We start from the raw sequence: 56,593 nt of genomic DNA on the forward strand, positions 1-56,593 counted from the left end.
ATCGAGAATATCGCGCACTTCATCCATGACTTCAGGCATTTTGCGATAGTTTCCGAGAATACGTCCTGTCTTGCCTTCGCGTTGCAAAACAGCAAGAGCCACGTGTTCTTCGGGTGTCATGTCGAAGAAGAGACGGGTCACCTGAAATGAACGCACCAGTCCGCGCCTGACGCGCTGCATGGCGTTGAGCCGGGAGACGTTCTCTCCATCCAATGCCACGGTGCCAGAAGTTGCCGCGAGGTTGCCTGTAACCAGATTGACGAAAGTGGTCTTGCCTGCTCCGTTGGGACCAATGAGAGCGACGCGGTCGCCTTTCACCATGTTGAGCGAAACATCGTTTGTCACTGCCAGACCGCCGAAATTCTTGCGCAGTTTCGTTACTTCAAACACGGTGCTCATTTGCGGCGCGCCTTCTTTTCAAAGTAATAGGCGACGGTTCCATAGAGGCCACGCGGCGCGAATAGCACGACGGCGATCAGCAGAGCCCCAACCATTGTAAGCCAGTGGAAGGGGTTCGCAGCAGAGACGAGGTCTTCGAACCACATGAAGACAACCGTACCAACTAGTCCGCCGAACAGCGATCCCGTGCCACCGAGAACCAGCATTACCAAAGCTTCCGCCGACATGGTAAAACTGAGACTGTCGAGCCCGACGACCTGCGTTGAAATGGCATTCAGCGCGCCACCGATGCCCGCAACAGCACCTGAAATGACATACATGCGAAGCTGTGCTGACTGCACCGAAGCACCCATGGCATGAATGCGGATCGGGTCTTCTTTCACACCTCGGCAAAGCATACCGAAGGGTGAACGAACAACATAACGTAGGACGATGAAGGAAACGAGCAGCAGGAATACGGCATAGACATAGACCGTGTGTCCGTAGAGATCGAACTCGAACATGCCAAAGATCGGATCGGGTGAAATGCCGCTTAGTCCGTCACTGCCGCCGGTCCAGCTTGATGCCTTGTTTGCAACTTCGTGGAACAGATGGACAACGGCAATCGATAGAACGAGTTGAGCGAGCCCGTGCGCGCGCAGAATAACGGCTCCGGAAACAAGCCCGGTGATAGCTCCTGCAACAAGACCGATAAGTGTCATCAGGATCGGGTCGGTAATACCGAAATGGGCAGCGGCGATGCCGGCACCATAGGCACCAGCGCCAAACAAAGCAGCATGGCCGAGCGTTGCTATACCGCAATAGCCCATCACCAGATCGAGTGACAATACGAGCAAGGCAATGGCAATGATGCGTGTCAGCAGTGCCAGATTATCGGGGAACAAAAACCAGCCGCAAATACTGGCAGCGATAATTGCTGCTACGCCGACAAGACCCGCATAGGAGTGACGGTGTTGAGAGAGAGCTTGCGTCATATCGGTCATTTTTTGGCCAGCCTTCCTGCAAGACCACGCGGGAACAGCGTCACAATGACGATCACTGCCAGATAGAAGAAGAACTCGCCATATTCCGGTGCCAGATAACGCCCGGTTGTATCGATTGCTCCGAGCAGGAGGCAGGCAATCAGCGCTCCGGGTATGGAGCCTGCGCCACCGACAGAGACGACGACCAGAAATGTCACCATGTAGCGGAGTGCATAGTAGGGTTCGACAGGTAGAAGTTCGGCGCCGACAACACCGCCGAAAGCTGCGAGCCCAATGGCAAGCGCAAAGCTGATGGCGTAAACGATTTCGGTTCTGACACCGAGCGCAGCCGCCATGTTGGCATTGTCGACAGCAGCGCGCAGTTTCACGCCGAATGCAGTGCGTTCGATGATGTACCAAAGACCAAGGGCCACCGCGAAGCCGCACCCGATTGCAAAGATGCGATGCTTGGCAATTGCCCGAAAGCCGAGATCGACCGATCCACGCAACATTTCAGGCAAAGGAATGGTCTTCAGTGTTGGTCCGAATATATAGTTGGTGAGACCGATGATGCAGAAGGTGATGCCGATGGTCATCAGCACCTGTGTCAGTTCAGGCGCTCCATAAATGCGCCGATAGAGCAATCTCTCCACGGGAACGGCGATTAACATCGTGCCGACGACGGCGATGATGATCGCAAAGCCGTAATTGAGGCCAAGCTGCTGGGCAGCATAGGATGCAAAATAGCCGCCGATCATTGCAAATGCGCCGTGAGCGAGATTGACGACGCGCATCAAGCCCATGGTGACCGAAAGGCCGATGGAAATGACGAAAAGCACCATGCCATAGGCGAGGGCATCAACGGCAATGCTGAGCACAGTCTGCATTGAGTGGTCCTGTTGAGCGCATCCCGAAAAGCACGAAAAAATTTTCGGGTGCGCGTTAAAATAAGCAGTTATGAGCTATGAGCGCGCTTTACGCCTGCTCAGGCATCAAGGCGTTAACTCTTGAATGCCGGAGTTATTGAGCTTTTAGGCCGGGGTCGCCCTGCTTTTCGAAGGTTTGAATTTCCTTGTTATAGTAAGTGCCGTCATCAGCCTTGGCGACTTCGCGCAGATAGATGTTCTGCGTCATATGGCGGCTTTCGGGGTCGATGGATACAGGGCCGCGAGGACTGATCCATTCCATGCCTTTCACGGCCTCTACCGCCTTTTCAGCATCTTTTTCACCGCCGGTCGCTTCGATCATCTTGTAGATGACATGCATGCCATCATAAGCGCCGACCGAAGGGAAGGACAACTCCACAGGATTGCCGATGGCCTTTCGAGCTTCCTCGACAAACTTCTTGTTTTCTGGCGAGTCATGCGAGACTGCGTAGTGGAAAGTCGTCAGAACACCGAGAGCATTTTCTCCGAGTGCGGGAAGATCGGATTCTTGTGTCAGGTCACCTGGAGCAAAAAGCTGAATGCCCGAGCCTTTCAATCCGTTGTCGACATAGGATTTCATGAAACCGAGCGTGGTTGGTCCAGACGGCAGAAAAGCAAACACGCCTTGCGCGCCAGAGTCTTTTATACGCTGCATGATAGGGCTGAAATCGTTCGTAGCGAGCGGCATCCGAATAGCTTCGACCACTTCGCCACCAGCTTCTGTAAACGCTGCCTTGAAAGCGTTTTCCGCATCCACGCCGGGCCCATAATCGCTGACAACCGAGATGACTTTCTTCACACCCTTGTCGAGTGCAACCTTTGCGATCGGGGTTGACGTTTGCCATGTGGTGAACGAGGTGCGCACCACATAAGGGCTCTTCGTTACAATGGAAGAGGTGGCGGCATTCATGACGACCATCGGCACATTGCCCTGTTTGAGAATGGGCGTAACCGCCATGGCGTCAGGGGTGAAATAGAAGCCAGCAAGATATTGGACGCCTTCCTTGACCACGAGTTCCTGCGCAAGCGCCTTCGATTGCGCCGGATCGGCCTGCGGCACATCACGATAAACGATCTCGACAGTGTCATCGCCGATCGTGTTGCCGTGCTCTGTCATATAGGCGTCGATGCCGGCCTTGAAGTTCTTGCCCTGAAGAGCAAACGGGCCTGAAAATGGACCAATGACGCCGACCTTTACCACATCGGCATAAGCTGCTGATGCTGTGAGTGAAAAGACCGCAAGCGCGGTGAATACAATTTTCTTCATGTTCTCCTCCCTATCGCCCACCATTCCCGCGCGTGACCGTCTCGTCGCAACAGGGAATGTCCTGATTTCAGCATGCCTATCTAATTGGTCATGTAAAATGAAAAATTCCTCATAAACGATACCCGGATGGTTATGTGTCCGAGAATTGTTCGTTTCCGATTCGAACCACCTTATCGATCAGGATTGATGCAATCTTGAGGGCACTGCCAGTCGACGCAACAATTTGCGGCAGGATCATCCATTCGATCATCCAGGCCGCGCCTGAGCGCTCCTGCTCATGCACCATAGCCTGATGCAAACCACCCATTTGGGCCGCGTTGAAACGGGCAAGGCTGACCAGTATCTCTGCTGACACCGGATTTTGCTTGTGGGGCATGGCGGACGAACCGCCACCACCGGTCAAGGACAGTTCGGTGCCCAGTTCAGCCATAAGCGCAATATCTTGCCCGAATTTTCCAAGAGTACCCGTGATGAGCGAAAGCAGATTGCCGAACTCGACAATGAAGGCCCGCTGGCTATGCCATTGCGGGCTATCGTGCAATCCGAGCCTATCAGCCAGCAAAGCACGCAGAGCCGGTGCCTGATCTCCGAATTTTTCAAGCGTTCCGGCTGCACCTCCGAACTGTACGGGAAAGACGATGGTGTTCAGTTTGGTCTCATAAGCGTTGAGCGGGTTTTTCCAGCTTGAGATGCGGTCCGATACGGTGATCGGAATAGCGGATTGCATACGTGTATAACCCGTCAGAGCATTCCTTCCGAACGTCGCATCAAGCCAATCGAAACGCTGCGTGAGTTGCTGAATTCGCCCATAAAGAATTGTACTTGCGCGTTTCAGCCGCAAAATCAGGCTCGTATCGATGGCATCCTGGCTCGTCGCGCCGAAATGAACGTATTCGCCGTAATCCGTTCCGACCGCCAGACGCAGTTCTTTCACGAGTGAGGGAATGACAACCCCGTCACGCGCTGTCGCTGTTGCCAGATCGGATAGGTTGGGTTCGAACGTTTCTGAGGCTTGTTTGATCGCTTGTCCTGCCTCGACCGGTATCAAGCCGAGCCCCGCTTGAGCTTCAGCCAAAGCCGCTTCAAAGCGCAACATCTCGGCAATATCAGCCGCCGCAGTAAACAGGCTCAATATCTCTTCGTCGTCGCCGAAAAGCTGTGCCAGAAACGGATGTTCGAAGACCGAGATGCTCATGCGTCAAATATCGAAAAAGACAGTTTCTTTCTCGCCCTGCAAGTGAATATCGAAATGATAGACGCTACCCTCACGCTGACCAATCAGTGTTTGCGCCCGGCTGCGATGTTCGATGCGTGCAAGGACCGGGTCCTCTGCATTCGCATCGGCTTCATCGGAAAAATACATCCGCGTCTGCAGTCCGAGATTAATGCCGCGGGCCACGATCCACAAGGTAACGTGTGGTGCCATGAGGCGGCCATCTTTGAAAAAAACGCGGCCAGGTTTGATCGTCTCGAAAGTGAACTCGCCCGTGTCCATATGGCTCGCACAACGGCCCCATCCACGAAAGCCAGGGTCGGCCTTGCCGCCGGTTTCAGAGGGGCTGTTATAGAGGCCTTTTGCATCAGCCTGCCATATTTCTACCAACGCATCGCGGATTGGTGCGCCTATGCCATCGATGACATGGCCCTTGATAGTGATGCGTTCGCCTGTCGTCTTCTCATTATAGAGAGGGCCGGAGCCGAGATCCTGCTCGAAAATGCCGTTGATGCCAACAAAATTGGGTGTCAATCCGATATGGACGTAAGGGCCCGCAGTCTGTGATACGGTTTCTTTCAGATAGCCGAGAGGTTGCACCATATCAGTTGCCCTCCGGGCGATTTTCAAACAAGGTTGCGCGGCGCCCGCGCAACACAATGTCGAACTTGTAAGCAAGCATATCCATCGGCAAATTAGCGTTCATGTCCAGAGGTGCGACCAGCCGTTCGACAGCTGATTTGTCGGGAATAGTTTTTACGATCGGGCAAATCCAGATTAGCGGATCGCCCTCGAAATACATCTGTGTGATGAGGCGCTGTGCAAAGCCATGACCGAACACAGAAAAATGGATGTGAGCCGGACGCCAGTCATTGACACCATTTGGCCAAGGGTACGGGCCGGGCTTTATGGTCTTGAACCAGTAGTAGCCGTTTTCGTCCGTGACCGTGCGACCGACGCCGCCGAAGTTGGGGTCGATGGCCGCAAGATAGGTTTCTTTCTTGTGGCGATAACGCCCGCCAGCGTTGGCCTGCCAGAATTCCAGCAGTGCGCCTGGAACAGGACGGCTACTCTCGTCCAGAACACGACCATGAACAAGGATGCGCGGACCTATCGGCATTTCGCCGGGGCGCGCATAATTGAGGATGAGGTCATTATCCAGCTCGTGCAGCATACTGTGCCCGAATACCGGGCCCGTAATTTCACTTTTGGTGCCTTCGAGCGAAAGCAAAGCACGAGTAGGCGAGCGAAGGACGGAGGTCTTATACCACGGCGTGTAAGCCGGTGGATGCATGGACAGATCGCGAGCAAAGAACGGAGTTGCCTCCGGCAGACTGTTCTTCATTTTTCAGTTTCCTCCGCTTCCATCTGCGCATAGGTCTGCTTTGCGATCTTGAAAGCGTGGTTCGATGCCGGAACCCCCGCATAGATTGCAACATGCATCAATGCTTCGCAGATGTCCTCCTTCGTTGCGCCCGTATTTTTCGTAGCGCGTATATGCATGGCAACTTCATCGTCTTGCCCGAGTGCTGCAAGCAGTGCAATCGTAACGATCGACCGTTCTCGTTTGGTCCAGCCGGGTCGCGCCCAGACCGTGCCCCATGCGGCTTCTGTTATAAGCTCCTGAAACGGAGCATCAAGGTCGGTTGCACCGTTTGAAGCGCGATCCACATGCGTATCGCCCAGAACTGAACGGCGCACGTTCATGCCGATCTTGTAGCGTTCCGACCGCACTGCCTTGTCAGCCATGGCTACTCTCCATGTTAGAATCTGTTTGAAATAAAGTTGCGCAACAGCGAGACATAGGCATCGGGCTGTTCAACGCAGGGAATGTGACCGCTGGCGGCAATCTCCGTGAAATCTGCTTCAGGGATAAGACTTGCCAGTTCGCGCACAAGGGTAGGCGGCGTGGAGCCGTCCTGATCACCGACCAAACAAAGTGTTGGCACCGAAATAGTTCTGGCTACTTCGGTTAAATCCGCTTCACGCAGCGCGGCACAGGTGGCCGCATAGCCGTCGAGCGGTTGCCGAACGAACATATTGCAATAGGCATGATAGGCAGGATTATCGGAGCGGCGATAGTCCGACGTGAACCAGCGGGGCATTGTCGCGTCGAGGATGCTTGAAAGGCCATCTTGCTGAATAGCAGCTATGCGCGCGTCCCACATCGCTGCTGTACCGATCTTGTGAGCGGTGTTGGACAAAACGAATCCGGCCACCAGATCGGGGCGCGCTGCATAAACACCTTGCGCGATCAGTCCACCGACGGAAAGACCGCAAATGATCGCCCGTTTTATCGAAAGCTTGTCGAGCAGGTTGATGAGGTCGGTCGCAAGGAGTTCGATTGTGTAGGGGGGGGCTCCGACATCTGAAAGGCCGTGGCCGCGCTTATCATAAACGAGCGTCGATACGTCGTTGCGCAGGCGTGCGCGAACTTCATCCCATATCCGGAAATCGGTTCCGAGCGAGTTGATGAAAACCAGAACAGGCTTCTCTGCGGCTATTGGCTGGAAATCATAATGGATGACGACGTCGTTTATGGATGCGAACTGCACAGCTTTCTCCTCTTGCATCGCACTGTCGTGCTTTGAACTGGTTAAGTAAAATGATATTATTCGCAAAAATCATAACTACAGGGTTATAGATAAGTGATTGGGAACAGGATCAAATTTCGTCATCTGCATACGTTTGTTGAGGTTGCGCGACAGAAGAGTGTGGTCAAGGCCTCCGAACTCCTGAGTATCAGCCAACCAGCAGTGACCAAGACGATGCGTGAGCTGGAGGAGATTCTGGGCGTTCCAGTAGTGGAACGCGATGGTCGTGGCATAAGGATAACGCGGTTCGGTGAAGTATTCCTGCGTCATGCTGGGACGGCTTTGACCGCCTTACGGCAAGGGCTGGATTCCGTGTCGCAAGAATTGGATGGATCAGGACCGCCTATTCGTATTGGCGCCTTGCCGACAGTCTCAACACGCATCATGCCGAAAGCGATGAGCCTGTTTCTCGCGGAAAGAACGTCTAGCCGTGTAAAAATCGTTACGGGTGAAAATGCTGTTCTTCTGGAGCAGCTACGGGTTGGCGATCTCGATCTGGTTGTAGGGCGGCTTGCCGCGCCAGAAAAGATGACCGGTTTTTCATTCGAGCATCTTTATTCGGAGCAGGTTCGATTTCTTGTCAGGACAGGGCATCCCCTGACGGACGGACGCGCGGTTTTCGAGCATCTGGCCGACTACCCGGTTCTGATGCCGACACGCAATTCAATCATTCGCCCGTTTGTGGATCGTTTGCTGATTACGAACGGTATAGGTGCCCTGCCAGTTCAGATTGAGACCGTTTCCGATGCATTTGGACGTGCTTTCGTCCGCGACAGTGATGCGGTGTGGATCATTTCAGAAGGGGTTGCTGCCAGAGATGTATCTGAAGGCAAGCTTGTCGCTCTTTCCATCGATACAAGCGAAACGACAGGTCCGGTAGGGTTGACCATGCGAACTGACACGACACAGACAGCCGCTATGCAAATTCTGATCCAGACGTTGCGCGAAGCTGCTGGTGTGAAGCTCTAGAGATTAACGCGGCCAGCTACCCAAATAAGGTAGCTGACCGCGCTATTTGCAAGAAGTTCTGGCCGGAACTTCTTGCTGGGGGTTCGATTAGAAATAGAATTCTACATCAATTCTAAATTAAAGCATCAGTTCTATATGTTTTATTAAATAAAATTAGTTAAACCTTATTTATAGTATTCACCGTTCAGAACGGCAATCCGACGTAGTTTTCAGCAAGTGCGGTTGAGGCAGCTTCGGAAGTGCAGAAGTAGTCAAGTTCTGCTTCCTGCACTTTCTGATCAAACGGAACCATATCAGGAAATCGGTGTAGCATTTTGGTCATGGACCATGAAAAGCGTTCGGCCTTCCAGATGCGCGCAAGCGCATTAGCAGAATAAGCGTCGATGCCAGATTTTGATTTGCCCAGATAAAACTCTCTCAATCCTTCGTAAAGATAGTGCACGTCGCTGGCGGCGAGGTTTAGCCCTTTCGCACCTGTCGGAGGAACGATATGAGCGGCATCTCCAACAAGGAAAAGCTGTCCAAAGCGCATTGGTTCAGCCACGAAAGAGCGTAGAGGCGCAATGGATTTCTCGAAAGACGGTCCGGTTATCATTGCTTCGGCATGATGTGCCGGAAGGCGACAGCGCAGTTCATCGTAAAAGCGTTCGTCGCTCCAGTTTTCGATCTTTTCATCAAGTGAACATTGGATGTAGTAACGGCTGCGTGTGAGCGAGCGCATGGAGCAAAGCGCAAAACCACGTTCGTGGTTGGCATAGATCAACTCATGAGCGACCGGCGGAATGTCGGCCAGAATACCGAGCCAGCCGAAAGGATAGATCTTTTCAAAGATATCGATTGCCTTGTCCGGTACAGATTTGCGGCTTATGCCGTGATACCCGTCACATCCAGCGATGAAATCGCAGTCGATGCGATGGGTTTTGCCGTCCTTTTCGTAGGTAATATATGGCGATGTCGTATCGAAATCATGCGGTGTTACGTTGGCGGCTTCATAAATGCTGGTGGTGTTCGACTTCCGCCGTTCATCCATAAGGTCGTGCGTCATCTCAGTCTGGCCATAAACCGTAACGCGCTTGCCGGTCAGTTTGTGCAGGTCGATACGGTGATCCCGACCGTCGAAGGCGAGTGAGAAACCGTCATGTGGCAATCCCTCTGCTTGAAGGCGTGTTGAAGCTTCGGCTTCATCCATCAGATTGACGGTGCCTTCTTCCAAGACGCCAGCACGTACACGGCCCAGAATATAATCCGCGCTGACGCGATCCAGCACGACATTGTCTATCCCGGCTTTAGTCAGAAGTTGGCCGAGGAGCAGGCCGGCCGGGCCCGATCCGATGATTGCCACCTGAGTGCGCATAAGTTCCTCCCAATGCAATTCCGTCTTTATTCTTGAAGGAACGTTCCTGCTGGCAATGGATAATCTCGACTATTTATTGTACAAATCGAACATGATTGGAGGGTAAGTGTCGGATAATTTTGTTCCAACATACGAGCTTTATGGAGAAGAACGCGAGCAGAAGCCGGATTTTTGGCTACACTGCGAGACGCTTTTCTCGCGATCAAGTTTGCATAATTTCGAAATTTCGTTGCATCGTCACGAGAGCTTCTTTCAGCTTTTATATATTGAAGGGGGTGCGGGGCAGGTGAGCTTCGATGGCGTCATCTACCCCTTTCAAACGCCATGTGCCATTATGGTGCCACCCGGTTTCAATCATGGGTTTGCATTCTCTCGAGATATAGTGGGGCACATTGTAACGATTTTGAGCCCTCATATGCCGTTTATTGGAGACGGCTCTGGGGGCGTTATGGCGAAGTGGTTGATGCATCCTCAACTCATATCGATGAAAGGAGCGGGCGACGAGAATCTGGCGTTACTTTCCTCTCTTCTGCGGCAAGTACAAGATGAGTTTCACACGAGAAAACCATATAAAAACAGCCTGCTGGAATCTCTTGTTCAAGCCGCATTCGTCTATGTTCTGCGACACGCTTATTCTTCAAATTCCGCAAAGCAGGAAGACCGTCAGATATATGGGCATGCTCGTATTGAGCGCTTGCAGGAACTGATCGACCGTCATTACCGAGAACACAAGCCCGTTTCATTTTATGCGAAACTGTTGGGTGTTTCATCAACGCATCTCAACCGGACTGTCAAACAACTGACAGGAAGGACGACACAAGACATGGTTGCAAGCAGGCTGATTGAGACGGCCAAGCGCGATTTGATAGCCATGCCATCGTCGGTGCAGCATATCGCCTACAGCCTTGGCTTTTCAGATCCCGCATATTTTTCACGCTTTTTCCTGAAGATGACGAGCGAAACACCCCGTACATTCCGTTTGAGGGAGCGCGAGCGTCTGGCCGCTCTGGATTCATCATCATAGAATTAATTGGATTTTTCATTCTCTGCGGTCATCTCAGCAAATTGCGTAGATCCAACTGGACTTGAAGCATTGCAGGCAGGAAGCGTTCCACAAGGTCAATTGTTTCGACATGTGCCACGGGTGCCCCGATGTTAAGCGCCGCAACTACTAAACCTCGATGATTGAAAACAGGAACAGCGATGGAGCGTAGTCCGATCTCCAGTTCCTGATCGTTGATTGCATAACCTTGACCACGAATAATGGAGAGTTCTGTCATCAGCGGGGCAATTTCCACCTTTGTAAATGGTGTCAAAGCTTTCCGTTCAGTGCGCTCGAGAAGCACCTGAGCCTCGGGTTCATGAAGCCAGGCCAGAAGCACACGCCCCATCGAAGCACAGTAGGCTGGAAGCCTGCTTCCCGCCATCAAGTTGATGGAAATCACGCGCATTTGTGAGGCGCGCGCGATGTAAACAATTTCCGTTCCATCCAGAACGGATGCGGATGCGCTCTCTCCGACGGCATCAGAGAGCCGGTCCAGATGCGGCTGGATAATTGTCGGCAATGGCGTCGAAGATAGATAGGCATGCCCGAGCCGAAGAATTTTGGGCAGAAGCATGAAGAACTTGCCGTCATACTCGGCATATTCGAGCTCGGTCAGCGTCAGCAGGCACCGTCGTGCGGTTGCACGATCGAGACCAGTTATTTTTGAAACGTCCGCTATTGAAAGACGTGGTTGGTCTTCACCGAACGCTTCGATGACCTTCAATCCCTTTGCAAAACCGCCGATGAAATCTGTTTCGCGCATGAAATCCCTCTCAGTTTGCGTAGATACTTTGTGCGGTATCTGAACAAATGTCAAATATCGCACAAAATGTTTGACCCTTTGCCGACGAGGTGGCTAACTCCAGTGCGATTGCGACCGGACGCTCAAGCACGAAGCTCGAACGCTCTGGTATGGAGGTAAAATGGACAAGACAATCGGAAGTCTGACCGAGGCTGTTGCCGGAATAGACGATGGCGCTACGGTCATGATCGGGGGGTTCGGTGGCTCAGGCGCGCCAATAGAATTGATCCATGCCCTGATCGATAAGGGGCCGAAGAACTTGACGGTGATCAACAATAATGCGGGCAATGGGCGCATCGGCATCGCGGCAATGATTGACGCCGGGATGGTGCGCAAGATGATCTGTTCATTCCCGCGGTCTTCCGATCCGCGCGCTTTCACGGACAAATATATTGCCGGTGAAATCGATCTGGAACTTGTACCGCAAGGAACGCTTGCTGAGCGTATCCGAGCAGGTGGCGCTGGTATCCCGGCGTTCTACACGCCGACAGCCTATGGCACGGAACTCGCCGAAGGCAAGGTAATAGCTGAATTTGATGGACGACCTTACGTGCAGGAGCGTTGGCTGAAAGCTGATTATGCGCTCATTAAAGCGCATCTTGGCGATACGCACGGCAATCTGACCTACCGCATGGCTGCGCGTAATTTCAATCCACTCATGTGTATGGCTGCTGCAAGGACGATTGTACAGGTATCGGAAATCGTTCCGCTCGGAGGCATTGAGCCGGAAAATATCATCACGCCGGGTATCTTCGTCGACAGTGTCGTTGAAGTTGCAAATCCGCAGCAAGAAGAAGAGCTCATTCGTGCTGGAGTGACCTACGTATGATGATTGATATTCATGATGACATCAAACTGTCCAACGCCCAGATCGCATGGCGCGCCGCGCAGGATATTCAGGATGGTGCCTATGTAAATCTTGGAATTGGCTTTCCCGAAATGGTCGCCCGCTATCAACCGGAAGGACGTGAAGCGATTTTTCACACGGAGAACGGCGTTCTGGATTTCGGTGAAGCGCCGCCAGCAGGTGAGGAAGACTGGGACCTGATCAATGCTGGCAAGAAGGCTGTTACGCTAAAGTCCGGCGCGGCATTTTTCCATCATGCCGATAGTTTCGCGATGGTGCGCGGCGGACATCTCGATGTCGCGATTCTCGGCGCCTATCAGGTTGCCCAGAATGGTGATCTCGCCAATTGGCGTGTTGGCGCCAAAGGCGTGCCCGCAGTGGGCGGTGCGATGGATCTGGTACATGGTGCGAAGCAAGTTGTCGTCATCACCGAGCATGTAACGAAGAAGGGTGAACCGAAGCTGGTTGAAAAGTGCACTTTTCCGCTAAGCGGCGTCGCATGTATCACCCGCATCTATACCAGCCATGCTGTGATCGATATCGACAAGGGGCGTTTCGTGTTGCGTGAAAAGCTGGCCGCCATGACGCTGGAAGACCTTCAAGCCATGACCGGCGCGACGTTGCATATCGACGGCCCGGTCGCCGATCTCGTTGTTCCCGAATTGTGAGACCATGTAATGAGTGAAGCCTATATCTGCGATTACATTCGCACTCCCATTGGTCGTTATGGTGGCGCGCTTTCTTCCGTGCGTGCCGACGATCTCGGCGCCATTCCGCTGAAAGCGCTTATGGAGCGTAATGGTTCCGTCGATTGGGAAGCTGTCGACGATGTGATTTTCGGCTCGGCCAATCAGGCGGGCGAAGACAACCGCAATGTTGCGCGCATGTCGCTGCTTCTGGCCGGGCTGCCGGCAGGAGTGTCTGGAACGACGATAAACCGTCTCTGTGGTTCCGGGATGGATGCAGTCATAACGGCTGCACGTGCTATCAGGGCTGGTGAGGCGGAACTGCTCATTGCTGGCGGTGTGGAGAGCATGAGCCGCGCCCCCTTTGTCATGCCTAAGGCCGACAGTGCATTTTCACGCAAGGCGGAAATCTTCGATACGACAATCGGCTGGCGGTTCATCAACCCTTTGATGAAAAAACAGTACGGTGTCGATTCTATGCCTGAAACGGGTGAAAATGTTGCCGAAGATTTCAACGTCTCGCGGCGGGATCAGGACGCTTTTGCACTTCGCAGTCAGGAAAAGGCGGCAGCCGCGCAAGCCAATGGACGCCTTGCAAAGGAAATCGTTCCGATCACGATCTCGCAACGCAAGGGCGATCCGGTCGTTGTCGTTAAGGATGAACACCCTCGCGCCACGAGCCTGGAAGCACTGGCGAAGTTGGGCACGCCCTTTCGTGAGGGTGGCACTGTGACGGCGGGCAATGCTTCCGGTGTCAATGATGGAGCTGCCGCGCTTATCATCGCATCTGAAGCAGCCATCAGGAAATACGGCCTCACACCGATTGCCCGTATTATGGGCGGCGCCACGGCGGGTGTTCCTCCGCGCATTATGGGTATTGGTCCCGCTCCGGCGACAAAGAAGCTATCTGCGCGTATCGGTATCGCACCCGACGCATTCGATGTGATTGAACTGAATGAAGCATTTGCGTCGCAGGGACTGGCAGTGTTGCGCGATCTTGGAATTGCTGATGACGACAAACGCGTCAATCCCAATGGTGGCGCTATTGCGCTCGGGCATCCGCTAGGCATGTCCGGGGCGCGTATCGCGGGCACGGCGGCGCTCGAACTTGCGCTCAATGGCGGCAAACACGCTCTTGCAACGATGTGCATCGGCGTCGGGCAGGGGATCGCCATTGCGCTGGAACGCGTCTGACACTGACTAGATCACATATCCGGGTGCTTTCCCGCCCGGATTTGTCACATCTAGCTGGGCAGATACTACTTTTGTATTCTTGGACGACTACAATATTGCCCACGACTACCGATCAAGTTAGCATGACCTCATTACAACAACGGCGGGAACAACCCGTCGAACCAAAATGGGGAACATGTCGATGAAAATTGCTCGCCTTGCCCTGATGGGCGGACTCCTAGCAACCGCACTTTATACTGGCTCCGCTGCTGCCCGCGACCTGACGGTCGTGTCTTGGGGTGGCAACTATCAGGACGCCCAGCGTGAAATTTACTTCAAACCTTTTTCCGAGAAGACCGGCAAACCTTTGCTAGATGAATCCTGGGACGGTGGTTACGGCGTCGTTCAGGCGAAGGTGAAAGCAGGAAAACCCAACTGGGATGTCGTGCAGGTAGAAGCCGAAGAACTCGCTCTCGGCTGTGCTGACGGTCTTTACGAGAAAATCGATTGGGACAAGGTTGGCGGCAAGGACAAGTTCCTCGACAGTGCGGTCAATGATTGCGGTGTAGGGGCAATCGTGTGGTCGACAGCAATCGCCTATAATGCGGACAAGCTGAAAGATGGCCCACAATCCTGGGCTGATTTCTGGGATGTGAAGAAGTTTCCAGGCAAGCGCTCCTTGCGTAAGGGCGCCAAGTATACGCTTGAATTCGCTCTCCTCGCCGATGGGGTCAACAAGGATGAGGTCTATGATGTGCTCTCAACCCCGGAGGGCGTGGATCGCGCGTTCAAAAAACTTGATGAATTGAAGCCGAACATCGTCTGGTGGGAAGCAGGAGCACAGCCGCTGCAATTGCTGGCCTCGGATGAAGTGGTGATGGCATCGGCCTATAACGGACGCATCACGGGCATAAACAGGAGCGAAGGCAAGAACTTCAAGGTGGTCTGGCCGGGCAGTATTTATGCTGTCGATAGCTGGGTGATCCTGAAAGATGCCGAGAACAAGGATGCTGGGCTGGATTTCATTGCTTTTGCCAGCCAGCCCGACAATCAGGTGAAGCTGCCGAAATATGTCGCTTACGGTCTGCCGAACAAGGAAGCTGCAAGCAAGGTGCCTGCGGAATTCGCATCGGATCTTCCAACGGCGGAAGACAATCTGAAAGGCGCCCTTCCTCTTAACGTCGATTTCTGGATCGATAACTCCGAGGAGTTGACGAAGCGCTTCAACGCCTGGCTGGCGCAATAATCCACAGTCATGGCCCCGTCGGTGCAATATCGGCGGGGTTTCCCTGTTTTCCGGAAGATGGAGTGATTCATTGACGGACTGCCGCATCCGCTTCGAGAATATCAGCAAATCCTACGGTGATTTCAAAGTTATAGATGGTTTGAACCTCGATATTGATCGCGGTGAATTCGTGAGTCTTCTTGGTCCTTCGGGTTCAGGCAAGACGACGCTTTTGATGATGCTTGCCGGGTTTGAAAGTCCAAGCAGTGGAGCAATCCATGTCGATGGCAAGGCAATCAATACGGTTCCTTCATACAAGCGCAACATGGGAGTGGTTTTTCAGAACTACGCGCTTTTCCCCCATATGACAGTTGGCGAGAATGTCGCCTTTCCGCTTCAGATGCGAGGTATTGGGAGAGCAGAGATTGGCGAGCTGGTGGATAAGGTGCTCGATATGGTTCAGCTTTCCACGATGCGTGAACGCAAGCCATCGCAACTCTCTGGCGGCCAACAACAGCGCGTGGCGCTCGCCCGTGCACTGGTTTTCGAGCCGGGCGTGGTCTTGATGGACGAGCCGCTTGGCGCGCTCGACAAACAGTTACGTGAACAGATGCAACTTGACATTCGTGCGTTGCATGGCCGGTTAGGACTGACGATTGTCTTTGTCACCCATGATCAAAGCGAAGCGCTGACCATGTCGGACCGGATCGCTGTCTTCAACAAAGGAAAAATCGAACAGATTGGCACGCCGCGTGCAATTTATGATGAGCCGCAGACCCGTTTCGTCGCCGAATTTATAGGCGAAACCAATCTTGCTGAAGGAACGGTCGAGCGGGTGGAAGGTACGAGCGCTTTCATTCGTCTGAAGGATGGCGGCACACTAACCGCGTCATCGAACGGAACGTTGGGGGCGGGACAGAAAGTTCTTCTGTCCATCCGGCCCGAGCGCATCGAACTGGGCGAGGAGGGTGGTTCAGACAATCTTCTTAAAACACGTGTGATCGACAGTGTCTATCAAGGGGACCATCTGCGCATCCAGCTGGATGCCAGCGCTCATGACTTTATTGTGCGTCTTGACAGGAAAGCGCGTGAATGGGCGCCTGGAACAGATGTCGTAGCGGGGTTCAATGCTGCTGATTGCTGGACTATTGCAGCATGACGGTTCCATCCGGCAAAACTGTCCGAGCGATATTTCTGATCGCGCCCCTGCTTGTTTTCATTGTCTTGTTTTTTCTGTGGCCGCTTGGGGTGATGATGAAACAGGCCGTGTCCGATACGGCGGTTTTGCGTGTTCTCCCCCAGACCGCCGAGGCTGTAACTTTTTGGGACGGACAATCGGCTCCATCACCTGAAATGAAACAGGCGCTCGTGGCAGACCTGAAGGCTTCGACCGACCAGCAGGCCGTAGGCGACATGGTCCGCCGCTTGAACAGCGCCCAATCGGGCTTTCGTACCTTGATGAGCAAAACACTTTCAGCCATCGAGAAGGGCGATCCTGTTCCTGACCTGGAAATGATCGACAAGCGATGGAGCCGACCGGAGTTTTGGCATGCTATTGCGAATGCGCTTTCACCAACAACTGATCGCAACCTGCTCGCGGCGGTCGATATGGAGCGCGATACATCCGGAGAAATTGTTTCAATGGCGCCCGGTACATCGGCCAACCGGGCGATTATGCTGCGCACGTTCTGGATTGCCGCGCTGGTAACACTTGCCTGTGCAATAATTGGCTATCCCTATGCCGTCTTGCTCACATCATCCTCAGGCTGGATCAGGAGTGTGCTTTTTGCGGCAGTTCTGTTGCCGTTGTGGACATCATTGCTGGTGCGTACTGCGGCCTGGTTCATTCTTCTACAGGACAAGGGACTTATCAACGATACGTTGATCTGGTTTGGTGTCACCGATGGACCGCTACCGTTGATCTTCAACAGGGCAGGGGTAGTGATAGCCATGACCCATGTACTTTTGCCGTTCATGGTGCTGCCGATTTATAGCGTTCTTGTATCGATCCCGAGCAATCTCATGCCGGCTGCTGCATCGCTCGGCGCACCGCCTTGGAGGGCTTTCGTGCGGGTACTACTGCCTTTAAGTATGCGTGGCATCCTGTCTGGCATGCTGCTCGTGTTCATGAGCGCTATTGGCTACTACATAACTCCGGCTCTGATCGGTGGACCGGGCGACCAGATGATAAGCTCGATCATCGCCTATTACGCAACCGGTTCGGCCAACTGGGGTATGGCCGGCGCATTGGGACTCGTGCTGCTCGTCGCCTGTCTCGTACTCTATGCTGTCTACGGACGGCTCACTGCCGATGAACCGGGGAGAGCGTAACCATGGGGCGCTTCGCGAAAATCCTGTTCGGCGTGGCCGCGGTGGTCTTTTTGATTGCTCCGCTGTTTGCAATTCTTCCACTTGCTTTCACATCCAGCGTGTTTCTGACCTATCCAGTGCCCGGCTGGTCAGTGCGCTGGTTTGAAGAACTCGCCACGGCGGATGTCTGGCGGCGCGCAATCGTCAACAGCCTTATTATCGGCTCAGGAACGACGATTTTGGCGACTGTGCTGGGAACGATGGCCGCACTTGGCCTGCGCAGCAGGATTTTGTTTCTTTCAGGCCCCATTAAAACTTTGTTCCTGTTGCCCATGGTCGTTCCCGCCGTGGTAATGGGCGTCGGTATGCAGCTATTGTTTGTCCGGCTCGGAATAGCGAATTCCTATCTCGGTGTGATTATCGCGCATACAGTGATTTCGATCCCCTTTGTTCTGGTGAGCGTTACGGGTGCTCTGGCAGGTATCGACCGCCGTGTTGAACTGGCAGCCGAAAGTCTTGGCGCATCGCCTCTGACAGTTTTTCGTAAAGTCACACTTCCGCTCGCCATGCCGGGCATCGCGTCTGGTGCAGTATTGGCGTTCGCGACTTCATTGGACGAGGTTGTGCTGACGCTGTTCGTCGCTGGTCCAAATCAGCGTACTTTGGCACGCCAGATGTTTTCGACAATTCGAGAAAATATCAGCCCGGCTATCGCTGCCGCAGCATTTTTGTTCATCGCAGGCACCGTGCTTTTAGGCCTTGCGGCAATGCTCTTTCGCCGAAAGCGCACCAGTGGAACAGTCTCCATCTGATAGGTGAGAGCGATCTCGTTTTCTGCCGTACTAATCTTGTGCCTCAGCGATCAATTCGCGTCGAAAGGATGATGGATGACATCGTGCGCTCAACGCCTTCCAGCGCGCCTATACGATCCAGAACGGCGTCGAGTTCCTGTATAGAAGGAGCTTCCACAACGACGATCATATCGAAATGCCCGCTGACGGAATGGAGCGAACGAACGGCCATCATGCCGCGCAGAACTGTTTCGACTTTGGGCGCGAGCTTGGGTAGTGCGGTCACCAGCACATGAGCGCGAACCAGATCACGCTCGAATTCCGGTGCGATTCGTACCGTGTAGCCCTCGATAACTCCGCGTTTCTCAAGCTTTTCGATGCGGCTTTGGACAGTAGTTCGGGACACTCCGAGGCGCCGTGCGAGGTCAGCTGTCGAGGCGCGGGCATTTTCACGGAGGAGGGCGATGAGGGTAAGATCGGCTTCTGTCGTCATAATGCATATTAAATACGTCAATATGTGCAAACAAACAACGTCATATCGTCAGTTTGTATGCTTCTTTTTGCATGGAACTATGCGATTCTTGCATATCCGAATTGCATTCCAAGGGGAAAGTTATATGAAAGAGATCGTAGTTGTCGGCGCAGGCAAAATCGGTGCCACCATTGCCGATCTTCTCGCTTCCACAGGCGAGTATGCCGTTACCGTTGTCGACCGCTCTCAGGCGCAGCTCGATGCACTGGAATCGGGCGCAGAAGTCAAGACGCAGGCACTTGATATTGAAGATGCCAAGGCTCTTGAAACTGCTCTGACCGGAAAGTTCGCTGTACTCAGCGCCGCTCCATTCCATCTGACGACCCGTATCGCCGAAGCAGCTGCTAAGGCAGGTGTTCACTATCTCGACCTGACCGAAGATGTTGCCAGCACACGCCGCGTCAAGGAACTGGCAAAGGAAGCCAAGACCGCTTTCATTCCGCAGTGTGGCCTCGCTCCTGGCTTCATCTCCATCGTTGCCTATGATCTGGCAAAGCGTTTCGACAAGCTCGACAGCGTTCGTATGCGCGTTGGCGCTCTGCCGCAGTACCCTTCGAATGCTCTGAACTACAATCTGACGTGGAGCACCGACGGCGTCATCAACGAATATATCGAGCCGTGCGAAGCCATCGTGAATGGCGAGCTGAGCGAAGTTCCTGCTCTCGAAGAACGCGAAGAGTTCTCGCTCGACGGCGTTACCTACGAAGCCTTCAACACCTCCGGTGGTCTCGGCACGCTCTGCGAAACGCTCGAAGGCAAGGTCCGCACGCTCAACTATCGCACCATCCGCTACCCGGGTCACGTTGCGCTGATGAAGGCGCTCCTCAACGATCTCGGTTTGCGCCATCGCCGTGAAGTGCTCAAGGACATCTTCGAAAATGCCCTGCCGACGACTCTTCAGGACGTCGTGGTGATTTTTGTGACCGTTTCCGGCACCAAGAACGGCCGTCTGGTTCAGGAAACCTACGCAAACAAGGTTTATGCCGCTCCGGTTGGCAAGATCATTCGCTCGGGCATCCAGATCACCACGGCTTCGGCGATCTGCGCTGTGCTCGACATGCTGGCCAAGGGTGATCTTCCACAGCAGGGCTTTATCCGCCAGGAAGACATTACGCTCGAAGCATTCCTCTCGAACCGCTTTGGCAAGGCATATGCACAAGAAGATCATTGCGCACGTATGGTTGCCTGATAGCTTCTGCCGCATGAATGCTGGGTCTGTTGCGCTGGTACGCAGCAGACCCTTTTTGCGTTTTGGTATTCAGTCAATCTGTCCTATCAAAGTCGCAATTGAATGGGATCGGGTGTAAGCGCATTGCCCAATCCAGACTGGCGGATGGATGTGCTACTCCGCCTTATGTGTGTCTACCGGCGCATCTTGACTGAGAACCGTTTCACAGTTTTCGGGTGCGCTTCTAAAGAAGTAGGAAAGTCATGTTGAAATCAGTTTTGCTGGCCGGTCTGGCCTCAGTCTTCCTCGCTTTGCCTGTTCAGGCAAAGGAGTGGAAAGAAATCCGCATCGCCAGCGAAGGTGCATATCCGCCGTTCAACTACATGTCTCCAGATGGCAAGCTTGAAGGTTTCGATCTTGATATCGCAAATGCACTTTGCAAAGCGATGGAAGCCAAGTGCACGATTGTCGCCAATGATTGGGACGGCATGATCCCGGGCCTGCAGGCCAACAAGTTCGATGCAGTCATCGCTTCGATGGCCATCACCGAGGAGCGCGAAAAGCAGGTTGCCTTCACCGAGCGCTATTACACGACCCCGCTTGCGGTTGTCGTGCCGAAGGATACGGATATGACTTCGCTCGATCCGTCGGCATTCGATGGAAAGACGGTTGGTGCACAGGCTGGCACCACGCAGGGCAACTATGCTGATGATGTCTACGGCAAGGCAGGCGCGGATGTGAAGCTTTACCCGACGGCTGACGAAGCCAATGCCGATCTCGAAAGCGGTCGTCTGGACGCAATCGCTGCCGATAAATTCCTCGCCGCAGATTGGCTGAAAAAGCAGGGCGCAAACTGCTGCAAGTTCCTTGGTGATATTCCGGGTTCTGAAACGAAGATCGCCGTTGCCCTGCGCAAGGGTGACGACGATCTGCGTGAACAGTTCAACGCCGCAATCAAGAAAATCCGTGACGACGGCACCTACGAAACGATCCGCAAGAAGTATTTCGATTTCGACATCTATTGATGTGACAAATTAGACTCCGGGCGTCTTCAAAACCTGCTTGCAGTGGAAGGCGTCCGGTGCTTCAGTCATGGCAAGCGCATGAAATCAGGCGCTACCATTCGCGGGGGGTGCCCTGCCAATTACAACGATAACAAAGCAGTAAGGGGAATAGTTATGTTGAAAGCCATCCTATTTGCGGGCGTAGCATCTGTAATCGCTGCCTTGCCGGCGCAGGCCAAAGAATGGAAAGAAATCCGCATCGCCACCGAAGGTGCGTATCCACCTTTCAATTTCGTGGCGGCGGACGGTTCGCTTCAGGGACTTGATGTCGAAATAGCCAATGCCCTGTGCAAGGCGATGGATGCCAAGTGCACGATTGTTGCTAACGACTGGGACGGGATGATTCCCGGCCTGAAGTCGAACAAGTTCGATGCGGTCATTGCATCGATGAGCATCACGGAAGAGCGCAAGAAGGAAGTTGCGTTCACGGACAAATATTACTCCACACCACTTTCCGTTGCCGTGTCGAAGGATAGCCCGATCACATCGCTGGATGCCGAAGCATTCAAGGGAAAGTCGGTTGGCGCTCAGGGATCGACGACGCAGGGCAATTATGCGGAGGACGTCTACGGCAAGGCTGGCGCTGATGTTAAGCTTTACCCGACTGCCGACGAAGCCAATGCTGACCTGAAGAATGGGCGGCTTGATGCGGTTGTTTCCGACAAATTCCCGATCTCTGACTGGATCAAGGGCGACGGTGCGGATTGTTGCAAGCTTATCGGCGATATTCCCGGCACGCAGACCGATACCGGAATTGCACTCCGTCAGGGCGATGACGATCTACGCGAACAGTTCAATGCGGCAATCAAGAAAATTCGCGACGATGGAACCTATGCCACGATCGTGAAGAAATATTTCGACTTCGACATCTACTGATTGCTTGTAAAAGATACAGCTCTTTGCTGTAAGCAACAACGCGCCGGCTGCAATCGGCGCGTTTATTTGTTTGGTTTTGTGGATGCCGGAAATGCCGATTCAGCAACAAGATGTCATCGTTCTGGGCGCCGGTATTGTTGGCGTGTCCACGGCACTACATCTGCAGGCGCGGGGCCGTTCTGTCTGCCTGATTGACAAAGGTGAGCCCGGAAATGGCACCAGTTTCGGCAATGCCGGTCTGATCGAGCGATCAAGCGTTATTCCCTATTCCTTTCCGCAAGGCTTCTGGACGCTTGTGCGTTACGGGATGAACCGTCGCTCAGACGTTCGCTACAACCCGTTTTACATACCGAAGATGGCTCGCTGGCTGTTTCAATATTGGCGGGAATCGTCGCCAGAGCGGTTGAAGACTGCCACGAATGCTATGTTGCCCTTGATTGAAGCGAGTGTTCGCGAGCATGATACTTTGGTGGCCCAATCGGGCAGTGAACGGTTGATCCGGTCGCAAGGATGGATCGAGGTGTTCCGGTCATCTTCTGCATTCGACGCAGCAGTGCGCCGTTTGCCCGATTTGCAACGCTTCAAACTGTCTTATGATATTCTGGATGCGGCAGCCTTGCGCCAGCGTGAACCGTCGCTTGGCGATGTGGTTGGTGGCATTCACTGGCTTGACCCCAAGACGGTTGTGAACCCGGGTGGGCTGGTTAAAGCCTATGCTGATCTGTTCGGCAGGAATGGTGGCGTCTCCGTTCACGGAGATGCTGCAAGCCTGGCACAGAATGAGAGTGGCTGGCAGGTGGCGACGGAGGTGGGTATCGTCCGTGCGCGCGATGTTGTGGTCGCACTTGGTCCGCAATCCGGCCTCATCTTCCGAAAGTTCGGCTATCCGGTCCCGCTTGGCATCAAGCGTGGTCATCATCTTCATTTCACCATGAAGGATGGCTCGCGGCTTGGTCATACAGTGGTGGATGAAGAAGCGGGCTATGTTCTTGCCCCAATGGTACAAGGTGTGCGGCTGTCGACAGGCATAGAGTTTGCTTCACCGGATGCGCCTGCCAACCATATACAACTCAGGAAGGACGAGAAAATCGCGCGCAAGCTTGTGCCTCAGTTGGGAGACCCCATCGAAACGACGCCATGGCTTGGATTGCGCCCGTGCCTGCCGGATATGCGCCCGGTGATTGGGGCAGCGCCAAAACATAAGGGACTATGGTTCAATTTCGGTCATGCTCATCATGGATTGACGCTTGGGCCTGCGACAGGACGCTTGCTCGCTGAGATGCTCGTGGGAGAAGAGCCGTTTGTCGATCCGAAACCCTATTCGGCTGAACGGTTTCTATAGTTTTATCTAAAACTTTCGTGACAGGCTTGTCAGTTACGGTAGAGCGGGGCTATCAATTGGTCCCATTCTCATATCGCGCAGTCGCGAACAATCGATCCGGAAAATTCTCGTGAAAATGAAGCCTTTGGGCCGTACCGGCCTTACTGTCACTGAAATTTGCCTCGGCACCATGACCTGGGGCGTACAGAATACCGAGTCCGATGCTCATGAGCAGCTCGACATTGCTCTCGATGCTGGTATCAACTTTATTGATACTGCCGAGGGATATGCCATACCGATGAGTTCGGAAAGCTATGGCAAGACAGAGACCTACATTGGTAGTTGGCTCAAGAAATCTAGAAAACGTGACAAGATCGTACTGGCGAGCAAGATCGCCGGTGGCGGTAGGCAGAAGTGGATTCGAGACGGCGCCAGGCCAAGCCGAACCAGTGTTCGCGAGGCGGTGGAGAACAGTCTGAAACGGCTTCAGACGGACTATATTGACCTCTATCAGGTCCATTGGCCGATGCGTGCACACTACCATTTCGGCCAGAGCTGGAGCTTCGATCCGTCCAACACGGATTGTGCGGCAGAAACTCAACAGATGCATGATGTTCTGCTCGGGCTCGGAGACATGGTTCGCGACGGAAAGATCAGGCATATCGGTCTTTCCAATGAGACAGCCTGGGGAACGATGCAGTGGCTTCGGTTGGCGGAGCAGCACAGTCTGCCACGCATCGCCTCAATCCAGAACGAATATAGTCTTCTGCAGCGCCAGTTCGATTTTGACATGGCAGAGCTGGCGCTCTGCGAAGACGTTGGACTGCTTGCTTATTCGACGCTTGCAGCTGGCGTTCTGACCGGGAAATATCTGGGCGGCAGGTTGCCCGCCGGTTCGCGCGCGGTCATTTCCGAAGGCGGCATCTGGCGGAACAATGTTCACTCAGAGCCCGCAATTCGCGCCTATATCGATGTTGCGAAGAAGCACGGTCTCGACATCGCCCAGATGGCGATTGCCTTTACATTGACACGCCCGTTTATGACCTCGGCCATCATAGGCGCAACGACTGTAGATCAGTTGAAGACCGATATCGCGGCCCATCAAGTCAAACTGTCGGAAGATGTCCTGACTGATATCGAAAAAGTTTACAGGCAGTATCCGCGTCCGCTTTAGAGCCGAGAGGACGTATAGAGAGCCTGCCGACTGGCAGGCTTTTTCTATCCGGCAAGATAAATTTCGTGTTTGACGATCCATTGATCGATTGGTGTCTCGCTTGAAGAACTGACGATCACCATTCGGTCGAAGCGTAGATTGCGACCAGCAAGTGATCTTGCTAGGCGAGTCATCTCTGTTTCGCGCGAAGCTCGATCAGCAACGCCATAGGCAAGCGAAACATGTGGAAGGAAAGTCGAGATGTCGTTCTCTCCAGATATACCCAGTGAATCCTGTTTCAGTGCCATGAGTGCAGGTGTTTTCTGCAGCGTGGCGTAGAAAGAGCGGAAATAAGCCTCGGTTCCGGTCACGTTCTCAATGAGAACATCCAGAGGTTTGCGACCGACCGCAAGGCTGAGCACCAGCGGCAGCAGTTCGTCTGCCGAGCGTATCATATCGGGTACAAGTGTCGCATGTGGTTCAAATACGGGCGAAGCAAAGTGGCCAGCCAGTTCTGCAACGATGGATTCCAGAAATTTGAGGTCATCGCGTGCAGGACGCAACCAGATGGAGTGGAAAGTCATTGATTTGGCATCCCTCGAACGCCGCGTTCGTTTTTAAGTGGCCTGACGCTGTTCCGCAATATGAGCGGTAGTTCGAGCACAACTGTCTGAGGCAGCGCATTTGGCGCGGCCTGTCTCTCGTCAAGCAGACGGATGATTTCGGCAGAGAGGCGTTCAGCATTCTGATCGAATGTTGTCAGCCGGTAGGCCCCCCAGCGTGCTTCCGTGACATTATCGAAGCCGATAACCGAAATATCGTCAGGAATAGAGAGATTGAAGACATCGCGCGCGCAGTCCATCAGGCCGAAAGCCATAAGGTCGTTGACGCAAAACACGCCTTCGACGCGCTCTCGCTCGCCGAGGAGTAAGGAGGCCGCGCCGTAACCGCCGTCATAGTCGGTCAGGTCACCGCGCTGTATACTGACGCTCAATCCGAGGCTTTTGCCTTTGGCGATGAAAGCTTCCTCACGTTCAATCAGATTGAGACTACCGACATTCGACGTTATGAGGCCAAGCTTTTTCATGCCTCGTGCCGCGAAAATTTCGACAGCCGTTTCGGCGGCTAGTCGATTGTTGATGTGAATATGATCGGCTCCCTCTTCGGTTCGCCCGACAAGGATCAGGGTCTGGCCGTTTCGTTGGGCAAGATCGACAAATGACGACGAGGGCATGCCGGAAAGAACTACCGTCGCTTCGGCACGATAGCGCAACAGCGTTTCGTGGGCTGCAGAGAGGTTTTCTCCATGCTGGCCGGTCGGGATCAACACCGGCACACTGCCACGTGCTGCAAGTCGACGGGAAAGCGCTGCAATCTGGCGGGAGCGAAAAGGACTATCCGGGTCTGCCGCAATCATTCCGACGATACGACTGCGATTGGCAAGAAGACCGCGCGCAAGGTCATTGACCTGATATCCAAGTTTTTCGGCAGCTTTGAGCACTTTCTCGCGTGTTGAGGGCGAAACACTGGCGCCAGGCGTAAAGGTTCGGGACACAGCGGAGCGTGACACGCCTGCCTCGAGCGCGACTTCATGCGCGCTGATGAACCGTGGCTGGTTATCCGCGCCGTCTTGTTCTCGCTGCATTTCTTTATCCGGCATTTTATCGCCCTACTTTTGAAAGAACATCGGCCCTGAGGAAGCGCTCGACCACGAACATGAAGGCAATTGATGGCACCAGCAATATCAATGCGCTGATCGACGCGATTTGATAATTGCCGCCGGAACTCGCTGTATAAAGCAGCAAGGGCAGGGTGGAAATATCAGGGGCGCCAACGAAATAAGTGCCGGTGAACTCGTCGAGCGATTCAAGAAAGACAAAGATCGCGCTTGCAAGCAAACCCGGTGCGGCTATTGGCAGGGTGATGTCGAAGAACGTCTTGAGGGCGGAAGCGCCCATTGAGCGCGCCGCTTCTTCAAGCTCCCGATCAATTGCCGAAAACGCTGCCGTGGCGATCCAGACGGCATAGACCAGACCATGAGTGACATGCACCAGAACGACACCTGTGATCGTGCCATTCAAGCCGAACGAGTAGAACATCTGCGCGATGTTTACGTAAACGGGCAGGTTCGGAAAAGCTTGCGGGATCAGCAGCGTCAGCAGGATCAGCCCGCGAAACGGCAGTTTCAGGCGTGCGAGAGCGTAACCGGCGGGAATGGCGAGGCCAAGTGAAACGATCACTGTCAGGCCTGCAATAAGAACGCTTGTGCCAAGTGACGAGAGCGCATTGCCGCGAGGCGAAAACACATTCGTCCAGAAAGAGAAACCATACTGAAGCGGCAGTGTGTGTGGGAAATACCAACGCTCAGCTACAGCCCACAGAAGCAGGTTGGCGAGTGGCCCGAAAATCGCGAAGGCGAGCAGACCAAGCAATATGCCACGTGGTATCCAGCGCCAGTCGATGATGTTGCTCATTGGCCGTGTTCCTTCATGGTCTGGCGCAGGTAAACCCAGGCGACGAGGCTGGTCATGAGGAGCGAGATCGTACCCAATGCATTTGCGACGCCGTAATCCCCATAAGCATTGATACGGAATGCCATGTTTGCCGTAATCATCGTTGGTGATTGGGCGTTGATCATCAAAGGCACGGACAAGACGGACATCATGGTGACAAAGCTCAGTATCAACCCAACGAGCAGCGTTTGGCGGACTTGCGGCAGAACAATCTCGATGAGAATGCGCAGCCGCCCGGCACCAAGATTGCGAGCGGATTCAATCGTGCTGCGATCGATGGATGCCATTGCACCTGCCAGCAACAACGTGACAAATGGCGTCTGTTTCCAGACGAATGCAATGACGATGCCACGCCAGTCGAGAAAGCTCATTGCCTGCAAGGGGGTAAGGACCCCTGTTTCGATGAGCAGGCTGTTCATCAACCCGTTCTTGGCAAGGAAGGTGCGGAGTATCTGGCCAACGACAATGAAGGGGATGAAAAGCGGCCAGCGATAGAGCCAGCGCAGGACAGTGACAGCGCGCGGGTTCGAGCCAAGCGTCAGGTAACCGCCGATGGCGATAGAGAATAACGCAATCAGCAGGGACGACAGTGTAACGATGACAAAGGTGAAGATGATGTCGCTGGAATAAAGTTCGAATGCTTTGGTGAAATTGCCGGTTCCCCATTCCCCGGAAACATTGAAAGCTCCGGTGATCGCTCCAAAAAGCGGTACGATGAACAGCAATAGGACGATCGCCAGTGCCGGCGCGACAAGAAGAATCCCCGTCAGTCGATGCGACATTCGAAACCTCATGAAGTAGGATGCGCGCCGGAAACACTCGTGGTGCTTTGATTGCGTAATCCGGCGTCAATTTCGGAGCGCTCCGAATGGAACCCAGTTCGTCAAAGCGCTCCGATAGAAGGCAGGATTGTCGGACTTAATTGCCGACCTGACGCTCATAAGCTTCCAGAATCGCGCTGTTATAAGGTGCGATTGGGAAGGGTTTGCCGTATTTAGCAAGCTCATCCGGCGAAATGTCGGTGAAGAGCTTGTTCCAGGTGTCACCGTCCAGCTCTGCCTTGACATGGTCGGCATCGATGCCCGGATACCAGTTGAAGCGCTTCACGATACCTTCGGCCTGTACTTTCGGGCTCGTCGCCAATGCCACGAATTTTTCGGCCAGTTCCTTATGCGCGCTTTTTTCCGGGATCACATAATGCATCGGCTGACCGGGCATGCCGGGAGCCGGTAGGACAAGTTTCATTTCCGGGGGAAGCTGTCCATTCGCCTTCCACGAATAGAACATGTCGACCCAGACTGGTCCCATCGCGATTTCGCCACGGCTCAACATGTCGAGAGTGCCTGCATTGCCTGGGGTGAGGGTGGCGTTCTTAGTAAAGTCCTTTAGCGAGGCAAACGCCTTGTCCCAGTTCTTCGCTTCGCCCTCTTCGAATGGACCCTTCATCAGCTTGTCTGCGTCGCCACCATAAGCATAGATCCAGCCCATAACAAAGCTCACGCCCGATGCGCCACCCTTGATGCCGTTATAGCCGAATTGCTTTGGGTTTTCCTTGGCCCATGCGACGAGCTCGTCATAACTCTTTGGCGGATTGGCAACGAGTGCAGGATTGTAGGCAAGTGCGGTCTGGCTGTTGAACATCGGCATGACGTAGCCGTCGACATCCGTACCGAGCGCCATTTTCGCATTATCGCGCGTCACCAGCTTACCGCTGTCGATTTTGCCGCGATAATTTTCGAGGAACTTCGCTGTTACCATAGGTCCGACGAACTTCTCGTGGACGACGGCGACGTCGGTGTCCCATTTTTCCACGCCAGCCTTGGACTGGGCTTCGAAACGCTCGAGAACCTTCTGCGAACCCGCATCGCCGGGACCTGTTCCCACAACGCGAACGGTCGTTCCGGGATTTTCCTTCTCGAACAACGGTCCGAGATACTGATTGATATAGTCAACCATGTTCTGGTCACCTGCCGTGATGACGGTAAGCTCATCGGCGGTGGCGGGTGCAACGGTGAGGCCAATTGCCATTGCCGCGTTCAGGATAGTTCTCATGAAAAGGACTCCTGTATGAAACCGGGATTTCCGGTCTTTTGATTGAAAGCAGATGCAGTGCATCCAGTGGCGTCTATCGGGAATGGTGGCATTCACGGGCACGAAAATGCCCGTGAAAACGATCTTGAAACGGGGGGCCCCATTTTGGTGCGGGAAAGACGTCGAGGTCAACGTGCACAGCTGTGCACGATCAAGTTCAACGTGAATTGCGTATTTCGTTGATCTCTAGTCTCCCATTAACTCAATGACGCATCATCAGCACACTGACGAAAAGACGGCGAGCGCCTGACTATTTGTCGAACAGAAACAGGGCGTGTTCAGGTATGTGGATTTCTACATTGGCGCCGGGCTGATGGCTTTCCTGTGCGTCGACCATGATGTGCCGATCCCCGACGCGGATCATGTGTCTCCAGAGGCCACCGGGATAGCTGGTCTGCTCCACCGTGCCGTTGAGGGCTAATTCGGACGTCGGGGAGTTCCGATCAACTCCCGGCTTGGTGAGACAGGCTGCTTCGCTGCGGAAACGAGCCGATGCCATGCCGTCGGACAGATTTCGGCGTCCTGCCGAAATCGTGCTCGCCTTGTTGTTGGCGCCTGCTGCGATCTCGATACGGTCGGCTTTGATCTGGATTGGTACTTCGATCAGATTCTCAGCGCCCATAAATGCCGCGACGAAATCCGAGGCGGGGTGGTTGTAAACCTCTTCTGGAGCACCTGCCTGAGCAATTTCGCCATTATTGAGAATGACGATACGGTCGGCCATGACCATGGCTTCTTCCCGATCATGCGTTACGTGAACAGCTGTAATGCCGAGACGGCGCTGCAAAGCGCTGATCTCATGGCGAACCGATAGTCTGATGCGTGCATCGAGATTGGAGAGCGGCTCATCGAGAAGCAGGATGTCAGGCTGAATGGCGAGGGCGCGCCCGAGGGCGACGCGCTGGCGTTGTCCGCCGGAAAGGGCGGCAGGTTTGCGCTCCAGCAAAGCATCCAGCCCCAGCAGGCAAGCAACTTCATCAACCTTCTGCTTGATGGTCTCCTTCGTCGTGCCACGAATACGCAGACCATAACCCATGTTCTGCGCGACAGTCATATGCGGCCAGAGCGCGTAAGACTGGAAGACAAGGGCCATTCCGCGTTTATCCGGGGGCGATTTGGTGACGTCTCTGCCGTCTACACGGATCGCACCGTTGGACGGCATGTTGAAGCCTGCAATCGCACGCAGCAGGGTTGTCTTGCCGCACCCAGACGAGCCGAGAAGCGCGACGAACTCACCCTTCTTGACGGATAGATTTACGCCTTTGAGAACTTCATTGTTGCCATAACGAACGCGCGCGTCCGCCACCTCCAAAAACGCTGGCATAAGCGTCTCCTCCCCAGGATCGCCGGCTGATTTTATTTTTTCTGCACAGCCGTGCAAATTGGATTGAAGCATCTTTAAGCCACCTCGACAAGCCGCAAAAGTGAAGTTGCGCTGAAAAAACTATCTTCAGTTCCATTTTGGAACGTCGTCTAGGCGCTGTTTAGCGAGAATTTATAACAGCTGTATGACGTAAAGACGAAGACGTGGACAGCTTTGCAAAGCTGTCCACGTCGCACGCAAGCAGGTCCGACGGAGAGTGTACAGGACCCAGCTTGTTATGAGCGTTCAGTCAAACTTCTTCTGCACGTTCTTCGAACTTGGCATTTCTCCGGGAAGAGTAGATGAACGCGGCGAGAAACATTGCGGTCATCAGCAGAACGATTGTCGGAGCGGGCGCGCTGTCGATGAAAAAAGCCAGATAGACACCGAAGAAGGATGCGGTGACCGCAATTGTTACGGCGAGCAGCATCATGGTGCTGAATTTGCGTGTGAGCAGAAACGCAATTGCACCGGGCGCAATCAACATGGCGATAGCCAGAATGATGCCTACGGCCTTCAAAACGCCGACAATTGTAAGTGAAATCAGGCAAAGCAAGCCGTAATGCAGCAGGCGGACCGGTAGGCCGACGGCTCTGGCTTGCGCCGGATCGAAAGCGTGCAGCAGGAAGTCGCGCCATTTGACCACAAGAATACCAGCGGTCAGTGCGGCGATAATAGCCGTTTCGATGAGGTCGGACAATGTTATTCCGAGCATGTCGCCGAACAGAATATGATCGAGATGCACCGTCGAGCGGATCGCAACATAAAGAACCAGACCAAGACCGAACATGCCGGAGAATACGATGCCCATCACCGTATCCTGCTTGATGCGGCTGTTTTCGGTGAGGTAGCCGGTTGCAAGGGCGCAGGCCATGCCCGCTACGAAGGCTCCGATACCGAAGGGTATTCCGATAATATAGGCGACAACCACACCCGGAAGAACCGCGTGGCTGATAGCGTCACCCATCAATGACCAGCCCTTGAGGACCAGAAAGCACGACAGCAATGCTGTTGGTATCGCGATGAGCACGGAAATAGCCAGTGCATAGCGCATGAACTCGAACTGAAACGGTGAGGCCAGCATATCCAGAATGGTCATTGCTGGAACTCCCTTAGAGCGATTGCCGCTTTGCGGCGTGCGGCCAGCAGCCCATGCTTTGGAGCAAGCAGAAATACACTGAGGAAGACAAGCGTCTGGAGAACGACGATGATGCCTCCCGTCGCACCGTCCAGAAAATAGCTTACATAGGCTCCTGTGAAGCTTGTGACAGAGCCGATAGCAACAGCAATCCAAAGCAGTCGCGAAAACCGGTCTGTCAGTAGATATGCGGTTGCACCGGGCGTTACCACCATACAGATGACGAGAAAGGCACCAACCGTCTGCATCGCGGCGACAGTCGATGCCGACAGCAATGTGAAGAACATGATCTTCAACAGATTGGGCTTGAGACCGATCGAACGCGCATGGTTTTCATCGAAGAACACTACCATCAGATCTTTCCACTTCAAAAGAAGCAGCGACAGGGAAACGAAGCCGATGATTGCCAGTTGTAGAGTATCTTCCGGTGTGATGGCGAGGATATTGCCGAGAACGATGGTCTGAATGCTGACGGCCGTCGGCTTTAACGAGATCATGAAGAGGCCAAGCCCGAAGAATGACGAGAAGATCAGACCGATGATCGCATCTTCCTTCAGCTTTGTACGTTGGTTGAGAAAGAGCATCGCTGCTGCGGCGAGACCGCCAGAGAAAAATGCGCCGATGGAGAAGGGGAGGCCAAGCATATAAGCGCCCGCAACGCCAGGGACGATGGAATGGGATAGAGCGTCGCCAATCAGCGACCAACCTTTCAGCATGAGATAAGCCGAAAGAAAGGCACATACCCCGCCCACCAGCGCCGAAACCCACATCGCATTCAGCATGTAGCTATAACTGAACGGCTCAAGTAATACGGTCATTGTTGCTGGCTCCGTTTGCGGGTCGCGGAGTCTTCGTTCTCATAAACAACAAACGGGCGCTCATCGTCAGTTATGACGCTGACGGCGCCTCGTCCTGCACCGCTAGTCTCGCCGAGTACAAGATGGCGCAGCACGCCGCCGAAAGTCTTTTCGAGGTTCTCTTGTGTGAAAACCTCCGCAGTCGGCCCGTAACCGAGAACTGTTCGTTTCAGTAATACGGTTCGGTCGCAGAATTCGGGAACACTGCCAAGATTGTGGGTCGAGACCAGCATGACGCGCCCCTCATCTCGCAAACTGCGAAGAAGTGTGACGATTGCTTCTTCGGTCTTCACATCTACGCCAGTGAAGGGTTCATCCAGAAGAATGACGCGCCCGTCTTGTGCGAGCGCTCGTGCAAGAAATACCCGTTTCTTTTGCCCGCCTGAAAGCTCACCGATCTGTCGATGACGAAATTCGAGCATATTCACGCGATCAAGCGCTTTTTCTACGGCTTCTTTGTCGGCGCGGCGCGGGATGCGCATCATGCCCATATGGCCGTAGCGACCCATCATGACGACATCTTCGACGAGAACCGGAAAGTTCCAGTCGACGTCCTCACTTTGCGGGACGTAAGCCACTAGGTTCTTCTTGAGCGCAGCCCCAACCGGCATTCCGAGAATAGATATTTCGCCCTTGGCTAGTTTGACAAACCCCATAATCGCTTTGAACAGGGTCGACTTGCCGGATCCGTTGACGCCGACAAGCGCTGTAATCGTTCCGGTTGGGGTCGTAAAACTTGCATTGTGTAAAGCCGTATGGCCGTTTCGATACGTGACAGTTGCATTTTGCACGTTGATACCGTCGACCGCGCTTTTATCCAGCACGGCGAAGGTATCTCCATGAAGATCTATGGGTGCATTCATTGTTTGAGCCCTTGGGCAATCGTGCTGGAGGTGACTTTCAGGAGATCAATATATGTCGGCACGGGACCGTCGGGGTCCGAAAGTGAATCAACATAGAGAACACCGGCATATTTTGCGCCGGTCTCACGAGCGACCTGCTTGGCTGGGGCAGGAGAAACCGTGCTTTCGGAAAAGACAGCCGTAATGCCATTTTCGCGCACTGCATCGATCACTTTTCGCACCTGCTGTGGAGTGCCCTGTTGGTCTGCATTGATTGGCCAGAGATAAAGCTCTTTCAAACCGAAGTCCCGAGCCAGATAGGAGAATGCGCCTTCACTTGAAACGAGCCAACGCTTGTCTTCAGGAATAGCCGTCAGCTCAGCCCGGATAGGATCGATCGTCGCTTTAATCTTCGCTTTGTAAATCTCTGCATTTGCCTTGTAGATGTCAGCGTTCGCCGGATCATTTTTGACAAACGCATCCCGAATATTGTCGACATAGATCAATGCGGCATTCGGTGACATCCAGGCATGCGGATTTGGCTTGCCGCTATAAGGTCCCTCGCTGATATCGATTGGATCAACGCCATCGGAAACAACTGCGCTTGGAACATCCTTGAGACGCGAAAAGAATTTTTCGAACCATAGTTCCAGACCAAGGCCATTCCAGAGGACCAGCTTGGCGTCCTGAGCTTTAATCAGATCTCCCGGTGTTGGCTGATAATTGTGGATCTCGGCACCTGGCTTCGTGATTGACTCAACCGTCGCGGCATCGCCCGCAACATTCTGCGCAATATCGGCGATAACAGTGAATGTCGTCACGGCCTTGAATTTCTCCGCAAAAGCAACGCTTGCGCTTGTCCAGAGAAGAGCTCCGCTCACGAGGCCGAGTGTTGTTGTTCGTAAAATACGACGCAGCATATCCAAATCCTTGTTGCCAATCAGTTGCAATTGCATAGCCGATCGCTGTTTTACGATCAAGTGCTATTGCGAACCATTTGCAAAAGAATAATCGATGTTTAGCGCTTGAGATTCCGATTGCAAATTTCAACTACACGTTTAAATTGTATTATTGTGAACATTGAAGTTGATTGGTTGTATTTTTTACAAGTGTACGACAGGGAGGCTGTGCGCGGTCTAGCAACAAACTGTGTGTTCTTATTCTCTGTTTTCAGATCGAATGATTAAGGTGAGGATGAGCTTAGTGATTGAATTTCAATCAATTATTACAGGTTAGAGAGCGGGGAAGGAGGCTGGTACAAAAGTGCAGACGAAAGCGAGCAAGAGCGGTTTAACGTGCGCGACTACCCAAATCGGGGTGGCGAGTTACCACAGAGATGTTACAACCATCATGGTTCTGCGAGAACAGGTCCACAATTTAAAATGGTATTCTTCTGTGCGGCAAGATGAGAAATCTAGTTACCCCGCTGGAACTGTTTTCATTATTCCGGCTTCTACGGATTTATCAATCGACTGGCCGAATCCCATCGAAATCATATCCATGCAGCCAGATGAGCAGCTTTTGCAGGACGGGCCCTTTCTGGCCTCTCTATTCGGGGAAATCAACGGCTCCAAGAACGTTGCGAGTTTCTCATGCAAAGATTGCATGCCGCTATCTCATATGATCTGGGATGAAATTTGCCGGCGAGGTGGGCAGGATGAAGCTTACCTGAATGCTCTCGGGTTGGTTCTAATGCGCACGGTCGCGCGCAGCTTGTTAAATGAGCGCGCTTCAATCGACAATAAGGTCGGACTCAGCAAAGCAGCGCGTCATCAGATAGAAGCCTATCTCAACCAAAACTTTCACAAGCCTCTTTCGGTTCCAGATATGGCAGCATTGTTGGGAATTTCAGCTGGGCATTTTTCGACATGCTTTCGAAAGAGTTTTGGGCAGACGCCTCACCAGTACCTGATGGAACTGAGGCTTGACGAAGCTGAGCGGTGCCTCAGAAAAACATCGATGCCAATAAATGAGATCGCACACCATTTGAATTTTTCCAGCCAGAGCCATCTTACAACGGCTTTGCGAAAACACCGACAGACCACGCCAGGCGAATTACGCAAGTAGAACTATCGGGGCGCTCTTGGCAATGATGGCCCATTCTTGTGTCGTCCTCATAGAGCAATGGGGCTGGGCGATAGCAACATCAGGCACGCAATAGCTGAACAACTTTACGCGTCGGTCGGCCTTCGTTTCAGCCATTTGCGCCAGATGTGGATTTCACTTCTGCGGCGCAAGCGACGGACGCGATGAGAATCGTGAGAAAGCACGATAAGCCCAAGTGGAAGCATCCAGAAACCGAGAATCGGGAGAAACCCCAACGAGCCGCCGACGACGAGCGTGCCGCCAAGCATGCGCCGCATCATGACTGATTGCGGCATTGGGATTCGCCGACCAAGAATCACGATGGCTTTTTTCCGGGGTGTTTCGGCGTATTCGTCACTCACAGGCGCATCTCTTAGGCTGATATGTTACAATTCACAGGAGGAAAACGTCCCAGAGAATATAGGGTTTTTGTCCCATAATGCAAAAAGATGAAAAAAAATGGATTTAGCCCTTTGCAAACGCGAAATCCTTTTGCTATACGCCACCTCGCTGACACGACGAGCACCTGTTCCCCGGTAGCTCAGCGGTAGAGCAACCGGCTGTTAACCGGTTGGTCGCTGGTTCGAATCCGGCCCGGGGAGCCACTTCATCTCATGAAGTTGCTCAGTTTTTCATTGCATTCAAAACGAAGTTTCTGGCGCAGTGCACTTTGGTGCGTGACCGAACTACTTGGACACTCTATTGATTGCGGTGTAAGGGCACGCTAACGATTTAGCGAGTTTGTCGAGACGACGTAGCTAAGCGCTTGAGAGCGCAGGCATTGTACGGTCGGCCATACCTTCGCGAATGATCAAAATCCCTCCATGTGAGCTCGCCGGTATCATCTCAATTCAAAGCGGATAGATAGCAATGAAGCTATGATGCGTCCTTTAACGGGTGATGATATTCATTCTTTGCTGAAGCATTTTGAACCAAATCGTTTTTCGTGCGTTGGTTAGCTGTCTGTTAACCATGATTGGAGAATGGCAATGCCTTGGTATTTTCGTCTCGAATCCGGATTCGCCGCAGTTTTTGTTATCGCGGTCTGCGCCCACATGCTTGTTCAGTTGATCCGATAACAATTCGGCGTGTTACAAACATTAGGTAACATTGATGGTCAAGGGTGGCAGATCAATTGGATTGCCATTGGCCCGTGCGGGGAGCGTTGGTTCGCGCTTCCTCCGAGCGATTATTGAAGGTTGGGGAGATATCAAGAAGGCTAACTTGATGTGATTCAAGTCTGGTGAAAATGTCTGACCGTGCCCCCCCCAAAAAAATTTTATCCAGTTTTGAGTTCGCTCCAGCGGTTTTGGGTTGCTGTATTTGGGGCGGTAGCGGCGGGTTGCGGTGCGGACCCATTTCGGCTGCGCAGTACCGCATCGCGTCGCGGGTCGATAGTCTGAGCGAACTTGGCAGGTGTCAGCCAGCCGAGAATAGAATGTGGTCGGTGGCCGTTGTAATCGCTGCGCCAAATTGAAAGCGCTGAGCGAGCTTGGGGCAATGACGAGAAGAAGGTTTCATTCAAGAACTCGTCTCGCAGCCGTCCATTGCAGGATCGCGTTGCTGGTGAATTCGCTGCCATTGTCACTGACGATCAGTCGGGGTTTGCCGCGTTCCTCAATGATCCGGTCAAGCTCGCAGGCAACGCGCAAACCGGAAAGCGACGTCTCGCCGACGAGTACCAGGTACTCCCTCGTGCAATCATCGACGACAGTCAGGATCCGGAACCTGCGTCCATCGGTGAGTTGATCCGAAACGAAGTCTAGCGACCAACGATCATTGGCTGCCATCGGGATCAGCATCGGTGTACGTGTGCCTATCGCTCGCTTCCGACCGCCACGCTTGCTTACTGTCAACTTCTCCTCCCGATAGAATCGGAAGAGTCTCATTCGCTCGCGAAGGTCATGGTCGTCGATACAGCTGCTTTCGTAACGAACCGTCATCCGGCAAACGCTGATGGCTTTACACGTCTGCCGTTCGCTCATCCGATGGTGGTTCATCAGATACGCGACAGCATTCCGTTGGGCTGCGGGCGTCACAAAAGGTCCTTCAAAGCTGCATTATAGAGCATCGCCTCCGCCAAGAGACACCTCAGCTTCGTGTTTTCGTCCCCCAGCGTCTTCAGTCGCTTGGCCTCAGATACGTCCATCCCGCCGAACTTGGCCTTCCATTTATAGATGCTGGCATCGCTGACGCTGTGATTACGACAAAGCTCCGAGACCAGTGTGCCCGCCTCATGCTCCTTCAGAATACCAATAATTTGTTCGTCGATGAAACGGTTGCGCTTCATTCCTTGGCTCTCTCAATGGGCCAGAGCTTACTTCAATATGGATTATGTCAACGGACAAGGTCAGTTAATCCTTGCCCCGAAAGTTCTAACCGGACGCTAGCTGGGTCGCTTATTACAGGTTGGTCCGGTTTTTAATGCCGGCGGAAGCGGTGGGTTGAAGTCGCTTTGAGCCTTATTGTGCCGGCGTATCGTTTTCTTGCGGTTGAGAAGCTTCGGCAGGCGCGGGAGCAGGCTGTTGAGGTGCTGGTGCAGGTTCTTCTGCAAGGACCTCATTTGTCTTGGTTTTTATGTCTTCTGCTGTCTGTTGGCTGATCAGTCCTTGCGACGCGGCAAAGCCGACAACAACTGCGATGACTGCACCCACAAGGGCAGCTTTAAGCTTCGGTGACATAGCTGGCTCTCCTGCCAAGTATAGTTTACGTCCCGCCCGATGCATCAAATCAGTCATACAATACATGCGTCATTTTTTTCAATGGTTTCTCATTTTTTCTCGCGGTGTTTGGTGTTCTTACACATCGGTAAATAGCTGATCTCGTTCTAAACTAAAGTGACGGGTGACAAATTTTGACCGTATGATAAAATATACAAAAATAGTGGGAGGGGATAATGCTTGATAAGAAAGGCATAGAAGCGCCTCGTATACGAGCGATTGAATGGATCGAGCAGCTTTCGATACCGAGGTTCTTGGTGCTTGTTGCGCTATGTAGTGCTGGTACGGGCGTTATTCTTAGTCAGCTGATATGAATAGTGGCCGCAAAGTCTTGTCCTTGCGCCGTTAGAGTTCAGAAGTGTTTGAAATATTTCTTATCTGGCAATAGCGGGATTGCGCTTGCCAATTCTGTCGAAATTACAAAGCGTCTAAATTACGTATTTATTGCGTGTTACACGAACACAAATACCACCAAACATGACTGCAATTTCTTTAGACTTCACCTGCCGAGGCTTTTGTTTTGTTCACGACAACAAACAGAGCCAAGTATGTTGCGCTCGATGTCACACGGGTTCGCCCAATTTTTGCGTCACCATTTGTAATTTATAGGAATTAACTTCCAACATGATGCAACAAGGCTCGCCATGTCGAATTCGACGCTGATCTCAATAGTCTATTGATTTTATATATGGAAATATTGGAGGCCTCGCCCGGAATCGAACCGGGGTGCAAGGATTTGCAGTCCTCTGCGTAACCACTCCGCCACGAGGCCTTCCGTAAGGCAGTTGCCAAATCAGTTGGTAGCGCCTTGGCCCGTTCCAATATTGATACAGATCGGTCTCGTCAAGCCGTTAGAGCCAAATGTAGAAGATTTCTACAAAGGTTTCTTCGCGCTTTGTAATTTCAATGCTGGTCGTCTCGATCTGGCGGCATTTGCGGGCGTGCCAGATTGCCCTTGGAGAAGGTATAGCCGGTTTCGACAACACTCAATCCAAATTTGTTTCGCAACTTGTCGATGGCATTTTCGGCGACGGCGCGTTTGGTCGCCTGAGTGTCTACAAGATCGGGCGGATCGGCGCGATCACTTGAAGAAAGCTCGCTAACCCCAATCCCTAGCAATCTAAATCGTGTTCCATCCAGTTCTTTTTCAAGAAGCTGCAATCCGTGGCGGAAGATTCTGTCCGCGAGCTGGGTGGGATCAGAAAGCTGCCGATTGCGCGTACGCGATTTGAAGTCGTGTGTTTTCAGCTTCAAAACGACAGTACGCCCGGCTATTTCACTTGCTTTCAGTCGCCGCGAGACCTTTTCGGCGAGCGCCCGAAGAACAGGAACGAGATCGTTGGCATCCGACAAGTCATTGTTGAAGGTTGTTTCTGCCGAAACACTTTTCATGTCGTGGTCCGGCTCGACCTTCCGGCTGTCCTGTCCTCGTGACAAACGGTAAAGACGCTGCCCCATAGTGCCATACGCCTTCATAAGTGCACCTTCTTCCATCGTCTGGAGTTGGCCAATCGACCTGATTCCGTCACTCTCCAGTTTGGCTGCGAAAGCCTTGCCTACTCCCCAGATCGTGCTGACGGATCGGTCTCGCAGAAACGTCAGGGCTTCTGCTTCACCGATAACGGAAAAACCGCGCGGCTTTTCGATATCTGATGCAACCTTGGCCAGAAACTTGCAATAGGATAGCCCGATCGAGGCAGAAATGCCTATTTCATCCTCTACGCGTTTGGCGAAGTGGGCGAGAACAATAGCAGGTGGCGCTTTATGCAGGCGTTCCGTGCCGCTCAGATCCAGAAAAGCCTCATCGATGGAAAGAGGTTCGACGAGGGGCGTCAGGTCACGCATCATTTGCCGCACTTCACGACCAACGCGAACATACTTTTCCATGTTTGGCTTAACGACGACGGCGTCGGGACAGGCTTCCAGTGCCTTGAACATGGGCATGGCAGATCGCACGCCATGAATGCGGGCAAGATAGCAGGCCGTCGATACCACGCCGCGTTTTCCGCCGCCGATGATGAGCGGTTTGTCCCGCAGTTCCGGATTGTCGCGTTTTTCGACCGAGGCGTAAAACGCATCACAATCAACATGCGCCAGAGAGAGCTTATAAAGCTCGCTGTGACGGAGAAGGCGAGGGCTGCCGCATGCATGGCATCGTCTGCCAGTGTGCGATTTTTGCGGCGCAAGGCAGTCGCGGCATACACCTTTTTCCGAACTGTTAGGTGCAATGGTGTCAGCCATGAGGACGAACCGTCTGATGAACATAAAAGGAACATCCTTTTATAGCATCGAAAGGCCGAAGTGCCATGGGGATATATCATCCCGGTTGGTCTTACACTTGACATTGCCGGGAATATCACCAAGTTTAGCAATATGAACAACCGTTTTGCATCCATACTTCATCGGGTTTATCCGATCACGGGATAGCTACCCTCGAGTTCTGCCTAGCGCAGGGGAACTCCGGGGGACGGTACGCCGCTTGTCCAAAAGCGGATTTCAAATAAGCGCTTTCATTAAAATCAATCTGAACGGCTTCGTGCAGAAACAGCACGGAGACTTATTACCTTTCAACAGCAGTGAGCACTCGCCATGAGCGGAAAGAATCGCAAGAAGCCCAATATCGTTGTTAGCGAAATCGACTATGAGCGTCTGATGGGGCTGGCCACAAACGTTTCGGAACGTCTCGAGGAGATCGCCGAGGAGTTGATGGTTGAACTTGACCGCGCGAAAGTCGTTCCTGCGAAGCGTTTGCCGCAGAATGTGATTCACATGGGCTCTACTGTGGAGTTTCGCTCCAATGACGGGCAGGAGCGTCGGGTGACTCTGGTATATCCGGGCGAAGCGGATATCGCGCAGGGCAAAATTTCGATTCTCACGCCTATCGGTACTGCGCTGATCGGCCTTGCACCCGGCCAGTCGATTTCCTGGACTGCACGGGATGGCAAGCAGCACGAGTTGAACGTATTGTCGGTTTCGAACGAAGCCGAGGTTTCTGCGGCAAATCCCGCTGCTGAATAATTACCAAGAAGCCCGGCAATGCCGGGCTTTTAATTGCGGATCGAAGTCTTTGCTAAAGGTGCTGGTTCAGCCCGCCGGGCAGATATGACAAGGCTTTCTCAATTGTTGCCGGATCACGGCCAGCCTCGTCGCAGTAGCGCAGCAGCGTCGGCTCATGTGTCAGAAAAAATTGTAATACACCCGCCAGAAAGCCAGGTTCACGTGCTGCCTGCCGGATCGACGCAGCTTCAATGCCTGTCAGGGCGAGGAAGCGAGGCAGCAGGTCCTTGTCCTGAGCCAACCACGCCAACGCTTCAATGGCGATCGCTTCCGCATCCGCCTGGCTCATCGGCGTTTTCATGTGGTTTCTCCGCTTTTTCTGTTGCTTTGCCGAATGTGTAACGGTCGCTCAGTCGAGGAACAATGGAATTATTTGCCTTTCATCAATGAAATGAGGTTAAACTACCCGCAGTCTAAGAAGTGGGGACTCTCTGGCGGATAAGAAAATCGAGCAAATGCCGGGTTGCTGCAGGGAATAAGACCAAGGAATTTTCGATGCCGAAAAGCGTGATGATTGTCGAAGACAACGAACTCAATATGAAGTTGTTTCGCGATCTTATCGAAGCCAGCGGATATGAGACCATCCGGACGAGAAACGGGCTTGAGGCGCTCGATCTTGCGCGCGAACATCGACCTGATCTGATTCTCATGGACATACAGCTTCCCGAGGTGTCGGGACTGGAAGTCACAAAATGGCTGAAAGACGATGACGAGTTGCGGCACATTCCGGTTATTGCCGTGACGGCTTTTGCAATGAAGGGCGACGAGGAGCGTATTCGGCAGGGCGGCTGTGAAGCCTATATATCCAAGCCGATATCGGTGCCGCGCTTCATAGAGACAATCAAATCCTATTTGGGCGACGCTTAGCGGAAATCAGGGCGAGGGGCATCATGACTGCACGAATTCTCGTCGTTGACGATGTGGATTCCAATGTAAAGCTCCTCGAGGCAAGGCTCCTCTCCGAATATTATGAGGTTATTACGGCTTATAGCGGTCCTGAAGCCATTGAGCTTTGTCTGGGCGGCCAGATTGACGTCGTTCTTCTAGATATATTGATGCCGGAGATGGACGGTTTTGAAGTATGTCGTCGATTGAAAGATGATCCACGTACGTCCAATATTCCTGTTGTGATGGTGACGTCGCTCGATGGTGTCGATGACAAGATTCGCGGCCTTGAAGCTGGCGCCGACGACTTTCTGTCAAAGCCCGTCAGCGATCTTCAATTATTGTCGCGTGTGAAGAGTCTGGCGCGGCTGAAACTGGTTTCTGATGAGCTTTTCCAGCGAACGGGCACAGTTGCGGACGCGGAAGTGGAAACGCTGCTGGCAAGCAAGATGGGCGGGAATTATGCCGATAAGGATGAGGTCGCCCGCATTCTCATAGTTGATGAGGACGAACTGGCGGCTGCACGCCTTCGTCTCATTCTTGGAGAGACCTATCGTGTCGATGTGGCCAGCGATGCCAACACGGCTTTGATCCGGGCGATAGATACGGATTACGACAGTATCGTCGTTTCAGCCAACTTCACTTATTACGATCCGCTGCGCCTTTGTTCGCAGTTGCGAACCATCGAACGCACAAGGCTGGTGCCGATCATTCTCGTTGTTCGGGAAGATGAGGGCGCGCTCGTGGTGCGTGCGCTGGAGCTTGGCGTAAATGACTATCTGATGCGTCCGCTTGAGAAGCTGGAGCTGTTTGCGCGCTTGCGAACCCAGATCAAACGGAAGTGCTATAACGATTTACTGCGGCAGAGCCTGAACCGTACGATCACCATGGCGGTGACGGATAGTCTCACAGGGCTGCACAACCGCCGCTATCTCGATACACATATGCCTGTCCTGCTGACCCGCGCCATGGGGCGCGAGCGGCCATTGTCAGTCATCATGCTCGACTTCGATCACTTCAAACGGATCAACGACCAATACGGGCATGATGCTGGTGACGATGTTCTTCGCGAATTTGCGACGCGCCTGCGCAAGAATATCCGTGGGATGGATCTCATGTGTCGCTACGGCGGAGAGGAGTTTGTCGTCGTTCTGCCGGATAGCGATGTGGAGGCTGCGAAGGCTGTTGCCGAGCGAATCCGGGTTGCTGTGTCAGACACGCCCTTTGCGGTTGCCACCGGTAAGCACAAGGTCAACTTGACCATAAGCATGGGCGTTGCAGGGCTGAGGCTGATGGGGGATAGCGCTGACGCTCTTTTCTCGAGGGCAGATGCTGCGCTCTATCAGGCAAAGAAAGGTGGTCGCAATCGCATTGTCTCTTCGGCTGCCTGAAGAACCCACGAAGCTGGAAGCAAAAAAGCCGTCTCGGAAGAGACGGCTTTTTATCTCAATCATCTTGTCGATGACGACCGAAAACGAATTACTTGATCTTCGTTTCCTTGAACTCGACGTGCTTGCGCGCAATCGGGTCGTACTTGGTCTTTGTCATCTTTTCCGTCATCGTGCGGCTGTTCTTCTTCGTTACGTAGAAGAAGCCGGTGTCAGCGGTCGACAAAAGCTTGATCTTGATCGTCGTAGCCTTGGCCATATCGAATTACCTGCTCTGTATCTTTGCCGGAGCATGATCTTGCCGAAAATCGGTTCCCAATTCTCGGGATCATGCTCAATGGATGGAAACCTCCAGCGATTCCGGTAATCTCATCCGGCAGCGGAAATTTGGCGCGACACTACGTATTGGCGGCGAAAAGTCAAGCCCGCTTCTTCCTCAAAAGCAGCCTTCCTGCTGCAAAGAGTGCATATGCGGCAAAAAACACACCGAGAGTCATGGGGAATCCTTTTGGTCCCAGCATGTCCATACCGACACCAACGGCTTGCGGTCCTGCAAGCATGCCGATGGCATAACAGAACACGAAAGCGGCATTGGCGGATGCCAGCTCACGTCCCGTCAGCTCGGAGCCGAGATGCGCGAGGCCGATCGTATAGAGGCCAGCCACTACACCGCCCCATAGGAACAGAATGGCTGCCATGAGATACCAGTGCTGCATGAGATAGGGCAGGGCGATCATACCGATCAGGCCCGTCGTGGCGCAGAAGAGCAGAAGTTTGCGGCGATCCGAAATGCGATCGCTGACAAGGCCTAATGGAATCTGCATCAACACATTGCCGAGGCCGATCATCGTAAGCAGAAGTGCTGCGTCTGCTTCCGGATAACCGATACGCGCTCCGAAGACTGGAAAGAGGGCAAAGCCGCCGGTTTCCACAGCACCAAAAACAAAGACAGCCATAGTTGCAGTCGGAACGGCAAAGATGAAGGGCAGGAACGGGACGTGTTCGCCTTCTTCGAAGTCGGGACTGTCGCGCCATGCGAACGCAACCGGTATGAGGGCGATCAGAATGATGACGAAGCCGACATAGAAAGGCAGTCCGCCCGTGCTCCCGATTTTCGAGAACAACCACGGTCCGAGTGCAAAGCCCAGCGAAAGTGATGTCGAATAGATTCCAAGCACGAGCCCGCGCTTCTCAGGTGGTGCGGAGGCATTGATCCAGTACTCGGACAAAACGAAAAGTACGGTCAGCGCGAAATGCAGGACGATGCGCAGCGCAAACCACGCCCAGAGCGGTTGAAAGAAGTGGAAGCCGAGAAAGGCTCCGCTTCCGATGATGAGCATAAGGAAAATCGCCTTGACCACACCCAGTCGTGCGGCGATGGGGGCGGCAAGGGGAGCCGCAACGATGGATGCCAGTCCTGCCACGGCAGTGTTAGCGCCTATCAGACTGGCGGAATGACCGCGGCTTTCCAGAAGAACGCTCAACAGCGGAATGCCCAGCCCAATTGCTGCACCAACTGCACTGATCGTGGCAATGGCTGCTGCAAGCGAACGCCAGTGCATCTGGCCCTCTGCCGGCCCGCCGCCAGGTTCTTGCGGGACAAGATCGGCGGGTTGGATTTCTTTATTCATCGGGTTCAGATCACTTCGCGAATGAAGCGGCCATGCCGCTTCCAATATTGTACCACCGGCAAGGTGGCTGGCAGTTCAAATTCGGTATCCGTTAGAAGCACGCGCGCTTCTTTCAAGATCGCCTGAGTAATATGAGCGACGTCGAGTGAATCGATTTGATCAATGGAAACCCAATCGAGGTCTTCCAGTTCGCCACTGGGAACGAGTGGCTGCTGATCGAGTTTCGATATATGATCGCGAAATGCGATAAAAAAACGGGTGTCGAAACGGCGAACATAGTCCGGGGGCGTTACCGCACGAGCAAAATAACGCAGGCTGTTCAAAGCCGGCATCATGCCTTTATTGAGGAAGGCCGACCAGTCGCGATGTGTGGGCAAAGCAACCGGTGCTGAGGTCGCTTGCCCGATGCGAAGGCCAGTCTCTTCAAAGGTTTCGCGAATGGCACATAGGCCGAGTGCACGGGCGCGGCGCAGCGATGCACGAGCCCCCATGCCTGCGAGCAGCTTGGCAACATCATTACTATTCAGTTCAGCCGCGGCAGCGATAGCGCCGTCTACAGGATCGGCACGACCACCCGGAAAAACAAACTTTCCGGGCATAAAGGCGAGGCTGGCGTGGCGTCTGCCCATGAGAATTCGCGGCTTGCTGCCCGACCGGTCGACAAGCAAAAGGGATGCGGCGTCACGCGGTCGCAAAGCTTTCACGGCTTTAGTCGAAGTGGATGGGGGCTGAACCATGGCAGTCATGGTGACTTTCAGGTCACGTCGCCATATTCACCTTCGCCCTTACCTCCGAAACCATGCATGTAGAGCGCCCATTGCAGGCCGATAGTCGCGCCCTTCATAGGTTGAAGCAGCAGCAGCGACATGATCACAGTCAACGGTCCCCAGATCGCCATATGAGCCCAGAGTGGCAGATTGGTGGTTGCTTCCACACCCATGAAAGCGCCTACAACCACGTGTCCCACGATCAGAATGGTGAGGTATGCAGGAAGGTCGTCGGCACGTTGTTCCGTGTAGTCTTCGCCACACACGGAACACTGCGCCACTGGCTTCACAAACGACCGGAAAAGCTTTCCTTCACCACAATGCGGGCAACGTCCGCGAAAGCCGCGCCACATAGCTTCACCCAAAGGGCGTTTCGGGTGAGCGGCCTTGGGGCTTTCGCCACCGAAAACCTGAACATTTTGCGCGGAATTGGCCTCTAGCGTGCTCATCAGCGACCTCTTCTCTTCTGACGCGGAATACCCGCGGGTTTACCCCTTCGCCCACGCATCGTCCGGCTTGCCTTATGATGCGAGCGGGTCGCCATCGGCAGGGGATGCGGTTCCGAAACCATCTCAAAGCGAAGCGCGCCCGCAACGGGGAGCGCCTCTACAAGCCGAACCGTCACTGTATCACCAAGCCGGAAGCCTTTACCGCTCCGTTCACCGGCAATCGCATGGTTCGCTTCGTCATATAAATAGTATTCATGACCTAAAGTTGAAATGGGTACCAGCCCATCCGCGCCATATGTCGCAAGGTTCACGAAAAGGCCTGCCCGTGTGACGCCCGTAACGCGCCCTTCATATTCGTCGCCGAGATGTGCGGCGAGAAAATGCGCGATGAGGCGGTCTACTGTTTCACGCTCGGCCAGCATGGCGCGACGCTCGGTCGAGGAAATCAGTGCGGAGATTTCTTCGAGCTGTGTTTCTTCTTCTGTCGTTAGTCCGTCACTTCCCAGTTTCAGGGCTTTGATCAAAGCGCGGTGAACGATGAGGTCGGCATAGCGGCGGATCGGCGAGGTGAAATGCGCATAACGGCGCAGATGCAGGCCGAAATGCCCGATATTATCGGGGTTATATTCCGCTTGGCTTTGCGTGCGCAGCACGACCTGATTGACCAGTTCTTGATGATCCGAGCCTTCAACGGCCTCAAGAATCCGGTTGAACTGTGCTGGCTGCAGCTCCGCGCCCTTGGCAAGACTCAGATCAAGCGTACGTAGGAATTCACGCAGGGTTTCCTGTTTGGCAAGAGCCGGAGCATCGTGAATGCGGAAAATCAACGGCTGGCGGTGCGCTTCCAATGTTTCTGCGGCAGCGACGTTCGCCTGAATCATGAACTCTTCGATGAGCTTGTGTGCATCGAGCCGTTCAGGAACGATAACCTTGTCTACCTTTCCATCGGGCGTGAGCAGAATTTTCTTTTCTGGCAGGTCAAGTTCCAGCGGCTCGCGGGCATCGCGCCCACGCTTCAGCACAGCATAGGCGTCCCACAGCGGTTTTAGTATGCCGTCGAGAATGGGCGTGGTCTTGTCATCCGGCGCGCCGTCAATGGCAGCCTGGGCTTGCGAGTAGGCAAGCTTAGCTGCCGATTTCATCATGATGCGATGGAATTTGTGTGACTTCTTGCGCCCGTCAGAAGCAAAAATCATACGGACGGCAAGAGCGGGGCGATCTTCAAGCTCACGAAGCGAACAAAGGTTGTTTGAAATCCGTTCGGGAAGCATCGGCACGACCCTGTCCGGGAAATAGACCGAGTTACCGCGCTTCTGTGCTTCACGATCAAGCGCGGAATCTGGACGGACATAGGCGGCGACGTCAGCAATCGCTACGATAACAATCTGGCCACCCGGATTTTCAGGGTCTTTATCCGGCTCGGCGTAAACGGCGTCGTCATGATCTTTGGCGTCAGCCGGATCAATGGTGAGAAGCGGAATGTCACGCCAGTCTTCCCGGCCGTCCATCGTCGCAGGCTGGGCGGCTTCTGCTTCGCTCAGCGCTTCAGCCGGGAAAACATGCGGAATTTCATGCTCATGGATGGCAATCATCGACAGGGCTTTTTCGCTGTCGATAGACCCAACCACCTGTCGAACTTTGCCGCGCGGCAATCCCTGACGACGCGAGGAAATCAGGTCCACTTCAACAAGATCGCCAGCTTCAGCGTTTTCCAGCTGTGCCGGATCGAGCTGCACCTCAGGCTGTTTTCGGTTTACAGGGTCCAGCCGCCATTCACCGTTGCCGAGCTTGCGAACAATACCCAGCACCGCGTTCGTGCGGTGCTCGAGACGCTTCATGACGCGGGCGGTATAATCTGGTCCGTCGCGATCTTCACTGCGGAATATTTTCGCCAGAACGCGGTCGCCGACGCCGACTGCCGGGCCGCCTTCTGAGGCTTTGTTGAGCCGGGTGCGGCGGATCAGGACAATAGGTGGTTTGCCGTAACCGGCCTCGTCCCATTCCGACGGACGTGCGAGCAAACCGCCATCTTCGTCGCGCCCGGTAATATCCAGCACGGTGACAGCAGGCAGTGCGCCGGGGCGAGACAGTTTGCGGGCGCGTTTTTCAACCAGACCCTCATCAGAAAGTTCGCGTAGAAGATCTTTCAGATAAACCCGCGCATCGCCCTTGATGTTGAATGCTTTTGCCAGTTCGCGCTTGCCTGCCCGGTCAGGATTCTCTTCAATATATTTGAGAACCTCTTCGCGGGTTGGCAGAAACGCATTGGGATCGCTCTTCCCATCGGCAGATTTTGCTTTGGCTGCACGCCGTTCGGTCCGTGCGGATCGACCGGTATCGGATTTGGAAAAACGGCGTGCCAATTGCTACTCCTCTACCGTCTCGGCCTTGGATTTGGCTTTCGGCTTGGCTGTCGACTTGGCTTTTGCTGATGCCTTCTTGGCCGCGGGCTTTTTTGCAGCAGCTTTCTTTTCAGTGCTGGCTGAAGCCTTGCGAGCAGGGGCTTTTTTACTCTTGGACGACCCGGCCTTTTCCGTAATCAGAGCCAATGCTTCTTCCAGCGTGACACTTGCCGGGTCCTTGCCCTTCGGCAAAGTGGCATTGACCTTGCCCCAGTTGACATAAGGCCCATAGCGACCGTCGCGAACTGTAATCGAGCCACCGTCTGGATGGTCGCCAAGTGTCGCCAATGCAGCCGGCGTGGAGCGGCCACGACCGCCCCCCTTCGACTGTTTGTCGGCCAGAACCGATACGGCGCGATTGAGGCCGACGGAGAAGACCTCTTCGGCATTCTCCAGATTGGCGAACGTGCCGTCATGGCTAACATAAGGCCCGTAGCGACCGATGCCAGCGGAGATCATCTTGCCGGTTTCTGGATGCTGCCCGATGTCGCGCGGCAGGGACAGAAGCGCAACGGCTTTCTCATGGTCGAGCGTATCTACGGTCCAGCCTTTCGGAAGGCTGGCGCGCTTTGCTTCCTTGCCCTCGCCACGTTGGACATAGGGGCCGAAACGACCGGTCCGTGCGGTGATTTCCTCACCGGTGAAGGGGTCCTTGCCGAGCGATTTCGGTTCGTCCGCAGCAGCAGATTCGCCGTTGGCGTCGCCGCCGAGCTGGCGAGTATACTTGCATTCCGGATAGTTGGAACAGCCGACGAATGCACCGTATTTTCCAAGCTTCAACGACAGCATTCCTGTGCCGCAGGTCGGGCACGAACGTGGATCGCTACCGTCTTCTCGTGCCGGGAACACCAGTGGTGCCAGTTCTTCGTTCAGTGCGTCGAGAACATTGGTGACGCGCAATTCCTTGATGTCATCGACATTACCCGAGAAGTCGCGCCAAAAATCGCGCAAAACGTCTTTCCAGGAAAGCTTGCCGTCCGAAATAAGATCGAGCTTTTCCTCAAGGTCTGCCGTGAAATCATATTCCACATAGCGCTCGAAGAAACTCTCAAGGAAGGCGGTGACCAGACGACCCTTGGGTTCCGGAATGAGCTTGCGCTTGTCGATGGTGATGTATTCGCGATCGCGCAGCGTGGCCAGAGTCGCGGCATAGGTCGAAGGACGACCGATACCGAGTTCTTCCATCTTCTTGATGAGCGAAGCTTCCGAATAGCGCGGCGGCGGTTCGGTCGAATGCTGGGTCGCATCGATCTTCGCGCGCGCCAGAGCTTCACCGGAACGAATTTCCGGCAGCTTTGCGCTATCCTCGTCGTCGTCCTCTTCTTCGCGATGATCCATATAGGCTGCGAGGAAGCCATCGAACTTAGTGACAGACCCATTGGCGCGCAGCATGGCCGAACGCGAGCTGTTGACCGCCTCAATGTCGACGGTTGTACGCTCAATGTCGGCAGCCTGCATCTGGCTGGCGATGGCGCGCTTCCAGATGAGCTCATAGAGCCGCGCCTGATCGTCATCGAGATAGCGACGCACATCCTTCGGGTGACGCGAGAAATCCGTTGGCCGGATGGCTTCGTGCGCTTCCTGTGCGTTCTTTGCCTTGCTGGAATAATAGCGCGGCTTTTCCGGCACATATTTTGCGCCGAAGCTTTTGCCGATGGCGTCGCGGGCCGCATTGATGGCTTCCGGAGCTATCTGCACGCCATCGGTACGCATATAGGTGATCAGGCCGGCAGTCTCGCCGCCAATATCGACACCTTCGTAAAGTCGCTGCGCCACTTGCATGGTGCGCGAGGCAGAAAATCCGAGCTGGCCGGATGCGGCCTGCTGCAAGGTTGACGTGGTGAATGGCGGTCCCGGATTGCGCTTGGTTGGCTTTGCCTCGACAGAAAGAGCCTTGAAGCTTGCGCCTTCCAGCATGGTGCGAATGGCCGTTGCCTGTTCACCATTCTTGATGTCGAGTTTGCCGAGCTTCTTGCCGTCAACGGCAGTGAGACGGGCGGTGAAACTGTCATTGCGCGGCGTTTTCAACAACGCCGCGATATTCCAGTATTCCTCACGGATGAAGCGTTCGATCTCGGATTCACGATCTGCAACGAGACGCAGCGCAACAGACTGAACGCGGCCAGCCGAGCGCGCGCCCGGCAGTTTGCGCCACAGAACGGGCGAAAGCGTGAAGCCGACAAGATAATCCAGTGCACGGCGTGCAAGATATGCATCGACCAGAGGTTCATCGATGTCGCGCGGATTGGCGATGGCATCCAGAACAGCCTTCTTGGTGATGGCATTGAAAGCCACACGTTTGACTGTCTTGCCCTTGAGCGCCTTTTTCTGGTTGAGCACTTCAAGCACATGCCAGGAAATGGCTTCACCTTCGCGATCCGGATCGGTTGCGAGAATGATGCCATCGCTGTCTTTCAGCGCTTTGACAATATCGGCAAGGCGTTTGGAGGAATTGCTATCCACCTCCCACGACATTGCAAAGTCTTCGTCGGGACGAACCGAGCCATCCTTGGCTGGCAAGTCCCGCACATGACCGAACGAGGCCAGAACCTTATAGTTCGAGCCCAGATATTTATTGATGGTTTTAGCCTTGGCAGGCGATTCGACAACGACGACGTTCATTTAAAGCAGCCCAGATTCGCGCCCCATGGAGATAAAATACCTCCTCTCCGCGTGAAATTCGTTGCCTTCACATGAACAGCGGGCAGCGTTTGGTCAAGAGCAGGACAACAAAAATCACGAAATACAACTTAAGATTGCTGTTAAGTTGAATGAAACCAATAGTAGCATAGGGTATGAAGAAATCGAGTTTATCTCTCGAGGAGATAGGTATGGATGATACGGCGAGTTTTCCAGAGATGGAAGACGGTGAGGATATGGAAACCGCGACTCGCTCCGAGACGGTAGCATATATAGAGCAGATGCTTGAACAGCTCAGTTTGATGGCGAAAAGTACGAATTATGTGTTGCTGGCCTATATGATCGAAATAGCTCTCATTGAGGCTCGGGAAGCGCTTCACAATGAGGCCGAGTCGTAACAGTCGTCACTCCATCGGAACCAATGCCACCTGATTGCCGGCATATCGATGGAGCCGCCCTGCCAAGTCCAGTTCCAGCAGAATGAGCTGAACAGCTCCAGTATCCATACCCGTGTGACGAACGAGGGTGTCAATGTCGGTCGGTACAGGACCGAGCGCATCGATAACGATGTCTCTTTGCTCTTCCGTTGCGAACGGTTGGAGCGATTCCGGTTCTTCCAGCGCTGGGGATAAAAGATCTGGCTGTGCTGGTATATTCGCCTGATAGGCGTTTGGACCGGCCAGCGGCCGGAGTGCTTCAATGACATCGTTTGCTTCGGTAACCAGTGTCGCACCTTGTTTCAGAAGCAGGTTTGTGCCGCGCGCACGAGGATCAAGCGGAGAGCCAGGAACAGCGAACACGGTGCGTCCCATGTCCCCAGCCATACGCGCGCTGATAAGCGAGCCGGAACGCTCTGCTGCTTCGACGACGATCAAACCCAGCGACAAGCCTGCAATAATCCGATTGCGGCGTGGAAAATCACGCGAGCGTGGCTCTGCGCCCATTGGCATTTCGCTTATGAGCGCGCCACCTTGTTCTGGTATGGCGTGATAGAGTGGAAGGTTTTCCGGCGGATAGGGGCGGTCAAGTCCACCTGCAAGTACTGCTACGGTACCGGTTTTCATGCTTGCGCGGTGCGCAGCGGCATCAATGCCGCGGGCAAGTCCGGAAATCACAGCAAATCCTGCCTCGCCAAGATCATGTGCCAGACGCTCGGTAAAACGTGCGCCAATCACCGAAGCATTACGTGAACCGACAATAGCGATGGGTGGCTTGCTGAAAATGGCTGCATTCCCCTTGATCGTAACCAAAGGGGGCGGAGCCTCACAATTCTTGAGTTGCTGTGGATAATCCGGTTCGCCCATGCCGACAAGACGGGCACCGGCGCGTTCAATAGCTTCAAGCTCGCGCTCAGCGTCGTCCATGGACGCAACGCGGATCGGACGGGCACTGCCGCCTCTGATATTGAGATCAGGTAGCATTTCTATCGCGCTTGATGCTGAGCCACAAAACAGAATCAGATCGCGAAAGGTGACAGGGCCGATATTGTCGGTTCGGATGAGGCGTAGCCAGTTAAGCCGCTGGCGATCAGAGAGGCGAATTCCAGTTTTCGAATTCGCGCTTTCCTTCATCCCTTGGCTCCGATCTTGCTCTCGGTGCCGTTTAAGAGGCGCGTAATGTTGGCCTTATGTTTGAAGATAACGATGACCGTCATGATCGCAAAGAGCACTGCGATTGCTGGATACCCCCGCGAATAGAGCGCAATGGGAACAACGATGCTGGCGATAAGTGCCGCAAGGGAGGAATAGCGCGTCAAAAGTGCCGTCACGATCCAGACGGCAGCGAAGACCAATGCTCCGGGCCATGCAAGCCCGATGAGGACGCCCAGATAGGTGGCGACGCCTTTGCCACCCTTGAAGCCGATCCATACTGGAAAGAGATGCCCGATAAAGGCACCGAAGCCTGCACCAATAGCGGCGTCCGGGCCGTAGCGTGAAGCGACGAGAACGGCGACCGTACCTTTCAGCATGTCAAAAATCAGCGTCGCAGCGGCAAGCTTCTTGTTACCGGTGCGCAGCACGTTCGTCGCGCCGATATTGCCCGAGCCGATGGACCGGACGTCGCCCAATCCTGCAAGCCGGGTCAGGATCAAACCAAATGGAATGGAGCCAAGAAAATAGCCGAAGACGAGCGCCCCTATGAGCGTCAAGCTAAGGAATCCCGGTTCGGCCATGAATGTCCCCTTGTTTCTTGATTCCGCCTACCCGGAATTTTCGAATGATTGTTCCGGGTTATGCGGCGTTTTTCAAGCCGAGTAAACGGTCTTGCCAGCCACTAAGGTGTGGACGACGCGACCTTGAAAGCGAGCACTTTCAAAGCAACTGTTCTTGGATAGCGAGTGCAGATCTTCTTCACGTACGATCCAAGGCTCATCCAGATCGACAATGGCGAGATCTGCCTTGGCGCCTGGCTTTAGCGTACCAGCATCAAGGCCGAAAATACGCGCTGGAGCTGTTGATAGCACTTCAACCAGCCGCGGCAGCGGAATGCTGTCATTGTGATAGAGACGAAGTGCGGCCCCCAGCAATGTTTCAAGGCCGATGGCACCGGCTTCGGCATCAGCAAAGGGCAGGCGTTTGGTATCGACATCTTGCGGATCATGAGCCGAAACGACAATATCGATGGTGCCGTTCTTCACGGCTTCGACCATAGCAAGGCGATCCTGTTCTCCGCGCAAAGGTGGCGAAAGTCGGAAAAACGTGCGGAATTCACCAATGTCGTTTTCATTAAGCGACAAATGGTTGATCGATACGCCTGCCGTTACCTTCGCGCCGAGATCCTTGGCGCGGCGAACAGCTTCCGCCGACATTTCGCAGGAAAGCTGTGCGGCATGATAGTTGCTGTTGGTCAGGGCTGCTAGACGGAGATCGCGTTCCAGGGGAATCACCTCCGCTTCACGCGGACTCCCGGAAAGACCGAGCCAGCTTGCAAACAGACCCTCGTTCATCACGCCATTCGCACCAAGGAACGGATCGCGTGTTTCGCAGGCAATCACGGCATTGAAATCGCGGGCGTAGGTCAGAGCGCGCCGCATGAGCTGGGTATTGGCGATCGTCTGCCTGCCTTCCGTGAAGGCGACGGCACCGGCATCGCGCAGCAGGCCGATTTCGGTCATTTCTTCGCCGCGCAGACCTTTGGTGATCGCCGCAGCCGGGTGCACATTGACGACAGCCGTGTCACGCGCCGTGCGTTTGACAAATTCCACCAGAGCTACGTCATCGATCACCGGATCGGTGTCGGGCATCATGATGATTGAGGTTACACCGCCAGCAGCTGCCGCGCGGCTTGCCGAGGCGATGGTTTCGCGATGTTCAGCGCCGGGCTCACCGACGAAGACGCGGGCATCCACGAGGCCAGGCAATACTGCCTTGCCATTCAGGTCGATGATTTCTGCGCCTTCCGGCGCGCCCTGATTGCGGGCATCCGCTCCGGCGGCAACAATCTTGCCATCGCAGATCAGAACGCTGCCGGTTTCATCGAGACCGCGCGACGGATCGATGACGCGCGCGTTTTCAAACAGGATCGCGCTCATGCTGCTTCTCCGTTGCTGGGATTACGGCGCGGATCGAGCAGGGCTTCCATCACGGCCATACGCACGGCGACACCCATTTCTACCTGTTGCTGGATCACGCTCTGCGGTCCGTCGGCAACGTCGGATGCGATCTCGACGCCGCGATTCATCGGACCGGGATGCATGACGAGCGCGTCTGGCTTGGCGACTTTGAGCTTCTCTTTATCCAGGCCGTAGAAGCGGAAATATTCGCGTACCGAAGGCACGAAGGAGCCGGCCATGCGCTCACGCTGAAGGCGCAGCATCATGACGACGTCGGCATCTTTCAAGCCTTCTTCCATCGAATTGAAGACTTCGACGCTCATATCGGCCATGCCGGAAGGCAGAAGGGTGGATGGCGCGACGACACGCACCCTTGCGCCAAGCGCGTTGAGAAGGAGAATGTTGGAGCGTGCGACGCGGGAATGCAGCACATCGCCGCAAATGGCGACGATCAGGTTTTCGATTCCGCCCTTGGCGCGACGAATGGTCAGCGCATCGAGAAGTGCCTGGGTGGGGTGTTCGTGCGCGCCGTCACCGGCGTTGACCACCGAACAGCCGACTTTCTGCGCGAGCAGGGCAGCCGCGCCCGCCGAAGCGTGACGGATAACCAATATATCCGGCTGCATGGCGTTCAGCGTCATCGCTGTATCGATGAGCGTTTCGCCTTTCTTGACCGACGAGTTGCCGACAGACATATTCATGACGTCGGCACCGAGCCGTTTTCCGGCCAGCTCGAACGACGATTGCGTTCGTGTCGATGCTTCGAAGAAGAGATTGATTTGCGTGCGACCGCGAAGCACGGACTTTTTCTTCTCTGGCTGTCTGGAGACAGCGATTTCCTGATCGGCGAGATCAAGAAGGCAGAGAATGTCCAGGGGCGAAAGCCCCTTGATGCCCAGCAGGTGGCGGTGAGGGAAAAGCGGAGGGACCGTTTGATTTATCATGGCAAGTCACCCGTATAGGACCATGAGGCAGGTCCCGCAACCGTCCTTATAATGGCTTCAGGCGATTCACCAAGAAAAACCTGTGCTGTTCTGACGACAAATTGTGTTCGGGATGGCAAAATTTTAGCAAATGCAATGCAAGAAACCTAAATTAAATTGAATCGCACAATACGGAACGAGCTTTTGAAAACGCACGACGTTACCAACCAGACGCCACCCATGACGGGTAACAATGCCTATCTGGGCGATCCGCTCTTGATGCAGATTGCGGCAGGATTCCCGAAGGAACTGCATGCCGATCTGGAACAGACGGGACGTTTTGTGTCGTCGGCTGAAGCGCAGGACCTTGCGCGTCTCGCCAATACCGAACTGCCAAAATTGAGCACGCATGACAGGCAGGGCAACCGTATCGACCTTGTCGAATATCATCCTGCGTATCATGCGCTGATGCGCCGTTCCATCGCGTCAGGACTGCATTGCTCGATCTGGGAAGGCAATCCGCTCGAAAGCGGCCGCCGTCATCAGGCGCGTGCATCGCGCTTTTTCCTGACCGCACAGCTCGAGGCGGGACACCTCTGCCCGCTTACCATG

56 protein-coding genes, 2 tRNA genes and 1 pseudogene (2 of these 59 only partly in view) are annotated in these 56,593 nt (G+C 54.0%); 21 read left to right on the forward strand and 38 right to left on the reverse strand.

The window, feature by feature from the left end; translation table 11 throughout:
- The 9 genes from AC1RHM_RS12895 to pcaD all read right to left on the reverse strand — a co-directional run.
- On the reverse strand, positions 1–399 hold the 5' portion of the coding sequence (locus AC1RHM_RS12895) for an ABC transporter ATP-binding protein (protein WP_010658920.1). The gene continues 351 nt to the left of window position 1, outside the view; only the first 399 of its 750 coding nucleotides appear in the window; it begins with the start codon at positions 397–399; its stop codon lies beyond the left edge, outside the window.
- Positions 396–1,382 carry a branched-chain amino acid ABC transporter permease gene (locus AC1RHM_RS12900; protein WP_010658919.1) on the reverse strand — a complete coding sequence of 329 codons (987 nt, stop codon included), beginning with the start codon at positions 1,380–1,382 and terminating at the stop codon, positions 396–398. Before AC1RHM_RS12900 ends, AC1RHM_RS12895 begins: the two co-directional genes overlap by 4 nt.
- Positions 1,379–2,248, reverse strand: a complete 870-nt coding sequence (locus AC1RHM_RS12905) for a branched-chain amino acid ABC transporter permease (RefSeq protein WP_010658918.1) — start codon at positions 2,246–2,248, stop codon at positions 1,379–1,381. The genes AC1RHM_RS12900 and AC1RHM_RS12905 overlap by 4 nt, the downstream gene beginning before the upstream one ends.
- A 133-nt stretch (positions 2,249–2,381) precedes the next feature.
- Entirely contained in the window at positions 2,382–3,554 is a 1,173-nt protein-coding gene (locus tag AC1RHM_RS12910) for an ABC transporter substrate-binding protein (protein ID WP_010658917.1), read from the reverse strand.
- Positions 3,555–3,684: 130 nt separating this feature from the next.
- Positions 3,685–4,749 carry a 3-carboxy-cis,cis-muconate cycloisomerase gene (locus AC1RHM_RS12915; protein ID WP_010658916.1) on the reverse strand — a complete coding sequence of 355 codons (1,065 nt, stop codon included), beginning with the start codon at positions 4,747–4,749 and terminating at the stop codon, positions 3,685–3,687.
- A 3-nt stretch (positions 4,750–4,752) separates the two neighbouring features.
- The gene (gene pcaG / locus AC1RHM_RS12920; RefSeq protein ID WP_010658915.1) at positions 4,753–5,370 is read right to left on the reverse strand and encodes a protocatechuate 3,4-dioxygenase subunit alpha; all 618 of its coding nucleotides are present in this window, start codon (positions 5,368–5,370) and stop codon (positions 4,753–4,755) included.
- Between the two features lies 1 nt (position 5,371).
- Entirely contained in the window at positions 5,372–6,112 is a 741-nt protein-coding gene (pcaH, locus tag AC1RHM_RS12925) for a protocatechuate 3,4-dioxygenase subunit beta (RefSeq protein WP_010658914.1), read from the reverse strand.
- Positions 6,109–6,516, reverse strand: coding sequence for a 4-carboxymuconolactone decarboxylase (pcaC, locus tag AC1RHM_RS12930; protein WP_010658913.1), 408 nt, complete (start codon positions 6,514–6,516; stop codon positions 6,109–6,111). Before pcaC ends, pcaH begins: the two co-directional genes overlap by 4 nt.
- A gap of 14 nt (positions 6,517–6,530) precedes the next feature.
- Positions 6,531–7,322 (reverse strand): 3-oxoadipate enol-lactonase, encoded by a 792-nt coding sequence (gene pcaD / locus AC1RHM_RS12935; protein WP_010658912.1) that lies wholly within the window; start codon positions 7,320–7,322, stop codon positions 6,531–6,533.
- 93 nt (positions 7,323–7,415) lie between these two features.
- Here pcaD and pcaQ point away from each other — a divergent pair, with 93 nt between their 5' ends.
- Complete coding sequence (gene pcaQ / locus AC1RHM_RS12940; RefSeq protein ID WP_010658911.1) at positions 7,416–8,330, forward strand: pca operon transcription factor PcaQ; 915 nt, start codon at positions 7,416–7,418, stop codon at positions 8,328–8,330.
- A 184-nt stretch (positions 8,331–8,514) separates the two neighbouring features.
- Here pcaQ and pobA read toward each other — a convergent pair whose 3' ends face one another.
- Positions 8,515–9,684 (reverse strand): 4-hydroxybenzoate 3-monooxygenase, encoded by a 1,170-nt coding sequence (gene pobA, locus AC1RHM_RS12945; RefSeq protein WP_010658910.1) that lies wholly within the window; start codon positions 9,682–9,684, stop codon positions 8,515–8,517.
- A 106-nt stretch (positions 9,685–9,790) separates the two neighbouring features.
- On the opposite strand from pobA, the gene AC1RHM_RS12950 reads away from it, so the two are divergent.
- Positions 9,791–10,708, forward strand: coding sequence for a helix-turn-helix domain-containing protein (locus tag AC1RHM_RS12950; protein WP_029375974.1), 918 nt, complete (start codon positions 9,791–9,793; stop codon positions 10,706–10,708).
- A gap of 28 nt (positions 10,709–10,736) precedes the next feature.
- On the opposite strand, the gene AC1RHM_RS12955 is transcribed toward AC1RHM_RS12950, so the two are convergent.
- Positions 10,737–11,492 (reverse strand): IclR family transcriptional regulator, encoded by a 756-nt coding sequence (locus AC1RHM_RS12955; RefSeq protein WP_010658908.1) that lies wholly within the window; start codon positions 11,490–11,492, stop codon positions 10,737–10,739.
- A gap of 160 nt (positions 11,493–11,652) precedes the next feature.
- On the opposite strand from AC1RHM_RS12955, the gene AC1RHM_RS12960 reads away from it, so the two are divergent.
- The 7 genes from AC1RHM_RS12960 (at position 11,653) to AC1RHM_RS12990 (ending at position 18,584) form a co-directional block, all read left to right on the forward strand.
- Positions 11,653–12,360: a 3-oxoacid CoA-transferase subunit A gene (locus AC1RHM_RS12960; RefSeq protein ID WP_010658907.1), complete on the forward strand. Its 708-nt coding sequence runs from the start codon at positions 11,653–11,655 to the stop codon at positions 12,358–12,360.
- The gene (locus AC1RHM_RS12965; protein ID WP_010658906.1) at positions 12,357–13,046 is read left to right on the forward strand and encodes a CoA transferase subunit B; all 690 of its coding nucleotides are present in this window, start codon (positions 12,357–12,359) and stop codon (positions 13,044–13,046) included. Before AC1RHM_RS12960 ends, AC1RHM_RS12965 begins: the two co-directional genes overlap by 4 nt.
- Before the next feature lie 9 nt (positions 13,047–13,055).
- Positions 13,056–14,258 (forward strand): 3-oxoadipyl-CoA thiolase, encoded by a 1,203-nt coding sequence (pcaF, locus tag AC1RHM_RS12970; RefSeq protein ID WP_010658905.1) that lies wholly within the window; start codon positions 13,056–13,058, stop codon positions 14,256–14,258.
- Between the two features lie 181 nt (positions 14,259–14,439).
- Entirely contained in the window at positions 14,440–15,483 is a 1,044-nt protein-coding gene (locus tag AC1RHM_RS12975; RefSeq protein ID WP_010658904.1) for an ABC transporter substrate-binding protein, read from the forward strand.
- A gap of 70 nt (positions 15,484–15,553) precedes the next feature.
- Complete coding sequence (locus tag AC1RHM_RS12980) at positions 15,554–16,621, forward strand: ABC transporter ATP-binding protein (RefSeq protein ID WP_010658903.1); 1,068 nt, start codon at positions 15,554–15,556, stop codon at positions 16,619–16,621.
- A complete protein-coding gene (locus AC1RHM_RS12985) occupies positions 16,618–17,793 on the forward strand; it encodes an ABC transporter permease (protein ID WP_010658902.1) in 1,176 nt (391 codons plus the stop codon). Before AC1RHM_RS12980 ends, AC1RHM_RS12985 begins: the two co-directional genes overlap by 4 nt.
- Positions 17,794–17,795: 2 nt before the next feature.
- Positions 17,796–18,584 carry an ABC transporter permease gene (locus tag AC1RHM_RS12990; RefSeq protein ID WP_010658901.1) on the forward strand — a complete coding sequence of 263 codons (789 nt, stop codon included), beginning with the start codon at positions 17,796–17,798 and terminating at the stop codon, positions 18,582–18,584.
- A 43-nt stretch (positions 18,585–18,627) separates the two neighbouring features.
- Here AC1RHM_RS12990 and AC1RHM_RS12995 read toward each other — a convergent pair whose 3' ends face one another.
- Positions 18,628–19,056, reverse strand: a complete 429-nt coding sequence (locus tag AC1RHM_RS12995; RefSeq protein ID WP_029375973.1) for an Lrp/AsnC family transcriptional regulator — start codon at positions 19,054–19,056, stop codon at positions 18,628–18,630.
- Positions 19,057–19,180: 124 nt separating this feature from the next.
- Here AC1RHM_RS12995 and AC1RHM_RS13000 point away from each other — a divergent pair, with 124 nt between their 5' ends.
- The 5 genes from AC1RHM_RS13000 (at position 19,181) to AC1RHM_RS13020 (ending at position 24,698) form a co-directional block, all read left to right on the forward strand.
- Positions 19,181–20,284, forward strand: coding sequence for a saccharopine dehydrogenase family protein (locus tag AC1RHM_RS13000; protein ID WP_010658899.1), 1,104 nt, complete (start codon positions 19,181–19,183; stop codon positions 20,282–20,284).
- A 242-nt stretch (positions 20,285–20,526) separates the two neighbouring features.
- Entirely contained in the window at positions 20,527–21,288 is a 762-nt protein-coding gene (locus tag AC1RHM_RS13005; protein ID WP_010658898.1) for an ABC transporter substrate-binding protein, read from the forward strand.
- A gap of 153 nt (positions 21,289–21,441) precedes the next feature.
- Entirely contained in the window at positions 21,442–22,203 is a 762-nt protein-coding gene (locus AC1RHM_RS13010) for an ABC transporter substrate-binding protein (RefSeq protein WP_010658897.1), read from the forward strand.
- Between the two features lie 91 nt (positions 22,204–22,294).
- Positions 22,295–23,545 carry an NAD(P)/FAD-dependent oxidoreductase gene (locus tag AC1RHM_RS13015; RefSeq protein WP_010658896.1) on the forward strand — a complete coding sequence of 417 codons (1,251 nt, stop codon included), beginning with the start codon at positions 22,295–22,297 and terminating at the stop codon, positions 23,543–23,545.
- A gap of 115 nt (positions 23,546–23,660) precedes the next feature.
- Complete coding sequence (locus AC1RHM_RS13020) at positions 23,661–24,698, forward strand: aldo/keto reductase (protein WP_010658895.1); 1,038 nt, start codon at positions 23,661–23,663, stop codon at positions 24,696–24,698.
- 44 nt (positions 24,699–24,742) lie between these two features.
- On the opposite strand, the gene AC1RHM_RS13025 is transcribed toward AC1RHM_RS13020, so the two are convergent.
- From AC1RHM_RS13025 to AC1RHM_RS13070, 10 genes are all read right to left on the reverse strand, one after another.
- Entirely contained in the window at positions 24,743–25,261 is a 519-nt protein-coding gene (locus AC1RHM_RS13025; RefSeq protein WP_010658894.1) for a haloacid dehalogenase, read from the reverse strand.
- Positions 25,258–26,337: a LacI family DNA-binding transcriptional regulator gene (locus tag AC1RHM_RS13030; protein WP_029375971.1), complete on the reverse strand. Its 1,080-nt coding sequence runs from the start codon at positions 26,335–26,337 to the stop codon at positions 25,258–25,260. Before AC1RHM_RS13030 ends, AC1RHM_RS13025 begins: the two co-directional genes overlap by 4 nt.
- Before the next feature lies 1 nt (position 26,338).
- Complete coding sequence (locus AC1RHM_RS13035; protein WP_010658892.1) at positions 26,339–27,151, reverse strand: ABC transporter permease; 813 nt, start codon at positions 27,149–27,151, stop codon at positions 26,339–26,341.
- Positions 27,148–27,972, reverse strand: a complete 825-nt coding sequence (locus tag AC1RHM_RS13040) for an ABC transporter permease (protein ID WP_010658891.1) — start codon at positions 27,970–27,972, stop codon at positions 27,148–27,150. Before AC1RHM_RS13040 ends, AC1RHM_RS13035 begins: the two co-directional genes overlap by 4 nt.
- Positions 27,973–28,108: 136 nt before the next feature.
- Positions 28,109–29,242, reverse strand: a complete 1,134-nt coding sequence (locus AC1RHM_RS13045; RefSeq protein WP_029375970.1) for an ABC transporter substrate-binding protein — start codon at positions 29,240–29,242, stop codon at positions 28,109–28,111.
- 289 nt (positions 29,243–29,531) lie between these two features.
- On the reverse strand, positions 29,532–30,605 hold the full coding sequence (locus AC1RHM_RS13050) for an ABC transporter ATP-binding protein (RefSeq protein WP_010658889.1): 1,074 nt from the start codon (positions 30,603–30,605) through the stop codon (positions 29,532–29,534).
- A 289-nt stretch (positions 30,606–30,894) separates the two neighbouring features.
- Positions 30,895–31,743 (reverse strand): metal ABC transporter permease, encoded by an 849-nt coding sequence (locus AC1RHM_RS13055; protein ID WP_010658888.1) that lies wholly within the window; start codon positions 31,741–31,743, stop codon positions 30,895–30,897.
- Positions 31,740–32,600, reverse strand: a complete 861-nt coding sequence (locus tag AC1RHM_RS13060) for a metal ABC transporter permease (RefSeq protein WP_010658887.1) — start codon at positions 32,598–32,600, stop codon at positions 31,740–31,742. The genes AC1RHM_RS13055 and AC1RHM_RS13060 overlap by 4 nt, the downstream gene beginning before the upstream one ends.
- Complete coding sequence (locus tag AC1RHM_RS13065; RefSeq protein ID WP_010658886.1) at positions 32,597–33,502, reverse strand: manganese/iron ABC transporter ATP-binding protein; 906 nt, start codon at positions 33,500–33,502, stop codon at positions 32,597–32,599. The genes AC1RHM_RS13060 and AC1RHM_RS13065 overlap by 4 nt, the downstream gene beginning before the upstream one ends.
- Complete coding sequence (locus tag AC1RHM_RS13070) at positions 33,499–34,401, reverse strand: metal ABC transporter substrate-binding protein (RefSeq protein WP_029375968.1); 903 nt, start codon at positions 34,399–34,401, stop codon at positions 33,499–33,501. The genes AC1RHM_RS13065 and AC1RHM_RS13070 overlap by 4 nt, the downstream gene beginning before the upstream one ends.
- 343 nt (positions 34,402–34,744) lie before the next feature.
- Here AC1RHM_RS13070 and AC1RHM_RS13075 point away from each other — a divergent pair, with 343 nt between their 5' ends.
- A complete protein-coding gene (locus AC1RHM_RS13075; protein ID WP_010658884.1) occupies positions 34,745–35,548 on the forward strand; it encodes an AraC family transcriptional regulator in 804 nt (267 codons plus the stop codon).
- 104 nt (positions 35,549–35,652) lie between these two features.
- On the opposite strand, the gene AC1RHM_RS13080 is transcribed toward AC1RHM_RS13075, so the two are convergent.
- Entirely contained in the window at positions 35,653–35,862 is a 210-nt protein-coding gene (locus AC1RHM_RS13080; protein ID WP_010658883.1) for a hypothetical protein, read from the reverse strand.
- Between the two features lie 234 nt (positions 35,863–36,096).
- On the opposite strand from AC1RHM_RS13080, the gene AC1RHM_RS13085 reads away from it, so the two are divergent.
- Positions 36,097–36,171, forward strand: a tRNA-Asn gene (locus AC1RHM_RS13085).
- A gap of 674 nt (positions 36,172–36,845) precedes the next feature.
- Here AC1RHM_RS13085 and AC1RHM_RS13090 read toward each other — a convergent pair.
- The 4 genes and pseudogenes from AC1RHM_RS13090 to AC1RHM_RS13105 form a co-directional block, all read right to left on the reverse strand.
- Positions 36,846–37,856 (reverse strand): annotated as a pseudogene (locus AC1RHM_RS13090) (transposase).
- A gap of 172 nt (positions 37,857–38,028) precedes the next feature.
- On the reverse strand, positions 38,029–38,247 hold the full coding sequence (locus AC1RHM_RS13095) for a hypothetical protein (RefSeq protein WP_010658880.1): 219 nt from the start codon (positions 38,245–38,247) through the stop codon (positions 38,029–38,031).
- A gap of 737 nt (positions 38,248–38,984) precedes the next feature.
- A tRNA-Cys gene (locus tag AC1RHM_RS13100) sits at positions 38,985–39,058 on the reverse strand.
- A gap of 131 nt (positions 39,059–39,189) precedes the next feature.
- Positions 39,190–40,527, reverse strand: coding sequence for a DNA polymerase IV (locus AC1RHM_RS13105; RefSeq protein ID WP_151576584.1), 1,338 nt, complete (start codon positions 40,525–40,527; stop codon positions 39,190–39,192).
- A gap of 348 nt (positions 40,528–40,875) precedes the next feature.
- Here AC1RHM_RS13105 and rnk point away from each other — a divergent pair, with 348 nt between their 5' ends.
- A complete protein-coding gene (rnk, locus tag AC1RHM_RS13110) occupies positions 40,876–41,304 on the forward strand; it encodes a nucleoside diphosphate kinase regulator (protein WP_010658878.1) in 429 nt (142 codons plus the stop codon).
- 52 nt (positions 41,305–41,356) lie between these two features.
- On the opposite strand, the gene AC1RHM_RS13115 is transcribed toward rnk, so the two are convergent.
- On the reverse strand, positions 41,357–41,644 hold the full coding sequence (locus tag AC1RHM_RS13115; RefSeq protein ID WP_010658877.1) for a DUF3572 domain-containing protein: 288 nt from the start codon (positions 41,642–41,644) through the stop codon (positions 41,357–41,359).
- Positions 41,645–41,838: 194 nt separating this feature from the next.
- Between AC1RHM_RS13115 and AC1RHM_RS13120 the strand changes: the two genes are divergently transcribed.
- Positions 41,839–42,210 (forward strand): response regulator, encoded by a 372-nt coding sequence (locus AC1RHM_RS13120; protein ID WP_010658876.1) that lies wholly within the window; start codon positions 41,839–41,841, stop codon positions 42,208–42,210.
- A 23-nt stretch (positions 42,211–42,233) separates the two neighbouring features.
- Positions 42,234–43,619 (forward strand): PleD family two-component system response regulator, encoded by a 1,386-nt coding sequence (locus AC1RHM_RS13125; RefSeq protein WP_010658875.1) that lies wholly within the window; start codon positions 42,234–42,236, stop codon positions 43,617–43,619.
- Between the two features lie 88 nt (positions 43,620–43,707).
- Here the strand turns inward: AC1RHM_RS13125 and rpmG are convergent, their stop codons facing one another.
- The 6 genes from rpmG to topA form a co-directional block, all read right to left on the reverse strand.
- Positions 43,708–43,875 carry a 50S ribosomal protein L33 gene (gene rpmG / locus AC1RHM_RS13130; protein WP_002966024.1) on the reverse strand — a complete coding sequence of 56 codons (168 nt, stop codon included), beginning with the start codon at positions 43,873–43,875 and terminating at the stop codon, positions 43,708–43,710.
- A gap of 160 nt (positions 43,876–44,035) precedes the next feature.
- Positions 44,036–45,178 carry an MFS transporter gene (locus AC1RHM_RS13135; RefSeq protein ID WP_010658874.1) on the reverse strand — a complete coding sequence of 381 codons (1,143 nt, stop codon included), beginning with the start codon at positions 45,176–45,178 and terminating at the stop codon, positions 44,036–44,038.
- A gap of 74 nt (positions 45,179–45,252) precedes the next feature.
- Positions 45,253–45,993: an NUDIX hydrolase gene (locus tag AC1RHM_RS13140; protein ID WP_036563468.1), complete on the reverse strand. Its 741-nt coding sequence runs from the start codon at positions 45,991–45,993 to the stop codon at positions 45,253–45,255.
- 8 nt (positions 45,994–46,001) lie between these two features.
- Positions 46,002–46,463: a DUF983 domain-containing protein gene (locus AC1RHM_RS13145; protein ID WP_010658872.1), complete on the reverse strand. Its 462-nt coding sequence runs from the start codon at positions 46,461–46,463 to the stop codon at positions 46,002–46,004.
- Positions 46,463–48,826 (reverse strand): ribonuclease R, encoded by a 2,364-nt coding sequence (gene rnr, locus AC1RHM_RS13150; RefSeq protein WP_010658871.1) that lies wholly within the window; start codon positions 48,824–48,826, stop codon positions 46,463–46,465. The genes AC1RHM_RS13145 and rnr overlap by 1 nt, the downstream gene beginning before the upstream one ends.
- 3 nt (positions 48,827–48,829) lie before the next feature.
- On the reverse strand, positions 48,830–51,487 hold the full coding sequence (gene topA / locus AC1RHM_RS13155; RefSeq protein ID WP_010658870.1) for a type I DNA topoisomerase: 2,658 nt from the start codon (positions 51,485–51,487) through the stop codon (positions 48,830–48,832).
- Between the two features lie 209 nt (positions 51,488–51,696).
- On the opposite strand from topA, the gene AC1RHM_RS13160 reads away from it, so the two are divergent.
- Positions 51,697–51,903 carry a hypothetical protein gene (locus AC1RHM_RS13160; RefSeq protein WP_010658869.1) on the forward strand — a complete coding sequence of 69 codons (207 nt, stop codon included), beginning with the start codon at positions 51,697–51,699 and terminating at the stop codon, positions 51,901–51,903.
- Positions 51,904–51,909: 6 nt separating this feature from the next.
- On the opposite strand, the gene dprA is transcribed toward AC1RHM_RS13160, so the two are convergent.
- The 4 genes from dprA to AC1RHM_RS13180 form a co-directional block, all read right to left on the reverse strand.
- On the reverse strand, positions 51,910–53,076 hold the full coding sequence (gene dprA / locus AC1RHM_RS13165) for a DNA-processing protein DprA (RefSeq protein ID WP_010658868.1): 1,167 nt from the start codon (positions 53,074–53,076) through the stop codon (positions 51,910–51,912).
- Positions 53,073–53,678 carry a glycerol-3-phosphate 1-O-acyltransferase PlsY gene (gene plsY, locus AC1RHM_RS13170; RefSeq protein WP_010658867.1) on the reverse strand — a complete coding sequence of 202 codons (606 nt, stop codon included), beginning with the start codon at positions 53,676–53,678 and terminating at the stop codon, positions 53,073–53,075. The genes dprA and plsY overlap by 4 nt, the downstream gene beginning before the upstream one ends.
- 72 nt (positions 53,679–53,750) lie before the next feature.
- Positions 53,751–55,037 (reverse strand): dihydroorotase, encoded by a 1,287-nt coding sequence (locus tag AC1RHM_RS13175; protein ID WP_010658866.1) that lies wholly within the window; start codon positions 55,035–55,037, stop codon positions 53,751–53,753.
- Positions 55,034–56,002 carry an aspartate carbamoyltransferase catalytic subunit gene (locus AC1RHM_RS13180; protein ID WP_010658865.1) on the reverse strand — a complete coding sequence of 323 codons (969 nt, stop codon included), beginning with the start codon at positions 56,000–56,002 and terminating at the stop codon, positions 55,034–55,036. Before AC1RHM_RS13180 ends, AC1RHM_RS13175 begins: the two co-directional genes overlap by 4 nt.
- Positions 56,003–56,185: 183 nt before the next feature.
- Between AC1RHM_RS13180 and AC1RHM_RS13185 the strand changes: the two genes are divergently transcribed.
- On the forward strand, positions 56,186–56,593 hold the 5' portion of the coding sequence (locus tag AC1RHM_RS13185) for an acyl-CoA dehydrogenase family protein (RefSeq protein ID WP_029375966.1). Its footprint extends 1,221 nt past the window's final position; only the first 408 of its 1,629 coding nucleotides appear in the window; the start codon lies at positions 56,186–56,188; the stop codon falls past the right edge of the window.

The sequence above is a fragment of the Brucella sp. GW823-FHT04E01 genome, assembly GCF_058796175.1.

Excerpts from the sequence above, each read along its gene's own strand:
- AC1RHM_RS12900 (WP_010658919.1), bottom strand. The coding sequence starts at position 1,382 with ATGACCGATATGACGCAAGCTCTCTCTCAACACCGTCACTCCTATGCG.
- AC1RHM_RS12905 (WP_010658918.1), bottom strand. The coding sequence starts at position 2,248 with ATGCAGACTGTGCTCAGCATTGCCGTTGATGCCCTCGCCTATGGCATG.
- AC1RHM_RS12910 (WP_010658917.1), bottom strand. The coding sequence starts at position 3,554 with ATGAAGAAAATTGTATTCACCGCGCTTGCGGTCTTTTCACTCACAGCA.
- AC1RHM_RS12915 (WP_010658916.1), bottom strand. The coding sequence starts at position 4,749 with ATGAGCATCTCGGTCTTCGAACATCCGTTTCTGGCACAGCTTTTCGGC.
- pcaG (WP_010658915.1), bottom strand. The coding sequence starts at position 5,370 with ATGGTGCAACCTCTCGGCTATCTGAAAGAAACCGTATCACAGACTGCG.
- pcaH (WP_010658914.1), bottom strand. The coding sequence starts at position 6,112 with ATGAAGAACAGTCTGCCGGAGGCAACTCCGTTCTTTGCTCGCGATCTG.
- pcaC (WP_010658913.1), bottom strand. The coding sequence starts at position 6,516 with ATGGCTGACAAGGCAGTGCGGTCGGAACGCTACAAGATCGGCATGAAC.
- pobA (WP_010658910.1), bottom strand. The coding sequence starts at position 9,684 with ATGCGCACTCAGGTGGCAATCATCGGATCGGGCCCGGCCGGCCTGCTC.
- AC1RHM_RS12955 (WP_010658908.1), bottom strand. The coding sequence starts at position 11,492 with ATGCGCGAAACAGATTTCATCGGCGGTTTTGCAAAGGGATTGAAGGTC.
- AC1RHM_RS12960 (WP_010658907.1), top strand. The coding sequence starts at position 11,653 with ATGGACAAGACAATCGGAAGTCTGACCGAGGCTGTTGCCGGAATAGAC.
- AC1RHM_RS12965 (WP_010658906.1), top strand. The coding sequence starts at position 12,357 with ATGATGATTGATATTCATGATGACATCAAACTGTCCAACGCCCAGATC.
- pcaF (WP_010658905.1), top strand. The coding sequence starts at position 13,056 with ATGAGTGAAGCCTATATCTGCGATTACATTCGCACTCCCATTGGTCGT.
- AC1RHM_RS12975 (WP_010658904.1), top strand. The coding sequence starts at position 14,440 with ATGAAAATTGCTCGCCTTGCCCTGATGGGCGGACTCCTAGCAACCGCA.
- AC1RHM_RS12985 (WP_010658902.1), top strand. The coding sequence starts at position 16,618 with ATGACGGTTCCATCCGGCAAAACTGTCCGAGCGATATTTCTGATCGCG.
- AC1RHM_RS12990 (WP_010658901.1), top strand. The coding sequence starts at position 17,796 with ATGGGGCGCTTCGCGAAAATCCTGTTCGGCGTGGCCGCGGTGGTCTTT.
- AC1RHM_RS12995 (WP_029375973.1), bottom strand. The coding sequence starts at position 19,056 with ATGACGACAGAAGCCGATCTTACCCTCATCGCCCTCCTCCGTGAAAAT.
- AC1RHM_RS13000 (WP_010658899.1), top strand. The coding sequence starts at position 19,181 with ATGAAAGAGATCGTAGTTGTCGGCGCAGGCAAAATCGGTGCCACCATT.
- AC1RHM_RS13005 (WP_010658898.1), top strand. The coding sequence starts at position 20,527 with ATGTTGAAATCAGTTTTGCTGGCCGGTCTGGCCTCAGTCTTCCTCGCT.
- AC1RHM_RS13010 (WP_010658897.1), top strand. The coding sequence starts at position 21,442 with ATGTTGAAAGCCATCCTATTTGCGGGCGTAGCATCTGTAATCGCTGCC.
- AC1RHM_RS13015 (WP_010658896.1), top strand. The coding sequence starts at position 22,295 with ATGCCGATTCAGCAACAAGATGTCATCGTTCTGGGCGCCGGTATTGTT.
- AC1RHM_RS13020 (WP_010658895.1), top strand. The coding sequence starts at position 23,661 with ATGAAGCCTTTGGGCCGTACCGGCCTTACTGTCACTGAAATTTGCCTC.
- AC1RHM_RS13025 (WP_010658894.1), bottom strand. The coding sequence starts at position 25,261 with ATGACTTTCCACTCCATCTGGTTGCGTCCTGCACGCGATGACCTCAAA.
- AC1RHM_RS13030 (WP_029375971.1), bottom strand. The coding sequence starts at position 26,337 with ATGCCGGATAAAGAAATGCAGCGAGAACAAGACGGCGCGGATAACCAG.
- AC1RHM_RS13035 (WP_010658892.1), bottom strand. The coding sequence starts at position 27,151 with ATGAGCAACATCATCGACTGGCGCTGGATACCACGTGGCATATTGCTT.
- AC1RHM_RS13040 (WP_010658891.1), bottom strand. The coding sequence starts at position 27,972 with ATGTCGCATCGACTGACGGGGATTCTTCTTGTCGCGCCGGCACTGGCG.
- AC1RHM_RS13045 (WP_029375970.1), bottom strand. The coding sequence starts at position 29,242 with ATGAGAACTATCCTGAACGCGGCAATGGCAATTGGCCTCACCGTTGCA.
- AC1RHM_RS13050 (WP_010658889.1), bottom strand. The coding sequence starts at position 30,605 with ATGCCAGCGTTTTTGGAGGTGGCGGACGCGCGCGTTCGTTATGGCAAC.
- AC1RHM_RS13055 (WP_010658888.1), bottom strand. The coding sequence starts at position 31,743 with ATGACCATTCTGGATATGCTGGCCTCACCGTTTCAGTTCGAGTTCATG.
- AC1RHM_RS13060 (WP_010658887.1), bottom strand. The coding sequence starts at position 32,600 with ATGACCGTATTACTTGAGCCGTTCAGTTATAGCTACATGCTGAATGCG.
- AC1RHM_RS13065 (WP_010658886.1), bottom strand. The coding sequence starts at position 33,502 with ATGAATGCACCCATAGATCTTCATGGAGATACCTTCGCCGTGCTGGAT.
- AC1RHM_RS13070 (WP_029375968.1), bottom strand. The coding sequence starts at position 34,401 with ATGCTGCGTCGTATTTTACGAACAACAACACTCGGCCTCGTGAGCGGA.
- AC1RHM_RS13080 (WP_010658883.1), bottom strand. The coding sequence starts at position 35,862 with ATGCCGCAATCAGTCATGATGCGGCGCATGCTTGGCGGCACGCTCGTC.
- AC1RHM_RS13095 (WP_010658880.1), bottom strand. The coding sequence starts at position 38,247 with ATGTCACCGAAGCTTAAAGCTGCCCTTGTGGGTGCAGTCATCGCAGTT.
- AC1RHM_RS13105 (WP_151576584.1), bottom strand. The coding sequence starts at position 40,527 with ATGGCTGACACCATTGCACCTAACAGTTCGGAAAAAGGTGTATGCCGC.
- rnk (WP_010658878.1), top strand. The coding sequence starts at position 40,876 with ATGAGCGGAAAGAATCGCAAGAAGCCCAATATCGTTGTTAGCGAAATC.
- AC1RHM_RS13115 (WP_010658877.1), bottom strand. The coding sequence starts at position 41,644 with ATGAAAACGCCGATGAGCCAGGCGGATGCGGAAGCGATCGCCATTGAA.
- AC1RHM_RS13120 (WP_010658876.1), top strand. The coding sequence starts at position 41,839 with ATGCCGAAAAGCGTGATGATTGTCGAAGACAACGAACTCAATATGAAG.
- AC1RHM_RS13125 (WP_010658875.1), top strand. The coding sequence starts at position 42,234 with ATGACTGCACGAATTCTCGTCGTTGACGATGTGGATTCCAATGTAAAG.
- rpmG (WP_002966024.1), bottom strand. The coding sequence starts at position 43,875 with ATGGCCAAGGCTACGACGATCAAGATCAAGCTTTTGTCGACCGCTGAC.
- AC1RHM_RS13135 (WP_010658874.1), bottom strand. The coding sequence starts at position 45,178 with ATGCACTGGCGTTCGCTTGCAGCAGCCATTGCCACGATCAGTGCAGTT.
- AC1RHM_RS13140 (WP_036563468.1), bottom strand. The coding sequence starts at position 45,993 with ATGACTGCCATGGTTCAGCCCCCATCCACTTCGACTAAAGCCGTGAAA.
- AC1RHM_RS13145 (WP_010658872.1), bottom strand. The coding sequence starts at position 46,463 with ATGAGCACGCTAGAGGCCAATTCCGCGCAAAATGTTCAGGTTTTCGGT.
- topA (WP_010658870.1), bottom strand. The coding sequence starts at position 51,487 with ATGAACGTCGTCGTTGTCGAATCGCCTGCCAAGGCTAAAACCATCAAT.
- AC1RHM_RS13160 (WP_010658869.1), top strand. The coding sequence starts at position 51,697 with ATGGATGATACGGCGAGTTTTCCAGAGATGGAAGACGGTGAGGATATG.
- dprA (WP_010658868.1), bottom strand. The coding sequence starts at position 53,076 with ATGAAGGAAAGCGCGAATTCGAAAACTGGAATTCGCCTCTCTGATCGC.
- plsY (WP_010658867.1), bottom strand. The coding sequence starts at position 53,678 with ATGGCCGAACCGGGATTCCTTAGCTTGACGCTCATAGGGGCGCTCGTC.
- AC1RHM_RS13175 (WP_010658866.1), bottom strand. The coding sequence starts at position 55,037 with ATGAGCGCGATCCTGTTTGAAAACGCGCGCGTCATCGATCCGTCGCGC.
- AC1RHM_RS13180 (WP_010658865.1), bottom strand. The coding sequence starts at position 56,002 with ATGATAAATCAAACGGTCCCTCCGCTTTTCCCTCACCGCCACCTGCTG.